The sequence below is a fragment of the Micromonospora sp. LOL_013 genome (genome assembly GCF_048060315.1).
Lineage (GTDB): Bacteria > Actinomycetota > Actinomycetes > Mycobacteriales > Micromonosporaceae > Micromonospora_E.
Genome location: NZ_JBHMIQ010000042.1, coordinates 1 through 57,605, shown reverse-complemented (window position 1 = coordinate 57,605; position 57,605 = coordinate 1). Strand labels below are relative to the sequence as shown.

Here is a 57,605-nt window from a genome sequence, read left to right as displayed (position 1 = left end):
CGACCATCCACATCTACCGGGTCCAGCCACCACCAAGATCAACTTAAGCTACGTGGCATTGGGGGCATCTGTGGCCGATCAACGCCTGGCCAGCAGCTCCCGACCTGTATCTCGTTGCACAGCAGCACGACGTACGGTCCGCTGATCCACTGCCCGAGGACGAGTCGTTTCCTCTTGCCGGAGCCAATCCGGTGAGCGACAATTCCCACATCGGCCTGTCGACGACTACCGGACGGGAGGTGAGACGGCCACGCCGAGCCATACGGTCTCCACCGAGGACAGACAAGACATCGATGCACGCAAGATCAGGTGCCGGAGTTGCGGCGAAATGTCGATTGCGGCAACCTCCGACACGCCCGGGATCCGGGGGAGGTTGGCGGAAAGATCCCAAAGTACGCCCGAGCTGCAAAAACTCACCTTGCAGAGATCATCTGAGCCGTCACCAAGATCATGATGATCATGAGGTTGCCCTCCGAGTCACCTGTTTGCCCAGCTCAGACCGCCCGACATTTCGGACACGGTCCCCGGACACACGAAAACCGCGCCGGATTGAAACTCGAAGGACGCCGATGATCCATGATTTCACCCGTCCCCGGACACACGAAAACCGCGCCGGATTGAAACACGTCAACCCACGCACCCGTGCCATTCAGCTGGAGGTAGTGTCCCCGGACACACGAAAACCGCGCCGGATTGAAACGCTCTCGGTGAGCTGGTCAACGGACCGCTGAAGACGGTGTCCCCGGACACACGAAAACCGCGCCGGATTGAAACCACCACCGCCCCGCAAGTGGGGCACGTGAGATCGGTCATCTGTCCCCGGACACACGAAAACCGCGCCGGATTGAAACCTCACATGCGTTCGCACGATCCTTGCGCCGCACTTGTTCTCGTCCCCGGACACACGAAAACCGCGCCGGATTGAAACTCGATCTCGGGCTGCGCGGTCGTGTTGAAGTCGTGTCCCCGGACACACGAAAACGGCGCCGGAATGAAACAGCCAAAGACGTCAGGAATGAGAGGACCGAGTCGAATTCAGGGCTGAGTGTCAGCGCAGTGGCGGTGGGGTGACCGCGTAGACGGCGGTAGGGCACTGGGTCGAGCGGCCTTCCGCGTGCTCGGAGGCGGACGTGAGGGCGTCACCCCGCCCGTCGGGTGCCCGGCGCCCTACCGCCCACCAGGGCTGCGGCGGTTACGCGTCCCGGGGGTCTACTGCTGTTCGGTGGCCGGGAAGTCGACGCCGTTCGGCGGCCGCCGGCGCTGCACTACACCGGGGCGGGTCAGCGCTGACTTGTAGACGCCGATCGCGGCCATCCGTCCGTCCCGCCCGGCCAAGGTGATCGTCGCGAGAATGCCCACCACCGGAGAGTCGGCATCGTCGAGGCCGTACCGGATCTCCGAGACCCGGACCGTCATCGACCGGTCACCAAACACCCAATCGGCCTTACCGAGATGCAGCGTGTCGCCTACCCGGATCAGATCGCGGTCGGTCATCAGCCGTCCCGGCCGTCGTGGACGTACCCGTCCGGCCAGAGTCCGGCGTACTGCAACACCGCCCGCACCCGACGCGCCTTGACCTGATCCCACCGGTCCAACACCGCCAACGCGTTGGTGAACGGCTGGCAGAACGCCGGCATGTCACACGCCCGGCATTCGGCCAGCCGACTCGGCATGTGCTCGGCGACCGTCTCCCGCGCCTGGGCCAGCACATCCGCGTCCGGCCGGTTCCGCATCGCCGCCGCCACCCCACGAGCGGCCAGCAACCGGAAATGCGGATCCCGCCCGATGTCCGTCTGCCCCGGCGTCCGTCGCGGCAACGGCGGCCGTTCCGGCGTCGGACCCGAGTTGACCCTGACGTACGGGGTCAGGTGGTGTCTGTTGGCGGGGCCTTGGTTCCTGGTCACGTTTCCCTCCTGAGAAAGGTCGGGTAGCAATCCTCTTCGTACTTCCTATGTGGATCGGTCCGGCTGATCCCACGTCCGCCCACAGGTCAGGCAGCGACGACCCCCGCAACGCTGGCCACAAGCAGGGAGTCGGTGCGAGGACGTCAGTGCGGCGGCGGAGTGGTAGTGAGTTCGCCGCATTTGGGGCACCAGCGGCTCTTGACCCGGAATGAGAACAGCCCGGCCAGGAACCCGAGCAACGCGGCGCTGGTCAACGCGCAGATGTCCATGATCGTCTGCCTTCTCTCGTAGCAGTGCGGGGGTAGGGGTCGGACCGGTGGTTGCCGCCAGCGGCCCGACCCCAGCTCAACAAGGGCATTGGCGCTCGGCCCGGCGGTCAGATCGACCGTCGTCGCCAGCGCTTCCGGGGCGGGTTCTCCTCACAGTGCTGCCGCTGGTGTTCGCGCACCCGCTCCTCCCACGCCTGCTGGTCGTGGTCGTCCGGGTCGAACGGGTACCAGCGGTGCGAGCCGTCCTCGAAGTGCATGTCCTCGTCACCAGGCCGGATGACCGACATCAGCGCCACCGCCCGATGAACCGCGAGTACAGGTAGCCGCACCGGTAGTCGGGTAGGTCCGCCATCGCATCCAGCAGACACGCCGCCATGTACACCGACAGCGACACCACCGCGCCCGCGTACTCGGCCAACAGCTCCAGCCGCCGCGTCTGACACGGCCACGGCAACCCGCAACCAGCGCACATCCAGGTCGGGCGTACGGGACGATGCAGCGTCATCCGAGCCTCCTCCAATCTGGACCTGGGACGCGAGGTGAGCCGGGGCGCACCCAGGCCGGGCAGCATTCGACGCTCACCACCGCCCCCGATTCGGTGGGTAGCGCGCTTGACCGGCGCTGCCCGCCGACGGATCCGGCCAGGGCGGCGGGTCGTTGAACCGGCAGCCGACGTGCCGCTGCCGCCACTGCCGGAGACCTTCACGGAGGCGTTCGACCTCGGCCCGCTCACCAGCCGCCAATCCGGCCAGCCGATCCAGCTCATCGGCGACCTGGTGCAGGTACGCGTACACCTCCTGCGGGTCCAACCCGCGCCACCGCCGGCTGAACCGGACCGCCCTGACCCGCCACGACTCGGCCCGCCCGGCTGTCGCACGGCTCTCCGCCGTCACCGCGACCGCCGCCTACCGACCACGTCTCGCGGACGAGACGACGGCAGACCGCGAAACTGTATCGCATCTGTGGAATGTTCCAGCATCGGCACTGTTACAGGATGCATCGAGGGGGCATCCGATGCAAGAGGCATCCACCACCGCCTCCCCCACCCGGACAGACGAAAGCGGTGCCCGGAATAACCCGGACACCGCTCGGTGTGGCCTCAGCCAGCTGCGTTAGCGCAGGTCACCCCCGCCCGGCACGCAGACTGTGGATCAATGAGGCAAACGACGTACGGCTAAAATCGAGGACCGGCCCCGCCGGACCCGCCTTGCTGTCCCGGACGCCCACCCGAGCATCCGTGACGTTCACCTCCACGCAGTTGTCGTCGCCGCCGGACCGCGTGGACTTGCGCCAACCTGTGGCTGGAAAGCTGCTCATAGCCTCGATTCTCCTCACCGACCCGCCCCAGCCAAAGCCCGGAGCAGTCCCATGCTGTCCGCAGCCGGCAACGCCGACTCCCACACCCGACCGAACAGGTCCGCATAGGGCGCCACCTCATCCGGCTCGGTATAGACCAGGTCGACCGTTTCGGTGTCCACCGCGACCGCATCCGGATCACCACCACCGAACCGGTACACCGTGAACGGCGACCTCGGCAACCAGTAGTCCCGCAGCTCAGCGCCCTGCGGCAGCACCCGCACCGACACCCGGCCGGACCCCTCGGCCAACGTCGCCAGGTGCAGCAACTGCCCCCGCATCACCTCCGGCGGCGCAGCCGGCCGCCGCACCGCGACCTCCTCGACCACCACCTCGTACCGAGGACCGTCCGGCCGCGCCAACATCCGCTGCCGCATCATCTTCGCCTCCACCGTCCGATCAAGGTCGGCCGACGGCAACCGGGCCTGCTTGAACGCCAACTCCGACCGCGCCCGCGTGTACGCCGGCACCTGCAACAACCCCGGCACCACAAAGGACTGATACTCACGGATGCTCACCGCGCCGTGCTCCAGGTTCGCGTAGACCGCCTGACGCCGACCCATCCCAGACCCGTACGACTCCCACCAACCACGCTCGGCGGCGTCGTTCGCCATCCGCACCAGCTCGTGCCACCGCTCGCCGTCAACCGACAACGCACCCAGGATCGCGCTCACGTCCGACACCGACGGCACACGATCCGCCGTCTCGAACCGGGACAGCTTCGGCCGCGACATCTTCGCCGCCCGCGCCAACTCCTCGGCGGTGAGCCCGGCTTCCTCCCGAAGCCGCCGCAGCTCCTTCGCCAACCGACGCCGACGCACCAACGGACTACTCAACCCCACACCCCATCCGTTCCACCTACCAGCAATGTTCCACCACCCGGCAACGAGCGAACTTACCGGCAATCACGGGCAGCCGACACCCCAGGAACCTCAACGTGGAGACCCTCGCCGACGCCGGTTACCTCGACGGCCCCGACGCGGTCCGGGCATACACTCGGCTCTGGGAAGGACTCACCGCCGCCGCACTCGGCCCGGTCGAGTCCCGCACCCTCATCCAACGGATCGCTGACGACACCGGAGGCTGATCATGAACACGCCGCACCCCACCTGGCGCAAGTCCAGCCGCAGTGACAACAACGGCGGTGCCTGCGTCGAGGTCGCCAGCCTGCCCTCCACCGCCGCAGTCCGCGACAGCAAAGACCACACCGGCCCGGTCCTCACCTTCACCACCACCGGATGGAGCGCCTTCATCCGTGCGGTCAAGGCCGACGGGTTCAACGCCTGAAGCAGCCCGCGCCCGTACGGCGATCGGCGTGCGAGTGAGCCGGAAGCTCCCCGGCCGCACCGATCAGGAGCAGGTCCCGCCCGAGCGGCCATCGGTCCCGACTCCGTCGCGGCCAATGGCGGCGTCCCCCGCTGTCAGGCTGATTCAGGAGTAGACATCCTTGCGGTGGCCGACCGCGTGGATGATCAGGTCGTCGCCGTCGATTCGGTAAAGGACCCGGTAGTCACCAACACGCAGCCGTCGGCCCGATCCGTCACGGAGCTCGGTCGAACTTTGCGGCAGAGGATCGGACACCAGGTCAAGGATCGCGCCGAGGACCGTCAGGAAGACGTTGCGCGGCTGCTTGTGCAGCCAGACCAGTACGTCCCGGTCGACTTGAACCTTCACGCCGCCGCACCGTCGGTGCGGTCGGCCAGCAACGCTTCGACTTCCCGAGGATCGACCCCGAGCGATTCCAACGCCGCCGACAGCGGCACGAACTGCCCCTCGGCACGGGAGCGGGCAATCACCGCAGCGTCCTTGCTGTCCCGGAATGCTTCGAGCTCTTCCCACTCGTCGATCCCCACCAGTACGGCCACCGGCCGCTCGTACTTGGTGATGACGACCGGCTCACGGGTGCGCTCGACCGACTCCAGCACCCGGCCCGCACCATCGCGGAACTCCCGCAGCGTGATCCTCTCCATGCACGGACTGTACCACGTGGTACCGCACCGCCTTACTTGGCGAGATACACCCGTCCCGTTTTGGGCAGGTGTTCACGTTCAGTGGGCGGTCCAGCCGGGTTGGCGGGTGAGGCGGTGCGGCTGGCGGGCCGGCAGCCACCTGGCCCGGCGGGCGCAGTCGGGGCACGGGGCGTGGCCGTGGATCCGGTCCGCCGGGCCGGCGACCGCGGCCAGGTCGGCGACGACCCGCGCCGCGGTCAGGTTGACCTCCGGTGGCACCAGCCACCCGCTGTACTGGAAGCGGTCGGCGATCGGGCCGAGCCGGGCGCGTACCTCGGCGCGGCGGCGGTCGTTCACGATGTCGTAGACGACGAGCACCGGCCGGTTCACCAGCCGGCCCAGCCCTGCTCTGGGAGGACTTCCAGCGGTACGCCGTACCCGGCGGTTTCGCAGTCCGGGCAGGACGGCAGGGCCAGCAGGTGCCCGCCGCCGGTGAACCGTTCGGCGCTGGCGGTGAGCAGCCGGTCCAGGTGCGCGTCACCGATGTGGATGGTGAAGACGCTGTACAGCACCCGTACGCCGTGGCGGCGCAGCAGCGTCGTCAGCTGCCGGCGGTCGCGGTCGTCGGGCAGGTCGAAGGTGACGGTCCACCAGCTGGGCTGCATGACGGTCACCTCCAGCGGAACGGCCGGTACTGCGCCTGCTCGTCGAGCAGCCAGCCGCGCAGCCGCAGCGCCTGGCGGCGTACCAGTTGGTGGTAGGTCGGCTGGTCGGCGGGGGCCGGCCATTCGCGGGCCGGCATGGCCAGCCGGGCCTGATACCGCGAGATCAGCGCGGACGTCGCGCCGGGTGTCAGGTGGGTGCCGTCGAAGTCGGCGTCGGTCACGGTACGCAGCCCGAGCATCGCCAGTACGGTGCTTTCCAGCAGCGCCGGCCGCCACTCCTCCATCAGGTCGAAGGCGAGCGTGGGCCGTCCCCGGCTCGGAGTGTGCAGAAACGACAGGTACGGGTCGAGCCCGGCGGCGAGGATCGCCCCGTGCACGGTTTCCCGCAGCAGCGCCGAGCAGTAGTTGATCAGCGCGTTGATCACGTCGCGGCGGCTGCGGTCGCGGGCGGCGAAGCCGTACTTGGTCGGCGTCATCACCCGGACGGCGCGGAAGTACGCCCCGGCCGCCGCTCCTTCGATGCCGATCAGTTGTGCCAGGTCGGTCGCGGCGCTGGCAGCCTGCTCGAACTCGGCGAGCCGGGTGACCGCCGCCCACACCGTCGCCGGGTCGTCGCTGCGTTTCGCGCGGCGGCGCAGCAGCGTCGCCTGGTTGGCGATCTTGGCGGGGATGACGGCGCGGGCCAGGTCGAGCCGGGCGGCCGGGTCGCGGTGCCGGTCGAGTTGGCGCACCCGGGCGGCGATGTGCCCGGCGGTGGGCGGTTCGAGCCGACCCAGCGGTCGGCCGTTGCGGCTGAGCAGGATCAACGGGATGTCGTGGGCGAGCATGCTGTGCATCGCGTGCGGGGTGACGGTCACCCGGCCGGTGGTGACGACCTCGCCGACCATGGTCAGCGGCGCGGAGGCACGCAGCACACCGTCACGGTGCACGACGAGCCGACCGTCGCGCCGGCCGAGGACGCAGTCCGGGCCGATCACGTGGAACGCCTTGCCGATCATCGCCGGCTCCCGTTGCTGGCCGGCAGCTTGCCCCGCTGCGGAGTGTTGAGCAGCGGGTGGGTCCAGTCCGCGTTGGGCTGCTCGGGCCGGCCGTGCTCGCCGTCGAACACCCAGCCGAGCATGCTGAACCCGGCGTCGAACGTGGTGATCTGCGTCTTGCCCGGGTGCAGCCGCAGGTTGAGCGCGGCCAGCTCGGCGCCGATCTGCCGGGCGCCGTTGACCGCCGCGTCGAGGTCGAGGCAGAACAGCGCCAGGTCGTCGGCGTAACGCACCAGCCGGCCGTGCCGGCCGTCGACCCGGGCGTCGAATTCACGCAGGTAGAGATTGGCCAGGGTCGGACTGATCGGCGCGCCTTCGGGAACACCCCGGCCCCGGGTACGCAGGCCGGCGGCGGTCAGCATCGGCGCGGTGAACCAGCCGCGTACGATCCGGCTGACCGCCGGGTCGGCGAGACTGCCGCTGACCATCTCGTGCAGGAGCTGGTGGTCGACGCTGGCGAAGAAATCGGCGATGTCCGCGCGGACCACATAACGCAAACCCTTGTCCCGGTACGCGAGAGCCATCGTCAACGCGTCCACCCAGGAACGACCCCGCTGGTACGCGAAACTGACCTCGGCGCGGCGGGTCTCCCACCGGTCGCCGGCGACGTGCAGGAAAGCGCGCTGGGCTACCCGGTCGGCGACGGTCGGAATGCCCCGGTCGCGGCGCTCGCCACCACGGGTGACGGTCATCAGTCGAAGGGGTTGCGGGGTGTATTCGCCGCTGCGCAGCAGCGCGGACAGCGACTCCAGCCGTGGCCCGAGGTGATGGGCGAACTCGGCGACGGTCACGCCGTCCGCTCCGGCGAGTGCGGTGCCGGCGGCGACCCGCGACCACGCGGCCCACAACGTCGGCTGGTCAGACATCCGACTCAACAGCCGGGAAGGAGAGGTATTCATGCCGAGATCGGACGGACGAACTCCGATAGAATCGGAGGCATCGACGTCACCGCCGAGATCAACAGGAGCTTATGTCCGGAAATGCCCCTTGCGACAACCTCCGACACGCCCGGGATCCCGGGTAGGTTGGCGGAAAGATCCCAAAGTGAACCTGAGCTGCGAAAACCTTCCCCATGGAGATCATTTGAGGCTCCCTCAAGATCATGATCAACAAGAGGTTGCCCCCGGAGCACCATGTTTACCCAGCTCAGACCGCCCGACATTTCGGACACGGTCCCCGGACACACGAAAACCGCGCCGGATTGAAACAACGGCCGCGGTGAGCCTGTTCAGCTCGGGTGTGGGTCCCCGGACACACGAAAACCGCGCCGGATTGAAACCGAACAGTCTTTGCATCATACCTCCTGGGTAAGGCCCGTCCCCGGACACACGAAAACCGCGCCGGATTGAAACAGAGCAGGAACTTGTCTCCCGCATCGCCGCCGGACCGTCCCCGGACACACGAAAACCGCGCCGGATTGAAACCGTCGCCCTCGTGCACCCGACCGCTGCTGTCCTGTCCCCGGACACACGAAAACCGCGCCGGATTGAAACCCCTCGTCCGGCTCAAGCTGGGCGATCCGGCGCTCGGTCCCCGGACACACGAAAACCGCGCCGGATTGAAACCTCGGCGCACCGGGCGGCGGCATCGGCAATGGCGTGTCCCCGGACACACGAAAACCGCGCCGGATTGAAACACTTCAGCCGAAGCGGGAGCTGGGCGGTAACGAGGGAGGTCCCCGGACACACGAAAACCGCGCCGGATTGAAACGCACCGCACACGGTGCTCTCTGCCTCTGTGGTGTAGTCCCCGGACACACGAAAACCGCGCCGGATTGAAACCGTCTTCGTACGCGACGGCCATTCCTTCCGGCTTGTCGTCCCCGGACACACGAAAACCGCGCCGGATTGAAACAGCATATCTGCCCCGGGTATCTGACCTGGAACATAGTCCCCGGACACACGAAAACCGCGCCGGATTGAAACCCGCCGGCCTTCCGGTTTCCGATGCCCGATTGAACGTCCCCGGACACACGAAAACCGCACCGGATTGAAACCCCGACGATGATTGCGGCGAGGGCGATCAAGGCCCCCGGTCCCCGGACACACGAAAACCGCACCGGATTGAAACTCCGCAGACGGCCTCGTTATATGCCACCAGTTACTGGTCCCCGGACACACGAGAACCGCACCGGATTGAAACGCCATGCTCCCATGGCTTTCCTTTCGCTTGGAACGGAGGTCCCCGGACACACGAAAACCGCGCCGGATTGAAACTTGCGCACCATGATCCCGACCAGAGGTTTGCCACAGGTGTCCCCGGACACACGAAAACCGCACCGGATTGAAACTTTGTCGCCCAGGGCGTGAGGGTAATACAGACCTGACAGTCCCCGGACACACGGAACCGCAACGAATTTAGGCAGGCAGAATCACGTCGAGCATTGATCCCCGATGCACCGCAGCGCGTGATCCCGTCAGGGGATCAAATCCCGTGACGGGATCACGCGAAGTCGCATTGGGTCTATCGAGAGCCGGCGTCAGTCGGGCTGGGATCAGGTGTCGTGGTGGCGGGACTCGTTGCGCGGGGCTGGTTCGCCGGGTGACGGATATCGGGATGGCTGGGCATTTGGGCTCTGCGGTGCTCCGGCAGCGTCGTACGCCGCTGGAGGCGCGGTCGTCCGGGCCACGGACGGTGGGCCAGCGGCGTCGCTGAGCCCGCGTGGCGAGTCCGGCCCGCAGGCCAGGCACTCCGGGTCGCGGTCGGCGTCCAGCACCGTCGTTTCGTTCGCCGCCGCGTCCACCAGCAGATACCGCACCGGTGACCGCCACGGCGAGACATAGTTCAGCAGCTCGCCGACGGCGTACCCGGCGATGATCTGGTTGAGGAAAACCACGCTGGGCGTCGGCTCGGCCGGATCGTCGACCCGGTATCCGGCCGCCCGGCGCGCAGCAGCCAACCCCGGGTCAAGCTCGGCATCCACCAGACGCGGGTCGTAGCCGGACAGGCAGAGCAGGCACGGGCCACCGGGGCGGACCACCGCCAGATGCCCGCCGGCTTCCAGCCGTACCCGGGAATTGGTTTCTTGGTTGTGGTCGTCGGGCGACTCTGGGCGGGGTGCCGGCCCCAGCTCGACCCCGACGTCGAGATAGCAGCGGGCGTACTGCACGGCCAGCCGGTTCAACGCCCAGCGTGGCGCGTGCCCGTCGACCGCGCCGACGATCACCTCGGCCGGGCGCACCTGCTGCCAGACCGCCGGGTCGAGGATGCTGCCGGCGATGCCGCGTACCCGTACCTGCGGGTTGATGGTCCGGACCGTGCGGGCCGCGACGGTGACCTTGGTCGCCGCCCGCGCCACGTCGGCCGGCTTGGCGCCGACCAGACGGTTCAGGTTGGTGGCGGTGACCGTGTCCGGGTCGACCAGCAGCAGGCCGCCCACCCCCAGGTGGGCCAGCGACTGGACGACCTGACTGCCGACACCGCCGAGACCGACCACGGCGACGGTCAGCTCGGCGAGCCGGCGCTGCGTGTGCGGGCCGAACGCCCGGACCTGTCGGTCGTAGCGGTCCGCCGGGGTCGGCCCAGTGGCACCGGCCTGCGGGTCCGGCGCACCGGCCGGCGCGGTCAGGGTCGGTGTGGTCAGAATCGGCACAGTTTCACCTCGGTCAGGTCGTCGTCGCCGAGCAGCACCAACCGGTCGAGCATCCGCAGCGTCCCGTCGTCCGGGTCGGTGTACGCGCCGGCCACCGACGCCTGCCCGAGCACCAGCGACGCCACCCCGACCGGCGGCGCGGCCGGCATCCGGTCGAGGAACTCGGTGTGCGTCTGGCGCATGTTCTCCACGTCCAGGCCGGAGAACCTAACCGTGTCGTCGGCGAAAGGATGGCTGTGCACGTCGACCAGGGACAGGCCGGTCTCGAAGCAGGCGATCAGCACCTCCCGGGTCAGCCAGGCGGCGACTTCGATCCGTACGCCGTTCTGCACCGACAGCGCGTCGTCCGGGATCGGGATGGCCCGGGTGACCAGCAGGTCGGTGACGGCCCCGGCGCCCCACGGGTCGGTCCACCGGCCGGCGCGGGCCAGCAGGTAGGCGCCGCGTTCGTCGTCACTGTCGCGCAGATGCCGCCGTACGGTGTCCCAGGTGTCGTGGCTGATCCGCAGCACGCAGGTCATCAGTCGACCGTGCCGAGGTAGGTGCGGATCGCCTCGACGTAGCTGACCAGCGAGTCGAAGCGCGGATCCCAGTTGCGCTCCGGGTCTTCCAGGCAGTACCAGCGGTACCCCAGCTCGGCGTAGCGGTTCTTGTAGGCCGAGAAGTAGTGGGCGGGCTGCACGAGCGTGCGGCCGTCGCGGCGGCGCAGGTGGTCGCCGAGGAAGAAGCCGTCCGGGGCGGTCTCCGGGTAGGTGGCCGGCGGCACGATCAGCACGGTGGTGCGGTCCGGCTCCCAGTGTGGCGGCAGCCGGAACTCGGGGATGTGCAGCCAGGATTCGTCGTCGGCGACGGTCAGCCCGGGGTACGCGTACGCGAGCTGGGCTGCTTCGTGGCGGATGCGCAGCCGCCTCGGGTCGAGCGTCGTCATCGCCTTGGAGTGCCGGGCGTGGTGGGTGAACTGCTGCTGATCGGCGACGCGGATCCGCTGGTCGTCGGGGACGATGACGTTGCGGTCGTCGTCCTGGCGGACCAGGACCCGTTCCTGCGGCAGGCCGGCCGCCCGCTTGATGTCGCGGCCGGACAGCATGTCGTCGATCACCGGTACGTCGACCCCGTTGATCCTGATCGTCTTGCCCATGTCGTCCTCCGGTTGCCGGGGTTGCTCCTACCTGGAACAGATGGACGAAGTGGCAGCGCAGTCCACCAGCTGGACGTGTGTGGACGGTCACCGGCCTTGGATCGGCCTCCAGTTGCTACCATCGAGTAACTACACGTATGGTGTTCGCATAAGCACCAGGAGTTAATCTCACTGGCTGCCGCGACCATCGTCCACGGCTCTCGGGCCGGCGCCGTGGACGGTCGCTCCCCACCACATCACGACACCGGTGTCGTCCGGCGGGCACCCAGCCCGCCTGCTCATCCACCCCGCTGTTCTCCTGCGTCGCAACGGGAGGCACCTCGATGGACACCGCACTGCGCTCACCGGAAGACCCGCAAGACACGTACGCCTTCTTCTTCCTCGCCGTCGTCCGCGCCATGACCCACCACCTGGGGATGGTCATCGCCCGCACCGTGCACGGCACCAGCCACTGCGTCGACAGCCCGCGCGCCGCCAACCGGTGGCTGCACCTGTGCGCCAACTGCGCCGACGTACGCGACGAGCACATCCGCCGCCAGTTCGACCGGCTGCGGCGCAACGCCACCCACCACGGCACCGCCGGCGGCAGCGCCCGCACCGGCGTCAGCGGCCCCAGCCGGATCGAGGAGATCAACCAGGTGGTGTCCTTCCTCTACGGGCCACAGGCGTCGACGGTCGACCCGGACGCCGCCGGCGCGGACCTGCTCCGTTACGCGCACCACCCGGACCGGGCCAACGCCGACATCGCTCCGTGGCTTCGCGCCATCTACTGGCAGTTCGTGCACCAGGACCAGCGCCAGGCCATCGCCGAACTACGCCGCCGGTCGGCGACGGCGCGCGGCATGCACGCCCGCCCCGAACGGGACCTGACCACCGCCCGCTGGGCAGCGCCGCTCGCTGCCGACCCGGTCGGCCTGGACCTGCTGATCAGCTTCGTGATCGGGCTGCGCGACCAGGTCGCCGACCCGTGGCGGATCCCGCACGCGGCGGCCAAGCACGGACTCACCGACCAGCAGGTACGCCTGCGTCTGACGGCGGCCGTCGACCAGCTCCGACGGATCAACCCGAGCTTCTACGAGGCGAACGTCGCCGCCGCACTGCACCGTCGCGCCGACCGGCTCGACCCGTGCGACGACCTGCCGGGTGCCCGGCCGATCTGCGGCACCGCCCCGGGTGACCCGGCCGAACGGTACGCCGACCCCGGCGACACTCCCCAACGGCGTCGCCGCCGCCAGGTGCTGCTGCGGCTACTGGCCAACCCGGCCGTACGCCGCAGCGGGCTGCCGAAGCTGCTCGCCGAGATGTGCGATGTCGCGCTCGAACGATCCGCCGTCGACCTGGAGAAGTCCTGCGCGCGACGACTGCGACTGCCGGCCGGCACAGCCCGTCGGCGACTGGAAATCCTCGCGGTCCTCGTCGCCGGTGCCGGTGTCGAGTGGCTGGACGATCTCCTATCGGAACCGCCCGGATAGTCCGGGTATCCGGGGAGTGGGTGGGGCGGCGGAACCCCACCGCTGCCCCACCCACTCCCCTATTCCGTCACTGTGGACGAGCGAATAGACTGGAGCCCGGCAGACCCACCAGGGCCACCCAGGGAGGTGATTGGTCCGGAATGCCCGTTGCGACAACCCCCGACACGCCCGGGATCCGGGGTAGGTTGGCGGAAAGATCCCAAAGTGAACATGAGCTGCGAAAACATGGTCTTCGGAGATCATCTAGCCACTTCTCAAGATCATGATCAACAGGAGGTTGCCCTCAGGGGCCCCTGTTTCCGCAGGTCAGACCGCCCGACATTTCGGACACGGTCCCCAAGCACACAAAAACCGCGCCGGATTGAAACTAACCTGATTGCATTTCGCCACTTCCTCTCGGTGTCCCCAAGCACACAAAAACCGCGCCGGATTGAAACCGTCGCGACGACGAAGATGACGACGGTGACGGTGACGGGTCCCCAAGCACACAAAAACCGCGCCGGATTGAAACATGCCATAATTGCGATTAGCATTATGGCATACTGAAACGGGTCCCCAAGCACACAAAAACCGCGCCGGATTGAAACCTTGTTGCAACCTCAACCTGCATTGGCAGCGCCAATGTCCCCAAGCACACAAAAACCGCGCCGGATTGAAACTCGCTGTGTTAACTATTACTATAAGCAACCACACTGTCCCCAAGCACACAAAAACCGCGCCGGATTGAAACCAGGCTAGTCCACGGACGGCGGGACGGGGTTCGCCACGTCCCCAAGCACACAAAAACCGCGCCGGATTGAAACCCCAATAAGGGTGGCACGAACATCCAAAAGCCCAGTCCCCAAGCACACAAAAACCGCGCCGGATTGAAACGATCTCGCCAGGGCCATCCTGTGTGTACAGCAGATACGGTCCCCAAGCACACAAAAACCGCGCCGGATTGAAACGCTGAACTCAACCTCGTACACGTGACCCTCGGTGCACGTCCCCAAGCACACAAAAACCGCGCCGGATTGAAACTGAAGAGCAGCCAGCTCCGCGATGGCTTCCTCCTCAGGTCCCCAAGCACACAAAAACCGCGCCGGATTGAAACCTCTCGTCGCTCTGAGAGAGGCCTTAGCGCTAAGGGTCCCCAAGCACACAAAAACCGCGCCGGATTGAAACTACAACCGTCACGAAGATTGCGACTGTCGTGTCGAGTCCCCGAGCACACAAAAACCGCGCCGGATTGAAACCAGCGCGATGGCCCCGCGTCGTTTGGTAGGCACGTGGGTACCCGGACAGACGGAAACCGCACCGGATTGACGGCACGTTGTCTTATCAGGAGTTCAATCGGCCTGCAGCTCTACTCGCTGGACACAAGGTGAAGATCGCTTATCTGATTCTTGCGACGCTGGCCGGTCTTGTCGGTGCCGTGTTCGGTTCGTGGCTGGGCTGGCAGACGGCAGGGCCGACCACCGACACGGCGGCAGCCCGGCAGGTGGCCGCTGTCGCGTTTCCCGGCGTCGGGGCGGGTGAGCCGACCCGGAACGGTGACCGGCACGGATTTCCGCCGGTCAGCGAGGCGGTCGACCGGCTCACGGCTGCCGGTTGGGATGCCGAGCGATTCCGCGCCAACGGCGACTACGACGCTTTCACGGCGACCCGGGACGGTGTCGCCGTGCGTCTGTCTGCGCGGGACGCCACGCGCTTCGTGATCGACGTTGGCCGCGCGCGGCCGTGGTGGGTCTGGCCGCTGGCGGTCGCCGGATTCCTCGTCGCCCTGATCACCACGTTGCTTGCCCTCCGGCAGCTCGATGCGCACACCAGCGGACGCGCCTGGGTCCGAGTCGTCGCCGTCTCCTTGCCCGGAGCTGCCGCCGTATTGGGCCTGCCCGCTCTGGCGGTGGGTGGGCTGGCCGCCAGTCATGCAGCGATCACCGGCGGCGACCCGTGGGCGCCGCCGTGGCTCGGCTTCACGATGGTCGGCCTGCGCCCGATGGCGTGGCTGGCCGGGCTGCTCACCGTCACGGCGGTCCTCGTCGCCGCTGTGTCACCGACGCGAACGCCGGCGACCGGCTGTGAGCGAGGTGCCGCGTACTCGAGCCAGTAAACCCCATGATGCTTTCGTGGCTTGATGCCTCGGGTGCATCAAGATGCACCTGAGGCATCAAGCTCGACCAGTGATCCCCACCCGATGAGGTGACACTGCGCTATCTGGCAGAGCGCAAAGTCACCGACGGTTTACGGAGACCGGCGACCCAGGCCAGCACCCGCTGGCCCACCAACGCACCGCAGCCGCTGCCCTGCGCGAGCTGGGTCGGCGGCAAGCCTAGAGGCCGCCCAGGTTCGGCGACTGCTCGCACCACTTGACATCTCGCCCTGCTGAAGCAAGGAGATTCAACCCTCACGGGTCGAGTCTTCTGCTTCGCCGACCACAGCCGACCCGAATCAACGGCAAGGGACGGGGTACCGCCCATCGGTCTCACCCAGTCTCCGCAGGAACTGGCGGCGGCCAGCCACTCGACCGGTCAGCACCGAGCCGCGGGCGATGTGCATCGTACGGAATCGGCTGATGATGCCTTCGGTCATGTCCATGGCGATCGGGATCGCGGCCCCTGGACGATGGCCGTCACGGTCATCAGGAGGATCACCGGTGCAACATAGTTGACGTACACGGCACGCCCCGCCGGCCCCGCCACCGGGAAGCGTCCCGCCGGACCTCGTCGCGCCGAGTTCGCCGAGCCCGGCGCCGTTCGCGCCGAGCAGCGAGAAGACCGTTCCCGCCGGTACGTGCAGGTCGATGCCGTCGAGCACGACGTGATCGCCGTACGCCTTGCGGAGCCCGGTGGCGGCGATCGCCGGCCGGGGCTGCGTGGAGGTCATGGTGTCCCTCTCTTGGAGCCAGGAGTGGGTCAGGAGCGGCGGATGGTGATGTCGCCGTAGGAGACGCGGCCGCGCACCTCGACGGTCTCGTCGGCGTCGTCGGGTTGGGTGGCGGTCTCCAGCAGGTTGTGGACCTTCCCGAAGTCGGTTTTCACTTCCAGCCAGGCGGCGGTGCCCTCGGCGATGCCGACGTCCAGGTTGCCCATGGCGGTGCCGAGCACGACCGAGCCGCGCGCCACCTCGCCGAGGCGGATGCTGCCGTTGGACGTCTTCGCGTCGACGCCGGCACCGGCCCGTTCGACGCGGATGTCGCCGTTGGCCCCGCGCACCCGTACGTCGCCGGTGACCGCGTCGATGGTGGTCTCGCCGTTGGAGTTCTTGACCACGGCGGTGCCGTCGATCTCGCCGATCTGGATCGTGCCGGAGCCGGTGGTGATCCGGGCGTCGCCGGTGACGCCGTCGACGGTGACGTGGCCGGCCGAGGTGTCCACCCGCAGCGGGCCGGTCAGTTCCAGCCAGGCATGTCCGGCGGCGGTCCTGACCCGGCACTGCCCGAGCCGTCCGGTGCACCGGACGTCGCCCAACTGCGTCTCGGCGGAGACCTGGGAACCGCTGGGCAGTTGGATGGACACCTCGACGGACCGGGTCCGGCGGGAGAAGTCGAAGGCGGGTGACTTCGGGGCGGTGACCCGCAGGGTGCCGTTGGCGTAGTCGACGCGTACCCGGGCGGCGGCAGCCACGTCGGAGTCGTCGGCTGTGTCGCTCGGGCGGACCTCGACGACGGTGTCGGTGCGCTCGGTCGCGGCGATCTGTACGTTGCCGCTGCCGAGTTCGAGGGTGACGGAGATCGGTTCGGGCGTGTCGAAAGTAGGCATGGTTCTCCCCGCATCATGGGTTGGTGGGCCGTCCCCGCAGGTCGGGGACGTGAGGTGTGGAAGGTGGACGGTGGACCGGGAGGGGCGGTGTGGCTAGCGCACCCAGCCGGTGAAGGCTTGCGTGCTGCGTTTCCCGGTGCCGCGTTCGTCGCGGCGCCGGTCCCGGTCGGACCGCTGCAGACCGGCGGCTGCCGCCCGGACCAGCCAGGCGTTGACCGAGCGCCCCTCCTTGGCGGCGGCCTCCTCGACTGCGGCCTTGAGCTGCTCGGGCAGGCGTACGTTGATCCGCGTCACCGGGCCGTCCTCGGTGATCAGCAGGTCGTTGTCGGGTGGACCATCGACCGTCGCCGCGGCGTCACCGGTGGTGGTGGGTCCGGTCGGTTCGACCGGTGGCGTGGTGACGACGAAGTGCGGGTCGCGGCCGCGTAGCCGCAACTCCACCGAGCCGGGCGCCAGGTCGCGGGTGATCTCGTCGGCGGCGGCCGACAGCGCGTCCAGCAGTGTCATCCGGATCGCCGACTCGAGCGACCCGGTCAGGCGCTCGACCAGTGCCCGCGCCTCGTCTCCGCCGCTTTCGGCGAGGGTGGCGAACTCCCGCCCGAGGTTGCTCACGTACGACGTCAGGTCCATGACGCCATCATGGCACAGGATGGCACCATCAACAAGCCACCTTGGCATCAAAGTGATGCCAATCCGGCACCTCGCGGCACCCTGATCCGAAGAAGTGACGCTGCCGGCCGACAGGCGAAAGCCGCGCGGCGCCCACTAGCTGGTGGGCGCCGCGCAGCCTCGTTGATCAGCTGGCGGTGCAGCTCAGCGACGACACATTGGTTCCGTTGTTGCCCGAGCCGATGAAGCCGAACGTCGTGCTGGCTCCGGCGCCGAGCGACCCGTTGTAGGAGACATTGCGTGCGGTCACGTTGGCACCACTGGACGTGACGGTTGCGCTCCAGGACTGGCTGACGGTCTGTCCGCCGGTGAACGTCCAGGTGACCGTCCAGCCGCTGATCGAGGCCGATCCGGCGGTGACCCGTACCTCACCCTGGAAGCCACCTTGCCACTGCCCGATCACCGAGTACGCCGCCGAACACGACGACCCGGTGGGCGGTGGCGTGGTCGGTGGTGCCGTCGTCGGCGGTGCAGTGGTAGGCGGCGCCGTCGTCGGTGGTGCGGTCGTCGGTGGTGCAGTGGTCGGCGGTGCAGTGGTAGGCGGCGCCGTGGTGGGCGGAGCGGTTGTCGGCGGCGGTGTCGTGCCACTACTGCGGAAGGTGAACTCGTCGACGTCGAACAGGTAGCTGGAGCCGCCGGTGAAGACGAGGAACAGGTTCTGCGTACCGCTGGGTGGGGTGAGCGTGCCGGTGACGGTGGTCCAGGTATCCCAGTCTCCGGTCGGGCTCACGGTGGCCGTACCGATGACGGGTCCCGACGCCGAGCCGGTCCGCAGCGAGATGGTGCCGCCGGAGCCGGCGGAGGCGACCCGGGCGGTGAACGACGTGGCCCCGGCCAGGTTGTACGGGGTGAACGAGATCCAGTCGCCGTTCTCGATGTAGCCGACCGCGCTGCCGCCGTGGGCGGAAACCTTCTCCACCAGGGTGGTGCCCTGCTGGTCGCCATAGTGCTCGGCCTGGCGGGTCCGGGGCTGCAGCACCGTCTGCGCCGAGGTCACCGGGATGGTCTCGCCCACCGGGGTGTACTCGGCGATCATGACTCCGAAGATGTTCGCGTTCGGGTCGTGTTCGCCGTCCTCGGTGGTCTGCAGGGTGCCCGAGCAGCCGGTGGCGCTGGAGATGCCATGGGCGTGGCTGTCGTGCCCGAGCAGATAGTTGACCTTCACCCGGCTGCAGTCGATGGTCGACGCGTCCGGGTCGGTGACCGTCACCTCGAACGGGATGGCGTCACCGAACTCGAACAACCGGCCGTTGCGCGGTAGGTCGAGGGTGACCGTCGGCCGGCCCACCCCGATCACCACGCTCGCGGTGGCGCTGCGGCCGGTGCTGTCGCGCACCGTGAGCGTCGCCGTGAACTCGCCGTTGCTGGTGTACGTGTACGACGGGTTCGGCTGCGTCGAATCGGTGCTGCCGTCCGTGGTGAAGTCCCACGCGTACGTGATGGCGTCACCGTCCGGGTCGCTGGTCCCGGCCGAGCTGAACTGCACGGTCAGGGGCGCGTTGCCGGCGGTCGGGTCGGCGGACGCGGCGGCGATCGGCGATCGGCCGCCGCCGGAGCTGTACTCGATGCGGTACACCGCCGAGCTGGCGTCACCGCTGCCCCAGCCGGTGCCGTAGTCGAGCACGTAGAGGGCGCCGTCCGGGCCGAACTCCAGGTCCATCACCTGGGTGCCGGTGTAGTCCGGGAACGGGTCGATCGAGCCCACCCCGCCGGAGCCGGTGACCGTGACCGTCTTGATCCACCGCCGGCCGAACTCGCCGATGAACACCTTGCCGTCCATCGACGCCGGGAACTTCACGTCGGAGGCGAGCGAGGCGTCGTAGTTGTAGACCACGGCGTCCATCGGTGACAGGCTGCCGCAGCACAGCTCCGGCGGGTTCTGCTCGCCACCGTACGGCAGCCAGGCCCGCTGCGACGGCGGCAGCTGGGTGATGCCGGAGTTGTTCGGGGAGTTGTTCACCGGCCCGCCGGAGCAGTTGAACGGTGCGCCGGAGGGGCCGGACGGGAACGTGAAGTCGATGTACGGCGTGTTGTAGTTCGAGCAGTACGGCCAGCCGTAGAAGCCGGGCTGGGCGATGCGTTCGAACGCGACGTGGTTTGCCGGCCCGCGGTTGGGGTCGGCGGTGCTGGCGTCCGGCCCGTACTCGCCGAGGTAGACGACTCCGGTCGCCTTGTCCACCGACATCCGGAACGGGTTGCGGAAGCCCATCGCGTAGATCTCCGGCTTGGTGTTCGCCGTGCCGGCCGGGAACATGTTGCCGGCCGGGATGGTGTACCCGCCGTTGGCGCTCGGCCGAATCCGCAGCACCTTGCCCCGCAGGTCGTTGCTGTCGCCGGCGGTACGCTGCGCGTCGTACGCCGGGTTGCGGTTGGACCGTTCGTCGATCGGCGTGTAGCCGCTGGAGTCGAACGGGTTCGTGTCGTCTCCGGTCGACAGGTAGAGGTTGCCGTCCGCGTCGAAGTCGATGTCACCGCCGACGTGGCAGCACATGCCCCGGCTGGTCGGGACCTGCAGGACCGTCACCTCCGACGACCGGTCCAGGGTGTGGTCGGCGTTGACCGTGAAGCGGGACAGCCGGTTATAGCCGTTGAACGGTGCGAACTGCGCCGCCGAGCCGGTCGACGGCGCGTCGCCGCCCGGAGTGTTCAGCGGCGGCGAGTAGTACACGTACACCCATCGGTTGGTGGCGAAGTTGGGGTCCGCCTCGATGCTCTGCAGCCCTTCCTCGTCGTGGGTGTACACCGGGATGGTCAGCGCCACCTTGGTGTTGCCGGCCGCGTCGGTGTAGCGGATGGTGCCTTCGCGGGAGGTGTGCAGCACGCCCCGGTTCGGCAGCACCGTCATGCCCATCGGCTCGCCGACCTCGGCGACGCCCTTGGCCAGGGTGACCTCGCTGTAACCGGGGGGTGTCTGGCCGGTCGAGCAGTTGCCGGTGCCCTGCGCGGCGTACTGGATGCCGCCCAGCACGTGGCTGCGGAAGTTCGCGTCGCTGAAGCTCTCGTTGGTGTGGCCCATGCCGGTGTACCAGGAGCGGCCACCGTCGTAGCCTCGGCACCACGCGATCGGGTGGTCGCTGCCCATCGTACCGCCGGTGTACGTACTCTCGTCCACGGTGGCCAGGATGTGGTTGTCCGAGCGTGGGTTGGTCCGGTAGTTGTACCACTCGTCGTAGCGGTTCCACGCGGTCGGCAGCCCGGCGGTCGAGGGGTGCGAGTTGTCCTCGATCCGTACGGTGGCGTTCTGGTTCGCCGGATGGCTGGCGAAGTACGCGCCGACCAGGTCGCCGTACCACGGCCAGTCGTATTCGGTGTCGGCCGCGGCGTGGATCCCGGCGTAGCCACCGCCGCCTCGGATGAAGCTCTCGAACGCCGACTGCTGGCTGGCGTTGAGGACGTCCCCGGTGGTCGACAGCCAGATGACCGCCTGGAACCGGGACAGGTTGGCGGTGGTGAACTGGCCGGCGTCCTCGGTGGTCTCGACGGTGAAGTTGTGCTGCGCGCCGAGCTGCTCGATGGCGGCGATGCCGGCCGGGATCGAGTCGTGCCGGAACCCGGCGGTCTTGCTGAAGACCAGGACGGTGAAGTCCGCCTGGGCCTGGGCCGGCGCGGCGCTGAAGCTGATCGTGGCCAGCACCATGACCAGGCAGAGGGCCAATCTTCGGAACATGATTCGGGAGCTCGCTTTCTGTCGTGACAGGTGCGGACAGGCGTGCGCCGAATCACGCCGCAGGGGATCGACTGGAGCGGGGACGCTGGCTGGCGATGCTCGAGCCACACGCGCACCACGGGCGGGCCCGCCAGGGCGGCCCTGCTCACCTTCGCCCGGAGCGAAACACGATGCCGGCTCCAGGTCACCGCGTCGCCATCGAAGGCCGTCGTTGCGACCCTATGGGAGCCACAAAATGGAAGTCAATGAATCTGTCGCAGCCAGACATGCCCCGGCGGCACGCCCGCCGGGATCACGTCCTTCCATTTCGACCTTGGTACGTCGTAACCTCTGTCGATGGAAGCGCTCCCACGACTGCCCAACCCACGACAGGAGAACCTCTACATGCCGTCGATACGGATACGGTGGGCCGCCACAGCGGCGGCCGGCCTGCTACTCGGGGCGGCCGCCGCCGTCCCGACCATCCCCGCCACGGCAGCCGCCGCCCCACCGGCTGCCCTCACCGGCACATCAGCCACCGAATCAGCCGCAGCCGCTCAGGCCGTACCGGCGAACGACTGGCTGCACACCGATGGGAACACGATCGTCGACGAGGCCGGCAACCAGGTGTGGCTCACCGGGGCCAACTGGTTCGGCTACAACGCCACCGAGCGGGTCTTCCACGGCCTGTGGTCGGCCAACATCGAGGCGGTCACCCGCGCGATGTCCGAGCGTGGCATCAACATCGTCCGGGTGCCGATCTCGACCCAGCTGCTGCTGGAGTGGAAGGCCGGCCAGCCGCTGGCCCGGCCCAACATCAACGCGTACGTCAACCCCGAGCTGGACGGGCTGAACAACCTGCAGATCTTCGACTACTGGCTGGACCTGTGCGAAGAGTACGGCCTGAAGGTCATGCTGGACGTGCACAGCGCCGAAGCGGACAACTCCGGGCACACGTACCCGATGTGGTTCAAGGGTTCGATCACGCCGGAGCTGTTCTACCAGGGCTGGGAGTGGGTGGCCGAGCGCTACCGCGACAACGACACGATCGTCGCGATGGACATCGAGAACGAGCCGCACGGCACCCCGAACGATCCGCAGCGGGCCAAGTGGGACTCCTCGATTGACCAGGACAACTTCAAGCACGCCTGCGAAACCGCCGGTCGGCGGATCCTGGCGATCAACCCCGACCTGCTGATCCTCTGCGAAGGCATCGAGGTCTACCCGCGCCCGCACGCCGACTGGGACTCCCCCAACACCAACCCGGACCGCAGCCCGAACTACTTCTACAACTGGTGGGGCGGCAACCTGCGGGGCGTCGCCGAGCACCCGGTCGACCTGGGCGCCAACCAGGACCAGCTGGTCTACTCCCCGCACGACTACGGCCCGCTGGTCTACGAGCAGCCGTGGTTCCAGGGCGAATTCGACAAGGCGTCGCTGACCGAGGACGTGTGGCGGCCCAACTGGCTCTACATCCACGAGGACGACACCGCGCCGCTGCTGATCGGCGAATGGGGCGGCCGGTACGGCCAGGACGCCCGGCAGGACAAGTGGCTGCACGCCCTGCGCGACCTGATGATCGACTACGGCATCCACCACACGTTCTGGTCGCTGAACCCCAACTCCGGTGACACCGGTGGCCTGCTGCTCGACGACTGGACCAGCTGGGACGAGGTCAAGTACAACGAGGTGCTCAAGCCGGCGCTGTGGCAGCACGACGGCAAGTTCGTCAGCCTCGACCACCAGGTGCCGCTCGGCGGTGCCGGTTCCACCACCGGGATCAGCCTCGCGCAGCGGTACAGCGACGGCGGCGGGGACGACGACGTGACCGCGCCGACCGCCCCCGGCCAGCCGACCGCCAGCGACGTCACCGCCGAGACGGTGACGTTGACCTGGGCGGCGTCGACCGACAACGTCGGCGTCACCTCGTACCAGGTGCTGCGGTCGACCGGCGGTGCGCCGGCCACCCTGGTCGCCACGGTCTCCGGCACCACGTACACCGTCTCCGGACTGACCGCCGAGACCAGCTACACGTTCACGGTGCGGGCCCGCGACGCCGCCGGCAACGTCTCGCCGGCCTCACCGGCGCGGACGGTCACCACCGCGGCCGACGACGGCGGCCCCGGCGACGACGGCTGCACCGCCACCTACACGGTGACCAGCAGCTGGCAGGGCGGCTTCCAGGGCGGCATCGAGGTGCGCAACACCGGCACCTCGGCGATCTCCGGCTGGACGCTCACCTGGACCAACCCGAGCGGTACGTCGATCGGGTCGCTGTGGAACGGCCGGTTGACCACGTCCGGCGAGGTGAACACGGTACGCAACGAGCCGTACAACGGGGCCCTCGCGCCGGACGCCGCCACCACGGTCGGCTTCGTCGGCTCCGGTCCCGGCACCACACCGACCGACCTGAGCTGCACCGCGTCCTGAGCAACCCGAATTCGGACCGAATCCGGACCCGATCCGCTGCCCGACCCCGACCGGGTCGGGCAGCGGATCCCCCCGGCCCGCTGGCGCCGGTCTGATTGAGTGGGGTGCACTCACCGACCACACCAGACCGAGAGGGTACGCCGGCCCGATGCCCACCCAGATCGTCGTCTCCCTGGTGCCGACCGCCGCCACGGCGGTCCCGCCGCCGCACACCGGCCCGGCCGTCTACGCCGCGTTCCTCAAAGCGGTCCGCGCCGTCGACCCGGAGCTGTCCGCGATCATGCACGACAGCCCCCGGTACAAGCCGTTCACCCTCAGCCCGGTCCTCGACGAGCAGGGCCGGCCACCGTCGGCACCGGGGCAGCCGGCCCGGATCGTGGCCGGCCTGCTGATCGACACGTACGCCGCCCCGGTGCTCGCCGCGCTGCACCACGCCGCCGGGCATCAGATCGCACAGACCCGGTACCGCACCGTCGACGTCGCCGTGCACGCGGTGTCGTACGCCGAGCTGGCCACCGGCGCCGACCCGGCCGCCACCACCTGGGCGTACGACCTGCTGACCCCGGTCGGGTTCGCCACCGGACGCGGGGACGGTGCCCGCCGCCAGCGCCCCTGGCCGGACGCGGAGCGGGTGTTCACCAACCTGACCCGGCGCTGGGACGCGTTCGCCGGGGAGGTGGCGTTGCCGACGTCGGCGGAGCCGGCGGTCGTCGACCATCTGGAGGTGGTCGACGCCCAACTGCGGATGGCCACGCACCTGGTGGAGCCGGGGCAGCGTAACCCGGAGCACCGGTTCCGCCGGGGCACGGTCGGCTCGGTGACCTTCCAGTTGGCGGAGGCGTCGGGGGTGCCCGGCGACGCGCGGCGGGCGGTCGACGCCCTGGCGGCGTTCGCCAGCCACGCCGGTTTCGGGGACCGGACCGCGATGGGCATGGGTCACGTCCGGCGCAGGCTCAGCCCGCCCCCGCAGCAGTGATCCGCTTCGGCTCATCGGCCTGCCCCGCAGCGGGTCGGGTCGACCAACCGCAGCGGATCAAGGTTAGCCGGTGACGACCGTGGGCCGGGTCTGCCGCGTACGCAGCAGACCCGGCCCACATGGTCAGGACGAGGTAGGACGTCAGTGCGAGTAGCCGCGCGTGGCGATCCAGTGCGCCAGGGTCTCGGTGCTCACCCAGTAGTGTTCGGCGCCCAGAAAGGCCGGGTCGGCGATCTTGACGGCGTCGCCGCCCTCGCCGTAGCCGACCACGGTCACGTAGTGCCCGCCCGGGTACGAGTGGGTACGGCCGTCGACGTCGCTCGCCGTACCGATGATGTTGGCCACCACGGCCCGGCCGTCGTCCACGGTCGCCCGCACGTCGTCGCGCAGCTGATCGATTTGCGCCTGGCTCGCCTTGGCAGCCTCGATTGCGGTGGTCTGGTACTTGTTGTCTCCGGTGAGCTCGTTGAGCACCCGGGTGGTGTCCTCGGCCGAATCAGTGCCGGCGACCGTGGTGCCCAGCCTGCTGGCCACCTCGTCCTGCGACAGTTCGTGGCCCTGCGCGGTCAGCGCGATCCGGGTCGCGGCCGGCCCGCAGTAGTAGAAGTTCAGCTGCCGCTCGTAGCGAGTGTCCAGCAGCCGGCCCTCGCTGGACCACCCGCCCTGGTCGGAGCTGGCGGAAGTGGTGGTGAACCTCGCGGTGTCCGAGGCCGGGGCGGCCTGGTCTGCGGCAGCCGGACCGGCCACCACACCGCCGGCTACCAGCAGACCGGCGACGGACAGTGCGGATCTGTGAAGAACGGTGGTCATCTGCGGATCTCCGTTCCGGGAGGGCGCGGAAGATCCGGGCATTGATCGTTTGGCAGAGGCCCGGACCCCGCGAACGGGACATACGGTCAGTCGGTGCCCAGCACGGCGGTCAGGGCTGATGCGACGCCCATTCCCGACCGCGCGGAACGCCCCGCGTGCGGATATCACAACGACGCGTACGCCAGCGGGACGCACCGGGTAACAACCGCAGCGGGGCGGCCGACATTCCGCCGTCCCGCCGATCAACCGGAGATCAACCGCCGATCGCCGTTCGCTCGGCAACGTCGTTGAAATCTGGTCCTCGAGCGCGAGCAGCGTCGAGCGATCTTCATGGACTCGGGGAAGCTGACCACGTACCGCCCGGTACGGTGGTAGATCACCGCGAGGGTGCCCGGAACTGCTGGGCGATGGTGTTGGCAAGATCGGCGGGGATGCCCAGCGCCAGCGTCACGCCGCCGTCGAGCCCGGCGCCGGCGGCCAGACCAGCACAGTAGTTGATGTAACCGTTGATCCCCATCGAGTCGACTCTTCCTTAATCTTGAACCCGTCGAGATTCTTGTGGACGAACTCGAAGGACTTCGCCGTCGCACCGGCAAGATTTGTGTTCACCACGACCACCTGACCCGGAAGGCTTGTCGTCAGACCATCGGATGCCAACGAATCGTTTGGCAACTCGACGGTATTCGACCACGAAGCCCGACGGCGGGAGTGGTACGTACAAGCACGACAGTCAGCCGTACCGTCGGCACCGCCGAACCGGGCGGGTCGCCCCGGCGAAGGACCAATGTCGGCGAACCGGAAGTACGTCGTGAGCGTCGCGTCGCCCAGCTCTTCGAGGATCAGCCCCCGGGTGGCGGAGTGCTGCAGGTACGCCGACGCGCTGCTGATCGCGTACGACGGTTCCCCACCGGCCCGTTCCACGACGCCGATCGAGAAGCGCTGCCGCAGCTCAGATGGCACGCAGTCCGCCGCGACAACGGTCAGCGGGTCCGCTCCGGATGCTCTGACCTGCCAGCATGCGTCGGAGTCGTCCGGATTCGGTTCGGCGGCGCGGATCCGAAGAGTCTCTGCCCCGGCCGGTTCGATGACGAACAGCCGTCGGCCCTCGGTCCCGTCGACCTCGCCCAGCGGGCCGTCGTCGAGCAGCGACACCGCCGGCTCGGACGCGTCGGTACGCACGATCGCGACCTGGCGGTCCCCGGCAGCAGCGGATCGTCCCCGACGGAGGCCGGCGCCCCAGTCGGCGCCCCAGTCGGTGATCCGGTCGGGGTGCCGGACGGCGATCCTGACGGCACGCTCACCATCGGGCCGGCCGGTCTGCCCGGCCCGCCGGGCCACGTCGCGTAGCGTCTCGTCGAATCGGTCGTCAGACGGCACGGCTCCGCCCTTCGTCGCCGCTGGTGGTCAGGTGCACGGCCAGCGCCTTGCGGCCCCGGGCCAGCCAGGTCTTGATCGTGTTCGGGCTGGTGCCGGTCTCCGCGGCGATCTCGGCGACGCTCAGGCCAACCAGGTGGTGCAGCACGACGGCCCGCCGCTGGTCGACACCGAGCCGGCGCAACGCGGCGACGATCGCGATGTGGTGGGCGGACACCTCGTCGACCTGGTGGTCGTTGACGTCGCGTCGGTGGGCACGCAGCCGATTCACCGCCTTACGCCAGGAACTCACCGCGATCCGGTACGCCGACCGTGCGTACCCAGGCTTCCGGGCTGTCGCAGTCCGAAACGTAGCGCCGTGAACAAACTCGGCCATCGCGCCCTGTCCCACGACGTGTCCACTCGTGCCGGTGTCCACCGCTGGCGCATGGACTCAGATCAGCCCGGCCCGCAGCGCGTAGGCGACGGCGTGCGAACGGTTCCGCAGTTTGAGCCGGTGCGTGACGCCGTAGATCACGTTCTTGACCGTCCGCTCGGAGTAACAGAGCTTTCCGGCGATCTCGTTGGTGTCGAGCCCGTCAGCCATCAACCGCAACACGTCAACCTCGCGTGGCGTCAGGCCAGCTGCGTTGAGCCCGTTCGGGGCGAGGACCTCGCGTTGCAGTCGCTCGATGTGCTTGAGCAGTTCGCCGACCAGGTTCGACGGCATGACCCCGCCACCGTTGGCCGCCGTCAGCACACTGTTCACCAGACGCTCCCGGGTGACCGCCGCTCTGGGCAGGATAGAGACCACCCGGCACTCCACTGCTATCAGCAACTCACTTTCGGTGATCTCGCGGAGCACGAGAACCACCGGCAGACGCGTCGCCGCAGCCGTGCGGCGCAGCATCGCCACCACGTCCACCGTGAGCTGCTCGCAGCCGAACACGAGAACCTGTGCCCCGGCCCACTCGTCGGCCGGTAGCAGCTCGACCTCCGGGCAGCAGCGCAGGAAGCTGGCGAGTCCCGCATGACTGAGCGGTTCGGAAGCCTGCAGGATCAGCTTGACACATTCCACCGTTGCCTCCCGTCGTCGTCGGTCAGCACGGAGTCTGCGCGGCGCGTCTTCAGAGAATCTCCAGTCGGATCTACAGCGAGACGCGTCGATGTGAAGATTCACTCGCCGTAGTCGGCTCAGCTAGGCGGACGCGGTGTCGCCCGCCGCCGTCGGCGGCGGTTCCCCCCGAGCCCGGCGAAGTGCCTCGATGTACTTGGGGATCTCGATTACGGCGAGCTCCAACCGACCGGGCGCGAGTTGATCGGCGAATACGGCCTCGACGACATCTCGGGCCACGTCATCGGGGAGATCGTCGACCTGTCCGAGAGGGGCACGCTGCCAGATACGGATGAGACGAAGCCGCGCCCGAACCTCGGAGAGGGTGCGTTCCAGTCCGGCTATCGCCTCGTCGGCCCGCGCCGGGTCCAGCACGAGCCGCCCTTCACCGGCGAGTATGAGCAGCAGTTCACCCACGAACGGGTTCGGCGTGGCAGGGGGACGGGCCGGCACCGGTCGAGTCCATCAACGCGACGGCGGCAGGGGAAGGCCCCGAACGGGCGGCTGCCCCGGACTCCGGTGCGATCTGCCCGGACTGCCGTCCGTGGCGCCGGTCCACCGACGGACAGCGCCCGCCGAGTCCGCCACCCGGCAGCCCCGCCCGAACGCCGGCGGCGCCGCGAGGCAGACTTGACCCGGGTGGTTCCCTCAGGCGGGCCGGATGCCGCGGGGCAGAGCTGCTCCGATCCGGGTCACCCGGTGCCGGGAGCGGACACGTCGGAGGCGGGGACCGTCCCTCGCAACGGTGGATGAGGGCAGCGGTGTCGATCGGAAACACGAACGTGCGTCTTCACCTGCTAGGCCCCGTACGGGTCGAGCGCGACGGGACCGACCTGCCCCTGGGGTCGGCGCGGCGGGCGGCGGTGCTGTGCGTACTCGCCCTGCGGACCGGGCACCGCGTTTCCCGGGATCAGCTCGTCGCCGCACTGTGGGGTGAAGACGCACCGGCCAGCGCGATCGGCAACATCTACACCTACGTCTCGGCGTTGCGGCACATGCTGGAGCCGGACCGGGGCCGGTGGGCCGGTGGGCAGATTCTCAGCTCGGGCAGCGGTACCTACCAGTTGCATCTGCCGCCGGAGGCGGTCGACGTGATCCGCTTCGAGTCGCTGCGCGATGCGGCCCGGCGGTATCGGGCCGACGGGAACACCGTCGCCGAGTTGGCTGCTGTGGAGTCCGCGCTCGACCTGTGGCACGGCGACGCCCTGACCGGGGTACCCGGGCCGTTCGCCGAGGCCCAGCGGGTGCGGCTGGCCGAACTGCGGTTCGCCACCACCGAACGGTACGCCGCCCTGTTGGTCGGGCAAGGCCGGCGCGAGGAGGCGGCGGCAGTCCTGCGACGCCTCGTCGAGGCGTACCCCGACCGGGCGCACCTTCGGGTCATGCTGGCCGACGTACGGCAAACGAGCAGCCACGGCCCGGGGCAGGGCCTGGACGCCGGAGCGCCCGCCGGCTCGCGGCCCGTCGCCGGGACAGCTGACGGAACAGCGACGACAGCCAGGTCCGGCGGGGCAGCCCTCGTCGGCCGGGATGCCGAGCTGTATAACCTGCGCCGGGCCACGGCGGAGGCGGCCCTGGGACGCGGACGCAGCGTCCTGGTCAGCGGCGCACCTGGTCTGGGCAAATCGGCACTGCTCGCGACGGCCATGTCCGCTGCCGCACCGGGGCACTACCGTGTCGGATGGGCGGTCGGCGACGAGGTCACCCAGTCCAGTCCACTAGGTACCTTAGCCGAATGCCTTGAATCCGCGCTGGGCGAGGACTCCGCCCGCCGCCTGATCGACCGTTTCCCCGCCAGCGCGGACCAGGTTCCCGCCCAGGCCGTCGCCGACGTGGTGGACCTGGTATGCCGGGCCGCGCGGGCGACGCCACTCGGGCTCGTCCTCGACGACCTGCACTGGGCCGATCCTGTGACGCTGCGGGTGTGGGCCGAGCTCAGCGGACGCGTCGCCGAGCTGCCGCTGCTGTTGGTGGCGACGGTCCGGCCCGGTGCGTCGGACCGGACCGTGCCGTCCGTCGACGAGGTCGTACGGCTGACACCGTTGGACGTCACGGCGGCAACCGCCGTCGTCCGTGCCTCGGCACCGCAACCGCCCGAGGCCGAGCAGCTGGCATGGATCCTCGCCGAGGCCGGTGGCCACCCCGGCTACCTGCGGCAACTCGCTGCGGGTACCGCCGCCACGTCGTCGTCCGTCGCGCTGTCAGCCATGATCGAGGCACATCTCGCCCCGTTCACCGAGGAGACCCTGCGGTCGTTGCGGGCGATCGCCTTCCTGAGCGCGTACGAGTTGCGGGCACCCGGCACCCAACCAGCGGGCGCCACCCCGGCCGAGCTCGGCGCGGTCACCGGCCGTACCCCCGACGATCTCGACCGGGCGCTCGCGCCGGCGCTGGCCGACGAGGTCCTCGCAGTCGAGGGCGACCGGCTCGTCTTCCGGCACCGAATCATGGCCCGGACCCTGCACGAGGCCACCCCGGTGGCCTTGCGGATCACCCTGCACCGCTCCTACGCGGAGCGGCTCGTCGCGGCCCGCGCGCCGGTCGAGCAGGTCGTGGCGCAATTGCTCGTCGGTGAGGTGCCGCTGGTCGGCCGGGCGGGCGCCTGGCTGGTCGAGAACGTCGAGGCGCTCGTGGACCGTGCCCCGGCGACTGCGATCGCCGTGTTGCGCCAGGCCCACGCCCAGCATGCTCTCGACCCGGCTCAGCGGCTGCGTCTCACCGCCTGGCTGGCCCGGATGCTGCTGCGTCAGCAGCAGGTCGCCACGGCGGAGGCCGGCTGGGTCGCCGCCCGGACATCCGACCCGGACCTGCGTGGCGAGATGCACTGGGTTGCGGCGCACACCCACGAACGGCGGGGCGAGTTCGAGTCCGCTGCGGAGATCGCCCACACCGCGTTGCGGGAACGCCGGATCACGCCGGAGTGGATGCACCGGCTACGGGTGTTGCTCGCCCGGGTACGTCCGCACCTGCCGGGACAGGCGACCGAGCCGCACCTCCCCCGCTCGACGGCGCTCGACGGTGGGGACTCCCCTAGCTGACAGACGCCGGCGGGTCGACCGGAGGTAACCTCTGACCTCTCACGATGGAGGGTTCGTGCAGACAACACCGGACGACCGGCTGCGGGTGTCGGTCCTCGGCCCGGTCCGGGCCTGGCGCGGCGGACACGAACTGCACCTCGGACCGACCCGGCAGCGGCAGGTCTTCGCGGCACTCGTCGTCGCTGGACGCGCGGTCGGGCGGGACGAGCTGGTCGCCACGGTCTGGGACGAGACGCCGCCGACGACCGCGACCGGCAACGTCTACACGTATGTGTCCGGTCTTCGTCGCAGTCTGGGGCGCGACGCCCTGACGCTCGGATCGGCGGGGTACGCGCTCGCTCTGCGCCGGACGGATCTGGACAGTGAACGGTTCGCGGCGGCGTGTGCCGAGTCGGCGCGGCGGCATTCGGCAGGGGATTTCGCCGCCGCCGTGGCCGCCCTCGACGAGGCGTTGGCGCTGTGGCACGGCGAGCCGTACGAGGGGCTCACCGGTCACCGGCTGGACCTCGAGCGGGTCCGACTCGTGCGGCAGCGGCTCGACGCCATCGGTCGGCGTGCCCGGATGCTGATCGAGCTGCGCGACGACCGGGTGTTGGCCGAGTTGACCGGGCTGGTTCGCGACCACCCGCTGCATGAACCCCTGCACGAACTGCTGGTGCTCGCTCTGCATCGCGGCGGCCGGCGGGCCGAGGCGATCGAGGCCTATCAGGTAGCCCGGCACATCCTCCGTACCGAGCTGGGAGTCGAGCCGGGCAGTGCCCTGAACGGACTGTATGGTCAGGTGCGGCGCGCTCCGGCGGCTCCGATGCGTCGGAACGACCCGGTGTGGACGCGGCGATCCCACGCGACCGCAGCCTCTCGATCGGCGTCGCCCGTCGCGCCGCGCTCACCGACCTGGTCGACGCCTCGCCTCGCCCAGTGGGGATTCGTGGAAGCGTCCGGGGCCGGACCGCAGGCGGGGTTTACCATCGGCCACACCCAGGCGGGGTCGCTCGTCGGCCGAGCCGACGAGCTCGACCAGCTGCGGGCCCTGTTCGACGCGCTCGCCGACGGTCAGGGCGACGTGCTCTGGGTCGAAGGTGAACCGGGCGTGGGCAAGACCGCGCTGGTCAGAGCCGCGACGGCCAATCTTGACGATCGGGGCTGTCAGGTCGCCTGGGGCGGCATCCGGGAGCTGGACCGGGATGCGCCGGTGCAGGCGGTGGCCCGGGCGTTACGGCCGCTGACCACCGGGCACCTCCGGGCCGCCCGGCCCGACGGACCACACCTCGATGTGGCCGACGACGACAATGCCGTCGACGATGCCCCCGTCTCGTCCGATTGGGTGTTGGCGCAGGTACGCACCGCCTGCGCCGTCGCGCCCGTCGTGCTGGTCGTTGACGACCTCCAGTCGGCCGACTCGGTCGGCGAGCCGTTCTGGAACCGATTGGTCGCCGCCACCCGACGGTTACCGTTGCTGTTGGTGGCCGTGGCACGGCTGGAGCCCGGCGGTGCGGCCCTGGCCCGGCTGCGCCGCACGGTGGGCTCCCGGCGGGGGCAGGTGCTCCGGCTGGATGCCCTACCACCCGGGGTGGTCGAGCAGCTCGCGGTACGTCTGGTGGGTGCTCCGCTCGGGCCGAACCTGGCCGAGGCGATCTCGACCTCAGCCGGTAATCCCTTCTACGCCCGCGAGATGACCAGCGCGTTGCTCCGGCGGGGTGTGGTCCAGGTGGCCGACGGGGTGGCCGACATCCCCGATTCCGCTCCCATCGACCTGCCGCGGCCCCTGCTCGCCGTGGTACGGAGTTCGGTGGATCTCCTGTCACCGCGTGCTCAGGACGTCCTGCGGACGGCCGCCATGCTCGGTACCCGTTTCTCGGTGGACGACCTGGCCGAGGTGAGCGGGGAGTCTGCGGTCGACCTTGTCCCCAGTCTGGAAGAGGCCATCGCCGCGAACGTCGTCGTCAGCGACGACACGACTCTGGCCTTCCGATACTCCGCTCTGCGTCGGGTGTTGTACGGCAGCATCCCGGCACCGGCGCGGGCGATGCTGCACCGACACATCGCCGAGGTTCTGGGCCGGGGCGCGGGTCCGGCGACGCGGGTGGCCGCACAGCTCGCGGCGGTGCCGTCGGCGGCCGACGAGTGGACGGTGTCCTGGCTGGTCGACCACTGCGCCGAACTGGCCCACCGCGCTCCCCGACTCGCCGGCGAGCTGATCCGGCGGGCACTGGACACCGGTGCCACCGACCCGATACACCGGACGCCGCTGCTGATCGCTCTGGTGCGGCTGGAGTTCGCCGAGGACCGCTGGCCGGTCGACGAGGCCCGGGAAGCGGCCGGTCTGGCAACCGATCCGGCGGAGCGCGCCGAGATGCGTCACCTCCTCGCCACGATGGTCCACCGGCTGGGTGGTATGTCGTCGGCGATCGGCATCGTCCGGAAGACGCTGTCCGACCGTACGGTGCCCGAGTTCTGGCGTACCCGGCACTGGGCGCTGCTGGTCGAGCTTCGCAGGGGCGGTCTGGACGACCTGCACCAGGCCGATCGGCGAGCCGGGGCGGCGCACGCCGCAGCGCTCGCCGCCGGGCGGCCGTACGACGCGGCTGCGGCGCTGCAGACCGGGTGGCTGACGAACTCCGTGCGCCGTGACCACGAACGGGCGCTGGAGTTCGCCGACCGGGCGTTGGACATCATGCGCGACAATCCGTCCTTCGGCGGGCTGTATCTCGACCTGCTCGACAATCGTGCCTTCACCCTGCACAACCTGGACCGACTACCGGAGGCCGAGCGGACGCTGCGGGAGGGTCGTCTCTTCGCCTACCGGCACCGGTTGCCCACCGGCCTGCACACGGCCTCGGCGGTGCTGCGTTTCTGGACAGGTCGCTGGGACGACGCGCTGGCCGAGATCAGCGCGGTCACCGACGACGTTCCTCGCTACACCTTGCTGGGCATGCGAGACCCGCAATCGGCGGCCACGTTGTTGCACGGCCTAGCCGCGCTCATCGCTGCCCATCGTGGCGACGCGGTGCTCGCCGCCGGCCACCTCGACGCGGCCGATGCCCTGACCACCGGCGCCGCTGACCGAGCAACCGGTGGTTTCCTACTCGTCGCCCGGGGATGTGTCGCCGAGACGCAGGGCCGGCCGGACGAGGCGCTACGAATGCTGAGTCCGCTATTGTCGCCGGACCACGCGTCGCTGGCGATGCGGCACCAGTGGCTGCCCGAGCTGACCCGGCTCGCGCTGGAGTTGGACCGTCGGGACATCGCGGAGGGGGCGGCGGCGATCTGCGCCGACGAGGCGCTCCGCGAGGTGCGACCGGCCCGGGCTCACCGGGCCGCCGAGCGCTGCCGGGCGATGATCACGAACAATCCGGAGCCCGCCCTGGCCGCCGCGAGCCGCTACGGCGAGTTGGGCTTGGTGACGGAGCAGGCCGCGAGCCTGGAGGACGCCGCCGTGCTGCTGGCGGCGAACCGGCGCCCCTACGAAGCGGCGACGACCGGCGGTGCGGCTGTACGGCTGTACACAGCGCTGGGTGCCCGCTGGGATCTTGGTCGTGTCGAGCGCCGGCTCGCCGGGTACGGCGTCGAGCCGAGCCCGGGACGGGCCCCGGACGGCCAGCTCGACATGATGTGACGCGGCCGTTCAGCGTACCTCCACTTCGTACAACGAGTAGCCGTAGTCACCGGAGCGTCGGGTCGCGTACATCCGGACGAAACGACCGGGCGTCCCTCCGGCAGCGATGACGGCGTCACCGCCCTGGCCGCTGGCTGTGCTGTACACCGTCGTCCAGCTGTCTCCGTCGAGGGACACCTCGACGCGGTAGCTGACGGCGTACGACCTCTCCCAACGGAGGACGATCTCGTGAATCTGCCACTGGCCACCCAGGTCCACCGTCAACCACTGGACGTCGCTGAAGGCGCTGCCCCACCGGGTGGCGAGGTCACCGTCGACGGCGTTGGCCGCCGCCTGCACCGCGCCCTCGGCGCTGGAGGCGCTGACCGGTCGACCGAGAGCCAGGTTACGGCCGGTCGGGTTCGCGGCGGCCGGTACGGCGGCGCCGGTCGACGGTGGCTTCTCCGAGGCCGCGGCCTGGCCGCCCTGGGGCCGGGCGTCGGGCGTCCGGTCGGGCGGCGCGGGCTGTTGGCTGGAAACGGCTGAGGGGTACGGGGCACCTGTCGTCGCCGCCGCGCTGGCCCCGCTGGCTGCGGAGGCCGGGGCGGGGGGCGCCGCGTGGCTGGTCTGTGGTGTGGTAGCTGTCTGCCGGCGGGCGTCGGTACCTTCCGCCGCGTAGTTCGCCACCGCCACCGCCATCGCGACCGCCGCCGCGGCTACCAACGCACCGACCCTCACTCGTCGGCGGCCGGTCGGCCGGCGCGCCGGCACCGGGGAGGTTTCCGGCGCGGTGTCGCGCTCGCCGGCGGCCGGTGGCTCCGGTTCAAGCGACCGGTCCAGCAGCATGGCGATGAGTTCCTGGGCTGTCGGCCGGTCGACCGGTTCCTTCGACAGCGCGCGTGACAACGGCTCCCGCAACGAGGCGGGTATCCCGTCGAGGTTCGGCGGCTGGGTCAGGATGCGCCCCGCTGTCGCGGATGGGGAGTCGCCGTGGAACGGTGTACGTCCCGTGCCGGCGTAGGCGATCACGCAGCCCCACGCGAAGATGTCCGCCGCAGCGGTCACCGGGGTGCCCGGTTCCCCGGAGAATCGTTCGGGTGCCATGTACGCCACCGTGCCGACCATGACGTCCGGTCGAGTGTGCGCGCTGGTCGCGTCGGCCGGCCGGGCGATGCCGAAGTCGATCACCTTGGGGCTGCCTGGCGGCAGCAGGACGTTGTCCGGTTTGAGGTCGCGGTGGACGACGCCAGCGCCGTGGATGCCAGCCAGCGCCGTCGCGACCCCCACCGCCAGCGAGTGCAGGGCTCCGCCCTGCATCGGCCCGCGCTCGAGGACCACTTCCTCCAGGCTCGGCCCGTCGACGTATTCGACGACCAGGTACGGCGGGTCGTGGTCGAGGTTGGCGTCGACGAACTCCGCGGTGCAGAACGGAGGCACCTGCCGTGCCCGTTCGACTTCGCTGCGGAACCGGCCGATGAATTCCAGATCGGACGCGAGGGCGGCGTGGATCAACTTCACCGCCACGTAGGTGCCGTCGTCACGCTCAGCAAGGTACACGACGCCCATTCCGCCCACGCCGAGTCGACCGACGAGCAGGTAGTTGTCCAACCGCTCGGGATCGGTCGAGCTCAGCGGGCTCACGCGGTACGCAGTGTCCACAACACCTCTTTCAACCTGGTCGCGACCGTGCGCGACCGGACAATGTCGTCTACCTCCGGTATATCAGGTATTCAGCCAATCCTGCCGAACCGCGGCCTGCACCGCGTCGGGCGGCGGCCGTAGGTGGACTCACGGCGCGCCTTCGCCGCGCGCCGTGCGCCCACAGCTGCCCGGCCGACCTGACCGGGCACCGTCCTGATCGGATCATCCGGCCGGGATCAGATCGTTCCCGGCAGGATGGCGAACCGGGTGCCCGCAGCGCCGAGAGGTGTCCGGCGACCGGCGGTCGCCCACTGCTCGACGCTGCGGTACAGGGAGTTCAGCGCGAGATCGTCGAACGGTCCGCGCCCGCGGGTCGGCTCGTCGGCAGACAGTTCCCGCAGCAGTACGCGGCCGGGTTCGGCATCGATCGGCTCCGTCGCCTCCAGCACCTTGAAGCGGGTGCCGGGCAGGAAGAGCACCCGGGCCTCGACCCGCTGGTCGTCCGCCGGCTCCAACAGTTGGGTACGGCGGGCCGTCATCGACCAGACCAGCACGTCCACCGCGCCGGGCAGGGACACCGGCGGCTCGACCAACGCGTGCGTGAACGCCCAGTTCGTCAGCACACCCCTGGCCCGTATCTCGGCGAAGGCGTCCCCGGTGAGTGTGGCCGTGGCGCAGGTCGCTCCCCGGTGCGACGGCAACCGGCTGACTCCAGCGGCGACGCAGCGTGCGAACGAGACCGCCCCGCCACTGTCTCCCTTCCGCAGGGCGTCATCCACGTCAATCCCGTACCCGGACAGATACAGACGAACGGCGACCGCGTCGGTCAGCGCGTCGTCGTACGGGTGCAGCCGGGGGTGTTCGGACAAGATCCGGGCGACCGTGCTGGCGGCGGCGTCGAACTGCGGGCCGAAGCGTTCGCGGAGCCAGGTCCGCTCGACGTCGAGGCCACGCGAGGTGGGCAGGCCCGATGCCTGCGGCGCCGGGGGTGTCTGGAAGAGCACGGCGGGCCGGGCGAGGGTGGCCGTCCCGATTGGCGCGACAGCGTCGGTACCGGCTATCCCGGACGGCGCCGCACCGCTATCACCCGGCCCAGGCGGCGCACCAGCGGTGCCACCGCCTGGTCGCGCCTCCGTGGGTGCCGCTTCCGTGGCCGCCAGGGAACTGCCGTCGGCGGCGGATTCGACGGGAACCGGGGGTGGCAGGCGGAGCACGGGTGCCGCGACGATGGTCCGGGTGGGAGCATCGCCGGAGCTGGTCTGGGTCCAGAGCGGCGTGTCGACGGTGACGCCCGGCTCGCCGCCCGCAGGACCGCTGGCGGCGGGTCGCGGGCTGTTGCGGGCGACCATCGGCCCCGCCGCACCCGCCGCACCCGCCGCACCCGCCGGCTCCGGCGCGGTCCGGCCGCTGGCCGGGGCGGTCGGACTCAGCCGTCCACCGGCCGGACGAGCCGACCCGGAACCGAGCAGGGTGGCACCGAGGGTCGTCGGAGCGTTCGTCTCGACCGGTAGTGCAGCGGTTTCGGTCTCGTTCAAGGCGAGATCCGCCGTGGTGAAGCGGTAGGTGAGCCCGTCCTCATCGACCACGGCGGCGGAGGGGCCGCGCCCGCTCACCGCTACGGCCGAGGCGAGTTGAAGCGCACTGCGGGCGCGGGTGGCCGGATCCAGCCGGGCGGCCAGGTCCTCGGCGAGTTCGCGTAGGCGGGCGACCCGGGACGGATCGGCGTCGTCGACGATCAGGGCGTGGCTCGCCGGGTCGGCTGGGCGGGCACGGATCCGGCCGGCGTGCCGTGGCTCGTCGGTGGCGCGGACCCAGAGCCCGGACTGGACGACCTCCACGACCGCGTCGTCCGCGTACCGGAACGTGCGGGGACCGACGGGGGTGCCGAGCAGTGCTGGCGCCTCGTGGTACATGATGCGCGCCGGCGCGGCCGGCCCGGCCGGTCGGCTCCGTGGACGGTAGCCGAGTTCGTGGACGAGCAGTCGCCAACCGAGCCGGCCGTCCCGGGTCACGGTGTGCATCTGACGCCGTTCCGGTCGGCCCACAGGTATGCCGGTGAAGCACGCGACCGGTGCCTCCAGCAGGTCGGCCAGCCGTTGGCCGATCGACTCGCCGACGGGGACCTGGACCGGGCCGTACTGGACGAACCGCGCGTACGGTCGGTGCGTGGGCGCGAGCCCGCGCCAGAAGCGGGCAATGTCGTCGAGGGCCAGGGGCGGCGTGCCGGGACAGCCCAGGACCACTGTCATCGCCTGCCGCTGACAGGGCACCGAGGCGACCAGCCATCGCCAGCGCTCGCTGACCACGAGCGCGTCCCGGGTGTCCCGAAGCCACACCCCGGCGGGGATGGGCTCGGCCGCGCCGACCGCGCTGGTCGTCGAGAACTCGGCGGCACCGTCGTCCCAGGGCGGGGCGGGATACCGCTTTGACTGCCTTATCGGTGGACGTCCGGGTCGGTAGCGCACCCAACCGCTGGCCTGCCCCGAATGGGCGAAAAGGGTACCGTCCGACCCCCGGAACACACGCCCGTGCGGGGTGACGACCGTACGGCGCAGCCGGTCGCAAAGCCACTGGGCGGCGAGAGCGGCGGTGTCCTGGTTCGTGCCGACGACCACGAGCCGGATACCGCGTCGACGCCACCGCAGCGTCGCGGCCACCGACTTCCAGATTCCCACCGGAAGATCGTCGTGCAGGTCGAGGACGACGATCTCGTTGTCGGGATCGTCGGCGATTGCCATCGCCACCGCCCGAGCCGACGAACTGATCCGTTCCCGGGCATGCAGAACCAGAGCGTTTCCGACGGTGTGCCGGAAGACCGTGACCGACGGCTGCCCGCGCAGAGAGCCAACGACGTCCACTCGGCTGCCTCTTCCTCGCAGCGCGCGGCGACCAGCCGGCTGCGATGATCGGGACCGGCGGGCCGGCAAGGCCCCACCCGGTCAGTGCACGTTGATCTCGATCGCGCCCATCTTTTCCCCCGCGAGCGCGGCGGCGTTCGCTCCGGCGGCCCTGATCGACTGGACGATCGCATCCTGCAGACCGGTCAGGTCACGCCTGTCGAAGACCGCTGGGCTGACCCGGACCGCTTTGACCTGGCCGAGGCCGCTGGCCAGCACCACGACCGTGCCGTCGACGGAACGACCGGTCACGAGTGCCTGCCCGAGCTCGGCCTGCGCGGCGCGCATCCGCTGCTCGAACGCCCGGCCCGCCGCGACCATGTCCTCGAGGGTGGGCCGCTGCTGCTGCGGTTCCGACATGATGACTCCTCTCAGCCGACCGCCGCGAGGCCGCCGGAACGGCGGGCGCTCAGGGCGTCCGGGTGGTGGCGGGCGGCCAGTCCGTGCAGGTCGGCCAGCGCGAGGGTACGGGACCCGGTGGCCCGGGTCAGTGCTCGCGAGAGCTGGTGGGCGGCGTGGACCGTACGGTCCGGAAGTCGTTCGACGAGCCCGGTCAGCGCGGCCCGTACGTCCTCGGGGACGTGGTGTCCGTGTCGCACGAGGTGCCGTACGACGATCTCGGCGAGTTCGGCGACGTCGTACTCGGGGATCGTCCACCGTTCACCGAACACGTCGGCGAGGCCGGGCAGCGCCGCGCCGAGGCGGGCTAGCGCCGACGGTTCACCGAGCAGGACCACCACGGGGTCGCCGAGGCTGGACCGCAGCTGCGCGACCAGCGACTCGACGGTCTCCTGGCCGTCGTCGAAATAGTCGACCACCAGCGTGCCCCCGGCGGCGTCGTGCAGCGCGGCCTGAGCCAGACTCATCGCCTGTCCGGGCCATTGCGGTGCCAGCTGGTCGGCGGTGGACACCCGTACCAGGTGTCCGACCGGTACCAGACCCAACTCGGACAGCCCGGCGGCGTAGTGGCGGGCGATCTCGCCGCGACCGCTGCCGGACGGGCCGGCGAGCAGGACGTTGCCGTGCCGCCCCGGTGCCCGGCGACGGTTGCGCAGTTCGCAGAGACGCAGCAGGGTCGCACCGACCGCGTCGCGGACCTCGGAGGCGCCGACCAGCCCGCAGATCCGCCGCCAGGTCTGTGATCTGTCGACGGCACCGGCCGGGTCGCTGCTCGCGTCGGCCGGCTCGCGCTGCTCGACCGGCAGCTCCTCCAACAGTTGCAGCTCGGCGGCGAGGTCGTCGGCGACCAGCCGGTTGAGTTCGGTGTCCTTCGTCGGCGGCGTCATGGCGAGCCGGGACGCCTGATTGTTGATCATCGCCTCGAAGAGTTTGCGGGCGACTCGGCCGTTGCCGAACGTGGCGTTCCTCGGCACCCGCTCGAAGTACGTTGTCAGGGCGTCGATCGCGTCGTCGGTCAGTTCGTAGTAGTGCTTGCGGCACAGGTTCGAGGTGATGGTGACCAGTTCCTCGACCGAGTAGTTCGGGAACTCGATCGTCCGGGTGAACCGGGAGGCGAGCCCAGGGTTCGAGGCGAGGAAGCTCTCCATGAGTTCCGAGTACCCCGCGACGATCACCACCAAGTCGTCACGGTGGTCCTCCATGATCTTCATCAGAGCGTCGATGGCCTCCTGGCCGAAGTCCGGGCCGGAGCCGCCGGAGCCGGCCGACAAGGTGTACGCCTCGTCGATGAAGAGCACTCCGCCGATCGCCTTCGTCACCAGCTCGGTGGTCTTGATCGCCGTCGAGCCGATGTACTGGCCGACCAGATCCGCCCTGGCCGCCTCGATCATGTGCCCCTTGGCGAGGATGCCCAGCTCCGCCAGGACCGAGCCGTAGAGTCGGGCGACCGTGGTCTTGCCGGTGCCGGGTGGGCCGGCGAAGACCAGATGCCGACTCATCGGCGGCATCGGCAGGCCCATCTGTTGCCGGACCTGCGCCATCCGGATCAGATTGATCAGCGCGTTGACCTCCTGCTTCACCCCGCGCAGGCCGATCAACCCGTTGAGCTCGCGGAGCGGTCCGCTCAGCTCTCCCGCCATCGCCGGCTCCTGCCCGGCCGGGTCGGCCGACCGCTCGGCGGCGTTCCCGGCCGGGGGCGCCGACGGCGAGACGCCAGCCATGTCCCTGGTCGCCCCGTCCGTGGTCAGCGACATCACGGCCACCTGCGCATCGGCGACCCGGCGGAGATCCTCGTCGCCGCTGCCCCGAACCACACACCGGGTGATCGACACCGGGTCGGCGGTCTCCACCTCGATCCCGGCCGCACCGCTGCCCAGCACCTCGCAATCAGTGAAGCTGCCTTCAGAGCCGCGTTCGAGCCGGATACCCGCCCGACGGGCACCGCGCACCCGGACCTGGCTCGCGGTCACCGTGCCGGCCGCACCCACCCACAGACCATCGCCGCTGGCGCCTACCAGCTCGGTGTCGCGCAGCCGCAGATCCCCGCTGCCGGTCACTTGGAGTCCCGCGCCACGCAGCTCGGCCGACTGCAGGGAGAGAACGCACGAGGAACCGACCGCCACAGCGCTGGACGCCGTACCGGTGAACCGTGCCTCGCGGATCGTCGCCCGAGCCGACTCGCGAAGCTCGAGGGCGTTGGCACCGCTGGCGTCGATCGTAAGGTCCACGCCGTTGACCTCGGCTCCGTCGCGCACCAGCAGTCCGACGCCAGCGGCAACGGTGGCGCGTAGCCGGCGCACGGTCATCGACGCTCCGTCCGCGACGACCACGGCGTGCTCGCTGCTGCCCCGCACCGTCATCGTCTCGAAGCTCGGTGCGCTGTTCGACTCGACGGTCACGCCGACCGGGGACTCGGCGAAGATGCAGTCCTTGAACACCGGTCTGGCCTCGCCGGTGACATGCGCGGCGCTTCGTCCCGCCGGGCCGAACGAACAGTGCTCGAACCTCGGTGCGGCGCCACCGGCTATGTGCGCGGCCTGCAGGGCCGCGCCGGTGAAATGGGAGTGGGTGACGAGCACGTCGACCTCGCCGCGGATGAAAACGTCGACGTTGCTGCTCCGCTCGACGCGGAGTCCGCTGATCCGAGCCTGGCCCCGCTGCTCCACAACCAGCGCGGGTTTTCCGGCTCCGACGATGTCGAACCGCTCGACGATGATCCGTCCGTCGCCGTTGACACAGACGCTGTTCGCCCCCGTGCGCTCCGCACGGCAACGGCGCAGGGTCACCGAACCCTGGTCGCTGACCACGATGCCGGAGGTGGCAACGTCCCGGACCACGGTGTCCTCGACCGTGCTGGGGCGCGGCGAGGTGACCACGATCCCGGCCCCTGCGGCGGAGGTGATCTCGCAGTGGCGAAGCGCCAGCGAACCTTCCAGCCGGGCCAGCAGGGTCACCCAGGCAGCTCCGTCGATACGGCAGTCGTCCAACGCCGCCTCTCCGGAGTAGACGTCGACCGCAGCCAGCTTGGGGTCGCCGCTCGACAGTGAGATGCCGCGTAGATGGGCCCCTTCACCATGGATCGCGAGAACGCTACCCTCCTCCACCGCGACCTCGACCCGGCCGCCCTGTTCGGCGACGATCGTGATCCGGTTGCCGACGACCAGCTTCTCGACGTACCGCCCGGCGTGCACCATGATGGTGGCACCCGGCTCGGCGCGGGCAATAGCCGCGCCGATCGTCGGGAGCGCGCCGGGCCGGCTGCCCCCGACCGTCAGGACCTGTCGACTCATCGCCAGGTCACCTCCCCTCTTCGGACGGTGGCCGCAGGAGACCGGGCAGGGTGCCGAAGCGACCGGTCGACGCCTGGCCGACTCGTCTGCGGCCGTCGGTGCTGTTCCATCGCTCGAGGCTGCGGCGCATCGACGTGACGGCAAGTTCGTCGAGCGACATCCGGTTCGGGTCGACGCGGCCGTTCTCGTCGACCTCGTTGGTACCGAGCTCACGCAGCAGGATGCTGCCGCGATGCCCCCCACCCGGCTCCCTCAGCTCAAGAATCCTGAAGTGGCTGCCGGGCAGGAAGACGACCCGGTCGTCGACGTGGTCGTCGCCCTCCGGCTCCAACAACGCGGTACGGCGGGCGGTCATCGACCAGATCAGCAAATCGGTGTCGCCGTTCTGCCCGGCGCAGGGCGCGGTCAGCATCGTGACGAAGCTCCAGTCACTGACGATGTTCCGCTCGCGGTACATCGCCCATTCCTCGGCGAGCGGGCTCAACCGGGCGATGGTGCTGCCGCGGAAGGACGGCAACCGGGACAGCCCGGAGACGGCGCAGCGGGCGAACGGCACGTGCGGACCGTTCGCGCCGGTACGCAGGCCGGCGTCGACGCCCGCCCCCCGGGCAGCGAGAAACAGCCGGGCCGCGACGGAGTCGACGAGAACGTCGTCCGGGGTGCCGGCGCCACCGGACTTCATACCGGGATGCTCCGACATGATGCGCGAGACCGAGCTGGCCATGACGTCGAAGTCCCGGCTCAACGAACGACGCAGCCAGGCCCGTTCCTCGGCGATGCCGCGCCGGGGCAGCAAAGCCGCAGAGTCCGCCCCCGCCACGGGTTGCAGCCGGATAACGGGGGGCGCCGACACCGGGGCGGATTCCTCCGCGTCGGCCAGCCGCACCGCGGTGGTGACGGGTGAGTCCACCCGGGCGGCATCCGGTGCCCGTACGGACCCGTCAACACCGGCAGGCCCGTCAACACCATCGGACCCGTCAACGCCAGCAGGCCCGACACCCGGATCGGGTACGTCGATCGACGACTCGGTCGGTATCTGGATCGGAGCTGGTGGGGGCGGTGGGGAAAGGTCGATCGCCGGGGTCCCCGACGGCTGGTCCGGCGCAGCTGGTCGCGGCGCGCCGGACACCTCGGCGACCGGCTCGAGCGCTGACGGGGTACCCGACCCGACACGCTCCTCGGCCGGCAGGGCGGGCGAGGCGACGAGCGGCTCCGGCATCGGCCGGGCAATCCGCCGAGTCGGCGACGTCGGCAGTGCGCATCCCAGGGCGGCCTCCACCACCGATGGCGCCGATTCCGGGGCGGCCTCCACCACCGACGGCGCGGCACCCGAAGCAGCTTCCGCCGGCGGCGACGCGACCACAGCTTCCGGCGGCGGCGCGATCGCGACCACGGTGGTCACCGCGATCGGGTGCGGCCGGGGAGCGATCACCGTCGGTTCCGCACCGCTCGGCTGCCGATCGCCCGGCCGGTCCGGTGCCGACGTCAGAACCGCCTGGGCACGGCCGGCCGGCCGGAGCTCCGGCACCAGCACGGACGCCGCCACCAGGTCGGTGACCTGGCCCAGGTTCCCGTCGACCCGAGCGGTCAGATCCTCGGCCAGCTCACGCATCCGGGCCGCCTGACCCGCCTCGGTGTCGTCGAACACCATCATCGCGCTCGCGGGGTCGAGCGCCGATCCTCGAATCCGTTCCGCGTTGCCCGGCTCGTCCACCGGGCGGATCCACAGCCCGGCCTCGACCACCTCGACGACGGCATCCGGCGCGTACCAGTAGACCCGGGGACCGATCTCCTCGGCGTCGGGTAGCGGTCCGCGGTGGCTCAGCACGACAGGACGGCGGGCGCGTGAGTTCGGATGCGCCCGAGGCACATAGCCGAGCTCCAGAGCGTACGGTGGCCAGCCGAGCACGCCATCGGCGCGTACAGTCCGGATCTCGACCTTGCCGGGAGCACCGATCGGGACTCCCGAGTAGCAGACGACGTTGGTGCCCAGCAGATCGGCGAGAGTCTGGCCGAACGATTCACCGGCTGGCATCCGCACGTCGCCGTACCGGACGAAACGGGTGCGGAGTTGACTCTCCACGTCCAGCTCGCGCCAGAACCTGACGACGTCGTCGAGTGCCAGCGGCGCGGTACCCGGGCAGCCCAGAAGCACGGTCATCGTTTCCGGCTGGCACGGCACGTCGACGACGAGGCGACGGCGGTGCTCGTCGGTGACCTGCGGGACGCGGACATCGTGGATCCACACCCCGCCGGGCAGCGGCTCGATCTCCCCCGTCGAACTGGACGGCCGGCGCTCGGTCGCGGCAGCGTCCCACGACGGGGTCGGATAGCGTTTGGAATCCCAGGCCGGTGGCTTACCGGGGCGGAAGCGTACCCAGCCGCTACCAGGTTTGGAATGGATGAACAGCGCCCCCGCCGCGCCACGGACGAGGTCGCCGTCCGGTGCGATGACCGTACGGTTGAGCCGCTCGGACAGCCACTGCCCGGCCATCGCCGCCGTATCGTGCCGTTGCCCGCAGGTGACCAGTCGGATCCCGCGACGGCGGCGCGGCAGCACCCCCGCCATCGACTCCCACGAGTTGATCGACATTCCGCTGCCGAGGTCGAGAATCACCACGTCGTTGTCGGCGTCCGCCACGACCGAAAGTGCGAGATCCTGTGCCTCGCCGCTGATCTCGTCGCAGTGGTGCAGGACGAGCGCGTTGCCGACGGTGTGCCGCGCCACGTCACCGGGGTCGGATCGTCCGCCGCGCAACAGGTCTCTGATGGATGCCATGGACAGCTACCCCCTTGCCAGACTGAGGACGCCGGTACGGCTGAGCGCGGGCCCCTGGGGCAGGGCAGCCAGCAGCTCTCTCGGAAACGGGACGGCGGTCGCCGTACCGAGTCTGAGCGCGGCGAGCGTGTCCGAGCCGACGAGCCGGTGGGTCACGCCGTTGTCCGAAATCAGGGTGACCTCCGTACCCCCGTCGGCAGGAGGGTTCGGGGTCACCGTCATGCCGGACCCCGGCTCGACCAGCACGGTGGTCTCGCCGTCGGCACCGACCGCGGCCCAGCGCCGTTCGGTGAGGACGACTTCGCTGGTCACAGCCTCCGCACCGATCGGTCGTTGCCGTACGCAGAGCACCTGGTCGCCCGGGTCGTGCCAGTGATGACCGGTCAGGTCGGGCAGCCGCCCGGTCAGCGTCCGGTCAGCGGAGCGGGGGGCCGAGGCGACGGTGGCCGCGTCGAGCTCCACCGCGGTGTCGCCGCCGCTGACCGTGGCGAGGACGAACTCCATCCGGTCGATCGGGGCCAGCCCGTCGGTACGGAGCACGAAGAGCTGTTCCTCGCCAGCGGCCGGACGCTGCCGGAAGAGGGTGCCTATCTGGTAGGCCCGGCCGCCGACCCGCAGGCCGGATCGCCCGGCACCGGGGATTTTCGCCGGCCCGAGGGTGACTCCGGTCGGCAGCCAGTCGAGCCACTCCGTCGGTGCCATCGGCACCCGGGCGTTCGTGGCACCGAGCGCGACCAGCACCGAGTCGTCCTGCACCGGAAACTTGTAGAAGTCGGCGAGCAGGTACAGCCCGCCCCTCGCGTCACGTACCAGCGCGAAGGTCCGCTCGGCCAGCGGTGTGGCCGGGGCGTGCGGGTCGAGGTTGACGCCGAGTCGCGAGCCAGGCTGGTCCACCACCGAGCCGGGCAGGCAGGCGAGCCAGGGACCAGCCGCCAGGGCGGCCGCGTCGGGTACGGTCTGCGGCGCGTCGGGGATACCGATCTCCGGCCCACGCGGCAGGTCCTTCAGCGAGTTCCCGGAGATCAGCTTCACCGTAGCCGATGGACCCTGCAGTAGCAGGGCGGAGGTCAGGTTCGCCGTCGGGTACAGCACGCCGGCCCGGTAGACGTACCGCGTCCCGCTCTCCTTCTCCACCAGGATCACGCCTGCCTGCAGGTACGCCTTGCTGCCGCCGGGCACGATCCAGCCGTACACGGCGAGTCCACCGCCGATCAACAGGACCAGAATGACCCCGATCACCAGTCCGGTCAGGGCCCGTTGACCTGGGACGCGCGCGCTGGTCGGATCCCCTTCGACGAGGGCCGAGCTGAGTCGCCCCATCATGAAGGTGTGGGCGTGGACGTGGTCGCGTTGGGTCTGCACGGCGGTTACCCGAACAGTCCGCGGGCCCTGGCGTAGATCCCGAGGATCTGCGCCAGGACCGGAAGTACGGCGACACCGGTGGTGACGTCGAAGAAGGTCGCCGAGTACTCCCAGAACGGCAGCATCCGCCGGGGCCAGGGACGCAACGCCGCCATCACCAGCGGCACCACCAGCACGACAAGCGAGCCGAGCAGGACCCAGAGCCCTGCCGGCGACAGCATCTCGGAGAGCTTCACGACGACCATGAGGTAGCCGACGGTACCGGCGACGACGAGGGCGATCCGTTGCCAGACGCCGAAAAAGGTACGCGAGCGCAACAGGATTGCACTCGCGACCACCAGCACGAAGGTCCAGCCAGCCCACCCGTTCTGGCGCATCGTGAGGTGGAACAGCACAGGCAGGACGACCGCCGAAGCGATCAACGCCACGGCGAGGTACGTGTCCGCGTCACCGGTACGCCCCCGGACCAGGCCGGGCGGGGCGGGCTCGATGTCGTAGGACATGTCTTCGCTGCTCTTCGGCAGCTGCGGGCCACGCAGCCGGGCGAGCTTCACGGCGATCCTAGGGGCCAGCACGATCAGGGCGAAGATCATCGTGACCGCCGTGGCCGCAGTACGTGGCACGCTCATGCCGCTGACCGCGCCCAGCAGCATGACCAGTACGGTGGCCAGACCCACCAGCCCGGCGGCGAGGACGGGACGGACCGGCAGGGACGGGGCGAAGGTCCGCTGGGCGACGAGCAGGAGCGCGGCGACTGTCGACAGGGCCACTGCGGCGGCAAGACCGGCTCCGGCGGACACCGCGAGATGACCCGGCGTGTCGTCGACCGCCCTCGAGGCGGCCAGGGCGGTGAAGCCGGCGGCGACGGCGCCAAAGAGCAGGGAGAACGCGCCGTCGGCCAGGCGCCGGCCACAGATCAGCGCAGCGGTGGTGAGCATCGCGCCGAGCACGCCCGCCGCGACCACCTGCGGCAGTTGCTGGTCGTGTCTGGTCAGCACCACGGCGGTGGCGGCCATCCCGACGGCCGCCAACGCCAGGAACAGGTTCCGGCGGTATTCGGGCTGCCATCGGTCGTCACGGCGGTTGACGGCGATGGCCACCCCGTCGGCGAGGTCGTCGAAATCGAGCTCGGGCAGGGGACTCTCGGCCGGCCGTAGGTGCAGCTCCTCTCCTTCCAACCAGTCGAGACTCTCCGGCGTACCGGTCAGTTCGAAGGGTGCCTGTCCGAGGCGCTGCAGGACCCATGCCCCTCCTGCGGTGCCCGCCTTGACGAGGTAGCCGGTGTCGGTGGTCCGCTCGACCAGCAGGGGCAACAGGGCGGCCACCGTGGTGGTGACCGGAATCGCCAGGTCGACTCGGCGAGCCGGGCCGATCACGGTGATCCGGCAGAGGTCGACGTTGAGTGTCGCGGTCACCCGTGCATCCCTTTCATATGACGTGGCCTGTCTGGATCAGCTTCACGCCGCGACGGGTGACCAACTGGGCACGCCCGGGCGGCAGGCGACGGGGAGCCGCCTCACCAAGGAACTTGCCCTCTTCCTTCGGATAGGACAGCAGGGTCGCCGGTGTACCCAGCTCCCACATGCGGCGAAGGACCGGGTCCATCATGGCTCGGATCGCGCCGGAGGTACTGCGGGCGATCACCAAATGAAGTCCGATATAGACCCCCTGGGCCAGCAGCGGCAGTACCGGGTCGAGGACCGATCCCGGCCCCGATGACCGGGTCATCAGGTCGTAGTCGTCGACAATCAGGAACAGCTCCGGACCTTCCCACCAGTCCCGGCGGCGCATCCGTTCGGAGGAGACGTCCGGGCCGGGTACCCGCCGGTCCATCGACACCGTGGTCTGTCCGGCCAGCTCGTAGAGCTTGTCTCCGGTGAAACCGAACCCGACCTGGTACTCGGGGGTGATCGCGGTGTCGAGATCCCGGCGCGAGTCGCCGAGGACGACCTTCGCCCCGGACGGCGGGTAGTGCTGCTGGATGGCCCGTAGCACCAGCCGGAGCATGTTCGACTTGCCGGTCTCGTTGTCTCCGAACACCAACAGGTGCGGGGTGACCAGGAAGTCGTGCCAGACCGGGGCGAGCCGCTGCTCGTCCAGTCCGAGGCAGATCCTGAAGCTCGGCTCGGGTGCCGGCAGATTCTCCGCCGGAAGCTGGGTGGGGAGCATCCGTACGCCCGGCACGGGCGGGCCGGACCAGAAGGTGGCGATTTCCTCCACCGCCGACTTGGTCGCCTCGGCGAGGTCGTCCGCTCTCGATACGCCGTCCATGCGGGGAAGCGCGGCGAGGAAGTGCAGTCCGTTGTTGGTCAGGCCGCGCCCCGGCAGGTTCGGCACGGTCGCCGCCTTACGCGAACCCACCTCCGACTCCATGGAGTCAGCGAGCCGAAGCTCCAACCGGGTGCCGAGCAGGTCCCGCAGCCAGGTACGCATCTCGGACCACCGGGTGGCGGAGACGATGACATGGATGCCGTAGGAGAGCCCACGCGAGGCCAGTTCCTGGAACTTCGGTTCCAGGTCGGCGAAGTCCTGCTTCATCGTGTACCAGCCGTCGACGACCAGGAACACATGCCCGTACGGGTCGTCGATCTCACCACGGGCGCGAGCCGCCAGGTAGGTGGTCACCGAGTCGAGCCCGCGCTTGGCGAACTCGTACTCCCGGCGCTCCATGACCTGCGAGACCTCCTCGATGGTACGGACCACCCGGTCTCGCTCCATCCGGGACGCGATGGAGCCGATGTGCGGCAGCCCGGCGATGGAGGCGAGGCCACCGCCGCCGAAGTCGAGCCCGTAGAACTGCACCTCGTGTGGGGTGTTGGTGAAAGCCAGGGCGAGGATGACGCTGCGCAGCAGGGCGGACTTGCCGCTCTGTGGCGCACCGGCGATGCCGATGTGCCCGTCCGCGCCGCCGAGATCGATCGTGAGCAGGTCGCGTACCTGGTCGGCGGGCCGGTCGACGATGCCGGCCGGAACCCGCAGCCGCCCCTGGGCACCCGGGTCGTCGACCGTCATCCCGCGCCGCGGATCCGGCACGACGCTGGGTAGGAGCGTGTCCAGGCTGGGCGCGACGGACAGCGGCGGCAACCAGACCTGCCGGGCCGGCGGACCGGCGCCGGCGAGCCGGTCGAGCAGGACGTCGGCGAGACTCGGACCAGTCGCGGCCCCGGAGCCGGCCTCGACGGTCTCGGTTTCTTGGGCGGCTCCCGTTGCGGTGTCGTGCCCCGGCTCGGTCATCCGGGCCCGACCCGGATCGTGCCGGACATCGACCTGACCGGTGACGAACGGGACGACTTCGGCGGTCATCGGCCGTTCGTCTTCCGCCTCGTCGGCTCTGTCCCGTCCAACTCCGTGGTACGGCCCGGACACGTAGGCGGATTTGAACCGCACCAGGTTGGTGGTATCGATCTTGAGGTAGCCGTTGCCAGGCTCGGGCGGCAGCTCGTACGCCTTGCCGACGCCGATCACCGACCGCGACTCCATCGACGAGAAGGTACGCAGCGCCAGCCGGTACGACAGATGCCCCTCGACCCGGTTGATCCGGCCCTCGTCGAGGCGCTGCGAGGCCAGCAGCAGGTGCACGCCGAGTGACCGACCGAGCCGACCGATCGAGACGAAGAGATCCATGAACTCGCCCTTGCTGGACAGCAGCTCACTGAACTCGTCGACGACGATCAGCAGGACGGGGAACGGCACGAGGTGCGCACCAGCGGCGCGAGCCTTCTCGTAGTCGAACAGGGAGGCGTAGCCGCTGGAGCGCAGCAGTTCCTGACGCCGGGTCATCTCACCGTTGAGCGCGTCCTGCATCCGGTCGACGAGCGGCAGTTCGTCGGCGAGGTTGGTGATGACCGCCGACGTATGCGGCAGTTTCTCCATGCCGAGGAAGGTCGCGCCACCCTTGAAGTCGACCAGGACCAAGTTGAGGATCTCGGACGAGTGGGTGGCGGCCAAGGCGCAGACGAGGGTACGCAGCAGCTCGCTCTTGCCGGAGCCGGTCGCGCCGATCAGCAGGCCGTGCGGTCCCATCCCGCCCTGCGCGGACTCCTTGAGGTCCAGCTCGATCACCTCACCACTCTCGGTGACCCCGATCGGCACGGTCAGGCGGTTTCGCTGCGGAGCGTGGGTGCGCCACAGTGCCGCTACGTCGAAGGTCCTGGCGTCCCGGATGCCGAGCAGGGTGGTCAGTTCGAAGTCGCTTTCCAACGGCTCCTCAACCACGTCGAGGGTGCCGCTGGTCCGTTTCGGCGCGATGATTCTCGCCAACGCCTCGCATTCTGCGGCGGCCATCCCGTCCACCAGCGCGGTTCCGACGCTCTCCCCAGCGGGGAAGGTGACCCGGTCCGACTCCAGGGTGAGCCGTAGCACCTTGGGCCCGCCGGGCATCTGACCGGTCAGGTCGAGCAGCACCAGGTTGCGGATGCCCGCGCCGAGCAGCCGCGAGCTGTCGGGTAGGTCGGTCAGGTGAGCGACGACCACCACGAACGGCTCGGTGGACGATGGACGGGACTCCCGGTCGTGGTCGCCCCGGTCGGTGATCTCCGGCCCGAGCAGGTCGAGCAGCTCGTCGTGGTCGGCGGCGAACAGACGCACCGGCCCGGCGGCGTCGAAGGCGGTCGAATGGGCATTGTGCGGCAGCCACTTGATCCAGTCCCACTCCCCGCGGTGCACCTCCGGCGCGAGGACCGCCACCCGCAGTTCGTCCGGGGCGTGCAGGGTGGCCAGGGCCGCCACCATCGACCGGACCAGATCGATCGCCTTGTCCGCTTCGCCCTCGAACTCGACGCTGGTGAAGCTTCGCAGGCCGACCGAGGTCGGGATCCCGGACACCGTGCGGTACGCCTCGGAAAACCGTCGCAAGGAGATCGACGATAGTGGTTCCAGGTCCTCGATCGGTTTGGTCTGCGGAGGTAGGAACCGCAGCATCGCGTTCTGCCGGCCGAGCCCGATCCGGACCCGGCCGAAGTCGTCGTGGCCGGGGCGTCGTTCCCACAGTCGGCTGCTCATCGCTACCGACCACAGCCACTGCGGCTGCGGATGGTTCCACAAAACCGCCTGGCGCTGGTCCTCAGCCGCCTTCCGGGCCTGCCGACGGAGCTGGGCGATGTAGCGCAGGAAGTCCCGGCGTTCGCCACGCATCTGGCGCTTGCGCTCCGCAGCGGCCCGACCGATCTGCATGACGCCCATCAACAGCATGCCGACGGCCATCGCTCCGCCCATCACGTACATGACCGGCGCACGGCTGTAAAGGCCGAACATGGCCATCATCGCGCCCATGCCCAGGCCCATCGGCACGATCATGGCGAACGAGCGGAAGTCGAGCGGTGCCTCCTCCGCCATCAGCGGAGGCTCCTGCAGTTCCACCTCCCCGTCCGGATCCGCCGGCCCGGCCGCGCGCGGTGGCCTCTTGACAGTGATGGTGCTCATGCCAGCACTCCATAATGCCGGCGGCGACGGTCGCCGGACGATGTCAGGCCGGAGTGCCGTTGCCTCAGGACGCTCATCCGAGCCCCCCAGTTCCGCAACCGGTACCACCCCATGCCGCGTCGTCCTGGCGAAGCAGCCCGACCGCGTACCGGTCGGCGCGGCGCTCGGACGGGTACTCGTCGTCCCCGTCGCTCTCGCTGACTCCTCGGCGCCGGGTGGACTGGCGGGACTCGGACTGCTCCCGCTCTCGCCGCGCCGCCTCGTCCATTTCCCGCTGCCGCTGGCGCATCAGCTCCAGCCGTTCGGCGTTGGTGTAGTCCGGTCCCCCGCAACGCAACGGTCTGGCCTCAGGCTCCGGCGCCGCCGCTCGCCTCCGTCGCCAGGATTCCAGCGGCCTCGGCTCGACGTCGTCACGCATCTCTTGCCTCCATCTCACGCTCGGGTTCCGGACCGCGTAGCCACCAAATGCCGTCCGGGTCGGCCCAGTGCGACGGATCGGCTGCATCCTCCGCCGGCCGCACGACCGGTACCCGGTCGTCCGTTCTCTTCCGCTGGTCCAGGTCGGCGCGGGCCCAGACGACCTCGTCCTCCCGCAGCAGATCCGCGGCGTCCGGGCGGTCGACCGGCTCACGTTCCTCAGCCGTATTGACCACCGGAGGTACGCCGAAGGCGACTGGCGCGGCCGGTCGGTCCGCACCCGTCTGCCGGGCCGGCACCGCTGCGGGGCGCTGCCCGGCGACGGGTCCCGGCACGTCGGATACGGACGTCCCGGCCGACCCCGCCGGGTCGATCGGGCCGCTTGACTCGTCGCGGGGCGGTTCGACCGGTACGGTGCCCAACCCGGCACCGCCGGCCGTCGCTCCGCCGGGGGCCTGCGGGCCGGCGGGCAGGTCCGGCCCGACAGCGGCCCAGTCGTCGATGTCTCCCTCGACCAGTCCGGTGGCGTCCGGACGGTCCGGCTGGCCGTTGCCGCCCGACTGTGCTCCGGGTGACCCGGGTGCTCCCGGCATGGGCGGCACCCCACCGACCGGTCCGGAGTGGGCGCCGGGAGCGAAACCCGCGTCGGGCTGTCTGGACGACTGTGACGGCGTCGCGATCGGGGGCGGGGTCGAAAAGCCCGTCGAATTCGCGGGTGTTCCTTCGTCGCCCAGTCCGGCACCCCCGGCACTGGCCCCGGCAGGTGCGTCGGGTACGTCGACCGTACCGGTGGGCGGTTGCCAGTCCTGCAGGTCGCCGTCGACCAGCCCGGCCGAGTCCGGACGGTCCGGCACGCCGGAGCCACCCCCGGCACCCGCCCCCGGGGCACCCGGCGCTCCGGGCATCATCGGTGGCACAGCTCCTGGTGGAGCCGATCCTGGTGGAGCCGATCCTGGTGGAGCCGATCCTGGTGGAGCCGACCCTGGTGGAGCCGACCCTGGTGGAGCCGACCCCGCTGGCGGCTGTTCGTTCCCGGGCACCGGGCTGATTTCCGGGACCTGGTCGAGGCCGCCACCGCCCGGGCTGACTCCGCCGGGCGCGTCCGGAGCCGCCGACCCAGGTTCGCCGGGGGTCCAGTCCGACCGGTCACCGTCGACCAGCCCTGAGGAGTCCGGGCGGTCCGGTGCCGCTTCCCCGCCGCCGAGGCCGGGACCGGGCGCGCCAGGTGCGCCCGGCATCGGCCCGGGTGCCGGTGCACCGGGATTGGACGGGCTACCCGCAGGAGGCTCGACGACCGGTGGCTCGGACCCCGGAGCGGGAACCTCCGGCAAATCCACACCACCACCACCGGGGGCGGGAGCCGGCGGTGCGCCGCCGTTCGGCGGTTGGCTGCCGCCACCCGGCGCGGGGGTGTTCGGCACCGGAGTGACGACCGGTGGGACGACGGGCGGCACCACGCCGGAACCGCCGCCGCCGACCTGGCCAGGATCGGCATCCGGCGAGGTACCGGGTGGGGGAACCGCCGGGGCGTCGAACCCGGGTAGCCCGTCGCTCGGCGGCTCTATGACGACAGGGGCCGCTACGCCCGGGCCGCCACTGCCCACAGATCCGCCAACCGGACTGTCGGGAAGTGCCTCGGGTCCGGTGACCGGTGGACTCTCGACTGCAGGAGGTTCCGCCACCTCCGGTGGCGGCTCGACCGAGGGTGAAACGGGCGGCGGCTCTGTCGAGGGTGGAGCAGGTGGCTCCGTCTGGGGCAGAGTCGGAGGCACGGAGGGTGGCTCAGAGGGAGGCTGGGTCGGAGGTTCGGTGGGAGGTTGGGTCGGCGGTTCAGCCGGTGGTTCGGTCGGCGGCTCGGTCGGCGGCTCGGTCGGCGGCTCGACGGGTGGTTCCGTTGGTGGCAGGGTCGGCGGGCCGGTGGGCTCGGGAATGCTGTCCGGGCTGAGGCTGCCGTCTCCGCTGGGCGACACGACCTTCGGCACGGTCAGTACGTACTGGTCTGCCAGCGTCAGCGCGACCTCCAGCATCTGGTTGGTCATCGGGCGGGCGAACCGGGTCGAACTGATCGCAACGTTCCCGCCGTCCGTGTGGGCGACGTCGTCTTCGGAGGCCGCGGCGATCTTCGCCCACGCTTTGTCCAGATAGTCGAGCTGCTCCTGCGCCCAATGCAGGTAGTGTGAGTCCTTCATTAGCTGGTTCGGCAGGGTCGCCGAGCCGCTCATGCCAGCACCGCCACGCAGGCGCTCCGCCTGGTTGCCGAGGAACCTGGCGTAGTAGTCCATCTTCGCAAGGAAGGCATCGGCTGCGGTTCCCTGCCACGCCTTCTCTTCACCTGCGATCGCGTGCGACTGCACGCTGATGAAGGTTTCCAGCCACTCCAGGGTGTTGACCGCCTGCTGGAAAGCGCCGGCCGCGTCGGCGAGACTCTGTGCCCTCACCAGGGTGCTGGCGTAATCGGCTCCCGCGTCGGTTTCGAGTGCGGAACCCCCGTTCACCGCTGCCTTGATCCGCCGCCAGCCGGGAGGGTCGGACTGAGCCCACAGCTCCAGGTCGTTGATCGGCTCCGTCGCCGTCGTCAGTGGAGGAAACGTCGCCTTGGGGTCGGAGTGGTGCGCCCACTCCTTGTCGTCTTCATCGTCTGCCATCGACTATCCACACCTGTCCGCCATCGTGCCGTCCGCCACCGCGCGCCCCTGAAATCGGGGAGCGCGCCTACTCGTCGCCGCCCGTGTCCCCGGTCTTGGCACCATCAGTGGAGACCTGACCGAAGTCGCCGGTGTCCCCGAGGTACCCCCACGTGTCACCCATGTGTTGACCGAACTGCGCCTCGGTCATCTTGTTGAACTCTTCGGTTCGCTCCTCGAGGTCCTTGCCCGTGCGTTCGTTACCCTCTTCGGTACGCTCGTATGAGTTGGCCATCTGCAACAGGCTCTCGCGGAGCGAAAAAAGCGTCCGGTGCACCTGCACCAGCAGACCTTTGGTGTCACCTATCAGGCCGAGGTTATCGCCGCCGTTACCGGCGAGCTTCTGCCGCATCAGCTCCGCTTTGGCGAACTTGCCGGGCCGGATGTCGAGCTCGTCGAATCTGTTACTGGCGTCAAGCAGCATCCCGCCGCCTTCCCAGGCGATCTTGTCGATCTGATGCACGAAGTGCCGGATGGCCTCGGTGCTAACCTTGAGCTGACCATTCTTGTTGTCACCCCCGGTATAGGCCTTGACCTCTGGGGCATCGATGTCTCCGTCTATGTCGTACGAATCAGGCTCCTCGAAGTCATCCCAGGAGACATTGTCCTCGTTTGCGGCGGTAGCGTGGTATTCGTCGACGTGGTCGTCCCACTTGTCAAAATCGAGGATTTCACTCTCGTACCATTCGTAGGCAGCCTTCTCGTCCGCACTGTAGGTAGACCAGTCGATGGTGTCACTCAGGTAGGGGTAGCACTTTCCGTCATTCTCCGCCGCAATGTCGTCGTTGACCTTGTCAATGACCGCCTCGATCCATCCAGGTGGATGCTTGTTCGGGAATCCGTCAACCTCCCCGCTGTTGAACTTATCGAATATTCCCATTTGATCTGCAGCTGGCCGATTGGGCTTATCCCAATCCAGGGACGAACTGTAGGGTTTATCCCACTCCACGAGTAGCTCACCGTTTCCATCCCACATCATGACCATTTTCGTCGATCTCCTTTATTGTTTGGGTACGGGTCGGTCATTCCGGCGGCGAGCCGGCTGCCGGGAGACGTACCGCCCCGGCAGCCGGCAGGAAACTCAGCCGCCGCGGACGTCGTTCCAGATCTTGGTGTGCCGTTGCTCGGTCGTGCCGTAGTTCTCGGAGATGGTCAGCAGCGTCCGGCGCGCCTGCTCCAGGTAGGTGCTCATGTCCTGCGCGGCCTGGTTCCACTGGAGCTTGGCCGCGTAGTAACTCGTCCGCGCGTCGCCGGTCCATTCCTCGAGACTGCGTTCGACGTTGCGCTCCATTTCAGCGAGCGCACTGGCGATACGGCCGTTGATTTGATTCATGTCATACAGTGTTGCGTCGGCCTGGTTGAAGTCGAAACGGTAGTTGGACACCGTCGGGTCCTTCCTGAGAAGCGTGGTGGTTGACCGGTCAGCGGGTCAGATGCCGGGCAGTGCGGCCCCGAAGTCCCGGGCGGCCTGCGAGGCGTCGTCCTCCGCGGCTCGGTATCCGGCGGTCGTGACGCCCATGACGTCCATCATGTGCATCAGCTCGTTGATCACGGTCTGGAACGACCTCTCCCAGTTGTCCATCGCCTGGTTGAAGCTGTTCGAGGCGTCGCCTCGCCAGCTCGCCTGCAGCGTGGTCATCTGAGTGTTGACACTGCGCAGGTGGCCGGTGAACTCCTGGGTCTTGGCGGCGAACTCGGTGGCCGCCGCCTGCATCCCGGGATCGGTGGTCTGGACCACGGGCATGGTCACAACGACACTCCTCTCGTCGTACGTCGAAGGTCTGACGACGTCGAACTCCCTGCTCGGCGATCGCCGACCCGAGTGTTCCCGGCCGCCCCGTACGACGAGCAAGCCCAGCGGTCAGCGGATGTCCGAAATGACGGGGAACTCTGCCTACTTCCCCCTAGGGCGTGTATCAAAGTCGGTCACAGCCACTCGTTGATCGCCGCGACCTGCACGGT

General features: G+C 69.5%; 46 protein-coding genes, 3 pseudogenes and 3 CRISPR repeat arrays. Of the genes and pseudogenes, 9 read left to right on the top strand and 40 right to left on the bottom strand.

What is annotated here, in order from left to right:
- Positions 1–520: 520 nt before the first annotated feature.
- Positions 521–998: a CRISPR direct-repeat array (repeat unit 36 nt; unit sequence GTCCCCGGACACACGAAAACCGCGCCGGATTGAAAC).
- Between the two features lie 211 nt (positions 999–1,209).
- The 8 genes from ACFHWS_RS23830 to ACFHWS_RS23795 all read right to left on the bottom strand — a co-directional run bounded on the left by ACFHWS_RS23830 (position 1,210) and on the right by ACFHWS_RS23795 (position 4,365).
- The gene (locus ACFHWS_RS23830; protein WP_416569123.1) at positions 1,210–1,494 is read right to left on the bottom strand and encodes a hypothetical protein; all 285 of its coding nucleotides are present in this window, start codon (positions 1,492–1,494) and stop codon (positions 1,210–1,212) included.
- Positions 1,494–1,904 (bottom strand): hypothetical protein, encoded by a 411-nt coding sequence (locus tag ACFHWS_RS23825; protein ID WP_416569122.1) that lies wholly within the window; start codon positions 1,902–1,904, stop codon positions 1,494–1,496. The genes ACFHWS_RS23830 and ACFHWS_RS23825 overlap by 1 nt, the downstream gene beginning before the upstream one ends.
- Positions 1,905–2,047: 143 nt before the next feature.
- On the bottom strand, positions 2,048–2,173 hold the full coding sequence (locus tag ACFHWS_RS23820; RefSeq protein WP_416569121.1) for a hypothetical protein: 126 nt from the start codon (positions 2,171–2,173) through the stop codon (positions 2,048–2,050).
- Positions 2,174–2,280: 107 nt separating this feature from the next.
- Complete coding sequence (locus ACFHWS_RS23815) at positions 2,281–2,460, bottom strand: hypothetical protein (RefSeq protein ID WP_416569120.1); 180 nt, start codon at positions 2,458–2,460, stop codon at positions 2,281–2,283.
- Positions 2,460–2,678: a hypothetical protein gene (locus ACFHWS_RS23810; protein ID WP_416569119.1), complete on the bottom strand. Its 219-nt coding sequence runs from the start codon at positions 2,676–2,678 to the stop codon at positions 2,460–2,462. Before ACFHWS_RS23810 ends, ACFHWS_RS23815 begins: the two co-directional genes overlap by 1 nt.
- 73 nt (positions 2,679–2,751) lie before the next feature.
- Entirely contained in the window at positions 2,752–3,066 is a 315-nt protein-coding gene (locus tag ACFHWS_RS23805; RefSeq protein WP_416569118.1) for a DivIVA domain-containing protein, read from the bottom strand.
- A 229-nt stretch (positions 3,067–3,295) separates the two neighbouring features.
- Complete coding sequence (locus tag ACFHWS_RS23800; RefSeq protein WP_281550643.1) at positions 3,296–3,490, bottom strand: DUF397 domain-containing protein; 195 nt, start codon at positions 3,488–3,490, stop codon at positions 3,296–3,298.
- A 14-nt stretch (positions 3,491–3,504) separates the two neighbouring features.
- Positions 3,505–4,365 (bottom strand): helix-turn-helix domain-containing protein, encoded by an 861-nt coding sequence (locus ACFHWS_RS23795; protein WP_416569117.1) that lies wholly within the window; start codon positions 4,363–4,365, stop codon positions 3,505–3,507.
- A gap of 11 nt (positions 4,366–4,376) precedes the next feature.
- Here ACFHWS_RS23795 and ACFHWS_RS23790 point away from each other — a divergent pair, with 11 nt between their 5' ends.
- Together ACFHWS_RS23790 and ACFHWS_RS23785 are read left to right on the top strand one after the other, a co-directional pair.
- Positions 4,377–4,616, top strand: a complete 240-nt coding sequence (locus tag ACFHWS_RS23790; RefSeq protein WP_416569125.1) for a Scr1 family TA system antitoxin-like transcriptional regulator — start codon at positions 4,377–4,379, stop codon at positions 4,614–4,616.
- Positions 4,617–4,618: 2 nt separating this feature from the next.
- On the top strand, positions 4,619–4,816 hold the full coding sequence (locus ACFHWS_RS23785; RefSeq protein ID WP_416569116.1) for a DUF397 domain-containing protein: 198 nt from the start codon (positions 4,619–4,621) through the stop codon (positions 4,814–4,816).
- Between the two features lie 144 nt (positions 4,817–4,960).
- Here ACFHWS_RS23785 and ACFHWS_RS23780 read toward each other — a convergent pair whose 3' ends face one another.
- From ACFHWS_RS23780 to ACFHWS_RS23740, 9 genes are all read right to left on the bottom strand, one after another.
- Entirely contained in the window at positions 4,961–5,203 is a 243-nt protein-coding gene (locus ACFHWS_RS23780; RefSeq protein WP_278114764.1) for a type II toxin-antitoxin system RelE family toxin, read from the bottom strand.
- A complete protein-coding gene (locus ACFHWS_RS23775; protein WP_278114762.1) occupies positions 5,200–5,499 on the bottom strand; it encodes a type II toxin-antitoxin system Phd/YefM family antitoxin in 300 nt (99 codons plus the stop codon). The genes ACFHWS_RS23780 and ACFHWS_RS23775 overlap by 4 nt, the downstream gene beginning before the upstream one ends.
- Before the next feature lie 78 nt (positions 5,500–5,577).
- Positions 5,578–5,868, bottom strand: a complete 291-nt coding sequence (locus tag ACFHWS_RS23770; protein ID WP_278114760.1) for a CRISPR-associated endonuclease Cas2 — start codon at positions 5,866–5,868, stop codon at positions 5,578–5,580.
- Positions 5,865–6,143, bottom strand: coding sequence for a hypothetical protein (locus tag ACFHWS_RS23765; RefSeq protein WP_416569115.1), 279 nt, complete (start codon positions 6,141–6,143; stop codon positions 5,865–5,867). The genes ACFHWS_RS23770 and ACFHWS_RS23765 overlap by 4 nt, the downstream gene beginning before the upstream one ends.
- A gap of 5 nt (positions 6,144–6,148) precedes the next feature.
- Positions 6,149–7,141 (bottom strand): CRISPR-associated endonuclease Cas1, encoded by a 993-nt coding sequence (cas1, locus tag ACFHWS_RS23760; protein WP_416569114.1) that lies wholly within the window; start codon positions 7,139–7,141, stop codon positions 6,149–6,151.
- Positions 7,138–8,079: a reverse transcriptase domain-containing protein gene (locus ACFHWS_RS23755; RefSeq protein WP_416569113.1), complete on the bottom strand. Its 942-nt coding sequence runs from the start codon at positions 8,077–8,079 to the stop codon at positions 7,138–7,140. Before ACFHWS_RS23755 ends, cas1 begins: the two co-directional genes overlap by 4 nt.
- Before the next feature lie 273 nt (positions 8,080–8,352).
- Positions 8,353–9,470: direct repeats of the CRISPR family, unit length 36 nt; unit sequence GTCCCCGGACACACGAAAACCGCGCCGGATTGAAAC.
- Between the two features lie 204 nt (positions 9,471–9,674).
- Positions 9,675–10,772 carry a HesA/MoeB/ThiF family protein gene (locus ACFHWS_RS23750; protein ID WP_416569112.1) on the bottom strand — a complete coding sequence of 366 codons (1,098 nt, stop codon included), beginning with the start codon at positions 10,770–10,772 and terminating at the stop codon, positions 9,675–9,677.
- The gene (locus ACFHWS_RS23745; RefSeq protein WP_416569111.1) at positions 10,760–11,293 is read right to left on the bottom strand and encodes a hypothetical protein; all 534 of its coding nucleotides are present in this window, start codon (positions 11,291–11,293) and stop codon (positions 10,760–10,762) included. Before ACFHWS_RS23745 ends, ACFHWS_RS23750 begins: the two co-directional genes overlap by 13 nt.
- The gene (locus ACFHWS_RS23740) at positions 11,293–11,910 is read right to left on the bottom strand and encodes an E2/UBC family protein (protein ID WP_416569110.1); all 618 of its coding nucleotides are present in this window, start codon (positions 11,908–11,910) and stop codon (positions 11,293–11,295) included. The genes ACFHWS_RS23745 and ACFHWS_RS23740 overlap by 1 nt, the downstream gene beginning before the upstream one ends.
- Positions 11,911–12,233: 323 nt before the next feature.
- Here ACFHWS_RS23740 and ACFHWS_RS23735 point away from each other — a divergent pair, with 323 nt between their 5' ends.
- Together ACFHWS_RS23735 and ACFHWS_RS23730 are read left to right on the top strand one after the other, a co-directional pair.
- The gene (locus ACFHWS_RS23735; RefSeq protein WP_416569109.1) at positions 12,234–13,382 is read left to right on the top strand and encodes a hypothetical protein; all 1,149 of its coding nucleotides are present in this window, start codon (positions 12,234–12,236) and stop codon (positions 13,380–13,382) included.
- A 332-nt stretch (positions 13,383–13,714) separates the two neighbouring features.
- A CRISPR array of direct repeats spans positions 13,715–14,617; the repeat unit is 36 nt; unit sequence GTCCCCAAGCACACAAAAACCGCGCCGGATTGAAAC.
- Positions 14,618–14,745: 128 nt separating this feature from the next.
- Positions 14,746–15,474 (top strand): hypothetical protein, encoded by a 729-nt coding sequence (locus ACFHWS_RS23730; protein WP_416569108.1) that lies wholly within the window; start codon positions 14,746–14,748, stop codon positions 15,472–15,474.
- A 632-nt stretch (positions 15,475–16,106) separates the two neighbouring features.
- On the opposite strand, the pseudogene ACFHWS_RS23725 reads toward ACFHWS_RS23730, so the two are convergent.
- The 4 genes and pseudogenes from ACFHWS_RS23725 to ACFHWS_RS23710 form a co-directional block, all read right to left on the bottom strand.
- Positions 16,107–16,247, bottom strand: a pseudogene (locus ACFHWS_RS23725) (ABC transporter); the annotation flags it as partial.
- Positions 16,248–16,276: 29 nt separating this feature from the next.
- Positions 16,277–17,122 (bottom strand): DUF4097 family beta strand repeat-containing protein, encoded by an 846-nt coding sequence (locus ACFHWS_RS23720; RefSeq protein ID WP_416569107.1) that lies wholly within the window; start codon positions 17,120–17,122, stop codon positions 16,277–16,279.
- A gap of 93 nt (positions 17,123–17,215) precedes the next feature.
- The gene (locus ACFHWS_RS23715) at positions 17,216–17,752 is read right to left on the bottom strand and encodes a YlcI/YnfO family protein (protein WP_416551688.1); all 537 of its coding nucleotides are present in this window, start codon (positions 17,750–17,752) and stop codon (positions 17,216–17,218) included.
- A 166-nt stretch (positions 17,753–17,918) separates the two neighbouring features.
- On the bottom strand, positions 17,919–21,458 hold the full coding sequence (locus tag ACFHWS_RS23710) for a ThuA domain-containing protein (RefSeq protein ID WP_416569106.1): 3,540 nt from the start codon (positions 21,456–21,458) through the stop codon (positions 17,919–17,921).
- Positions 21,459–21,842: 384 nt separating this feature from the next.
- Between ACFHWS_RS23710 and ACFHWS_RS23705 the strand changes: the two genes are divergently transcribed.
- Both ACFHWS_RS23705 and cas6 read left to right on the top strand, forming a co-directional pair.
- On the top strand, positions 21,843–23,867 hold the full coding sequence (locus tag ACFHWS_RS23705; protein ID WP_416569124.1) for a cellulase family glycosylhydrolase: 2,025 nt from the start codon (positions 21,843–21,845) through the stop codon (positions 23,865–23,867).
- A 148-nt stretch (positions 23,868–24,015) separates the two neighbouring features.
- Positions 24,016–24,843 carry a CRISPR system precrRNA processing endoribonuclease RAMP protein Cas6 gene (gene cas6, locus ACFHWS_RS23700; protein WP_416569105.1) on the top strand — a complete coding sequence of 276 codons (828 nt, stop codon included), beginning with the start codon at positions 24,016–24,018 and terminating at the stop codon, positions 24,841–24,843.
- Positions 24,844–24,984: 141 nt separating this feature from the next.
- Here cas6 and ACFHWS_RS23695 read toward each other — a convergent pair whose 3' ends face one another.
- From ACFHWS_RS23695 to ACFHWS_RS23675, 5 genes are all read right to left on the bottom strand, one after another.
- Positions 24,985–25,653 carry a C39 family peptidase gene (locus tag ACFHWS_RS23695; RefSeq protein ID WP_416551685.1) on the bottom strand — a complete coding sequence of 223 codons (669 nt, stop codon included), beginning with the start codon at positions 25,651–25,653 and terminating at the stop codon, positions 24,985–24,987.
- A 447-nt stretch (positions 25,654–26,100) separates the two neighbouring features.
- Positions 26,101–27,030, bottom strand: a complete 930-nt coding sequence (locus ACFHWS_RS23690; RefSeq protein ID WP_416569104.1) for a hypothetical protein — start codon at positions 27,028–27,030, stop codon at positions 26,101–26,103.
- Positions 27,020–27,319, bottom strand: coding sequence for an RNA polymerase sigma factor (locus tag ACFHWS_RS23685; protein ID WP_416551680.1), 300 nt, complete (start codon positions 27,317–27,319; stop codon positions 27,020–27,022). Before ACFHWS_RS23685 ends, ACFHWS_RS23690 begins: the two co-directional genes overlap by 11 nt.
- A 141-nt stretch (positions 27,320–27,460) precedes the next feature.
- Entirely contained in the window at positions 27,461–28,084 is a 624-nt protein-coding gene (locus ACFHWS_RS23680) for a response regulator transcription factor (protein ID WP_416551678.1), read from the bottom strand.
- 120 nt (positions 28,085–28,204) lie between these two features.
- The gene (locus ACFHWS_RS23675) at positions 28,205–28,573 is read right to left on the bottom strand and encodes a hypothetical protein (RefSeq protein WP_416569103.1); all 369 of its coding nucleotides are present in this window, start codon (positions 28,571–28,573) and stop codon (positions 28,205–28,207) included.
- Between the two features lie 329 nt (positions 28,574–28,902).
- On the opposite strand from ACFHWS_RS23675, the gene ACFHWS_RS23670 reads away from it, so the two are divergent.
- Positions 28,903–31,158 carry an AAA family ATPase gene (locus ACFHWS_RS23670; protein WP_416569102.1) on the top strand — a complete coding sequence of 752 codons (2,256 nt, stop codon included), beginning with the start codon at positions 28,903–28,905 and terminating at the stop codon, positions 31,156–31,158.
- A gap of 55 nt (positions 31,159–31,213) precedes the next feature.
- The gene (locus ACFHWS_RS23665) at positions 31,214–34,774 is read left to right on the top strand and encodes a BTAD domain-containing putative transcriptional regulator (protein WP_416569101.1); all 3,561 of its coding nucleotides are present in this window, start codon (positions 31,214–31,216) and stop codon (positions 34,772–34,774) included.
- A 9-nt stretch (positions 34,775–34,783) separates the two neighbouring features.
- On the opposite strand, the gene ACFHWS_RS23660 is transcribed toward ACFHWS_RS23665, so the two are convergent.
- From ACFHWS_RS23660 to ACFHWS_RS23610, 11 genes and pseudogenes are all read right to left on the bottom strand, one after another.
- Positions 34,784–36,394: a protein kinase domain-containing protein gene (locus ACFHWS_RS23660; protein ID WP_416551670.1), complete on the bottom strand. Its 1,611-nt coding sequence runs from the start codon at positions 36,392–36,394 to the stop codon at positions 34,784–34,786.
- 236 nt (positions 36,395–36,630) lie between these two features.
- Complete coding sequence (locus ACFHWS_RS23655; protein WP_416569100.1) at positions 36,631–39,252, bottom strand: hypothetical protein; 2,622 nt, start codon at positions 39,250–39,252, stop codon at positions 36,631–36,633.
- A gap of 81 nt (positions 39,253–39,333) precedes the next feature.
- Positions 39,334–39,651, bottom strand: coding sequence for a YbaB/EbfC family nucleoid-associated protein (locus ACFHWS_RS23650; protein WP_416551666.1), 318 nt, complete (start codon positions 39,649–39,651; stop codon positions 39,334–39,336).
- An 11-nt stretch (positions 39,652–39,662) separates the two neighbouring features.
- Positions 39,663–42,980 carry a right-handed parallel beta-helix repeat-containing protein gene (locus tag ACFHWS_RS23645; RefSeq protein WP_416569099.1) on the bottom strand — a complete coding sequence of 1,106 codons (3,318 nt, stop codon included), beginning with the start codon at positions 42,978–42,980 and terminating at the stop codon, positions 39,663–39,665.
- A 7-nt stretch (positions 42,981–42,987) separates the two neighbouring features.
- Positions 42,988–45,759 (bottom strand): hypothetical protein, encoded by a 2,772-nt coding sequence (locus tag ACFHWS_RS23640; RefSeq protein ID WP_416569098.1) that lies wholly within the window; start codon positions 45,757–45,759, stop codon positions 42,988–42,990.
- Between the two features lie 6 nt (positions 45,760–45,765).
- Positions 45,766–47,121 (bottom strand): type VII secretion protein EccB, encoded by a 1,356-nt coding sequence (gene eccB, locus ACFHWS_RS23635; RefSeq protein ID WP_416569097.1) that lies wholly within the window; start codon positions 47,119–47,121, stop codon positions 45,766–45,768.
- Positions 47,122–47,126: 5 nt separating this feature from the next.
- Entirely contained in the window at positions 47,127–48,536 is a 1,410-nt protein-coding gene (gene eccD, locus ACFHWS_RS23630; protein ID WP_416569096.1) for a type VII secretion integral membrane protein EccD, read from the bottom strand.
- Positions 48,537–48,549: 13 nt separating this feature from the next.
- Positions 48,550–50,280 (bottom strand): annotated as a pseudogene (gene eccCb / locus ACFHWS_RS23625) (type VII secretion protein EccCb); the annotation flags it as partial.
- 74 nt (positions 50,281–50,354) lie between these two features.
- A pseudogene (gene eccCa / locus ACFHWS_RS23620) lies at positions 50,355–52,542 on the bottom strand (type VII secretion protein EccCa); the annotation flags it as partial.
- Between the two features lie 73 nt (positions 52,543–52,615).
- Positions 52,616–52,960, bottom strand: a complete 345-nt coding sequence (locus ACFHWS_RS23615; RefSeq protein ID WP_416551656.1) for a hypothetical protein — start codon at positions 52,958–52,960, stop codon at positions 52,616–52,618.
- Positions 52,953–53,867, bottom strand: a complete 915-nt coding sequence (locus ACFHWS_RS23610) for a hypothetical protein (protein WP_416569095.1) — start codon at positions 53,865–53,867, stop codon at positions 52,953–52,955. Before ACFHWS_RS23610 ends, ACFHWS_RS23615 begins: the two co-directional genes overlap by 8 nt.
- Before the next feature lie 2 nt (positions 53,868–53,869).
- Here ACFHWS_RS23610 and ACFHWS_RS23605 point away from each other — a divergent pair, with 2 nt between their 5' ends.
- Entirely contained in the window at positions 53,870–54,007 is a 138-nt protein-coding gene (locus ACFHWS_RS23605) for a hypothetical protein (RefSeq protein WP_416569094.1), read from the top strand.
- A 1,664-nt stretch (positions 54,008–55,671) separates the two neighbouring features.
- Here ACFHWS_RS23605 and ACFHWS_RS23600 read toward each other — a convergent pair.
- The 3 genes from ACFHWS_RS23600 to ACFHWS_RS23590 all read right to left on the bottom strand — a co-directional run bounded on the left by ACFHWS_RS23600 (position 55,672) and on the right by ACFHWS_RS23590 (position 57,393).
- Positions 55,672–56,628, bottom strand: a complete 957-nt coding sequence (locus tag ACFHWS_RS23600; protein ID WP_416551652.1) for a hypothetical protein — start codon at positions 56,626–56,628, stop codon at positions 55,672–55,674.
- A 96-nt stretch (positions 56,629–56,724) separates the two neighbouring features.
- Positions 56,725–57,027: a WXG100 family type VII secretion target gene (locus ACFHWS_RS23595; RefSeq protein WP_416551650.1), complete on the bottom strand. Its 303-nt coding sequence runs from the start codon at positions 57,025–57,027 to the stop codon at positions 56,725–56,727.
- 45 nt (positions 57,028–57,072) lie between these two features.
- Positions 57,073–57,393, bottom strand: coding sequence for a WXG100 family type VII secretion target (locus ACFHWS_RS23590; RefSeq protein ID WP_416551648.1), 321 nt, complete (start codon positions 57,391–57,393; stop codon positions 57,073–57,075).
- Positions 57,394–57,605: the final 212 nt, after the last annotated feature.

Coding starts and splice junctions, on each gene's coding strand:
- ACFHWS_RS23775 (WP_278114762.1), bottom strand. CDS start 5,499: ATGGAGAGGATCACGCTGCGGGAGTTCCGCGATGGTGCGGGCCGGGTG.
- ACFHWS_RS23740 (WP_416569110.1), bottom strand. CDS start 11,910: ATGGGCAAGACGATCAGGATCAACGGGGTCGACGTACCGGTGATCGAC.
- ACFHWS_RS23820 (WP_416569121.1), bottom strand. CDS start 2,173: ATGGACATCTGCGCGTTGACCAGCGCCGCGTTGCTCGGGTTCCTGGCC.
- ACFHWS_RS23645 (WP_416569099.1), bottom strand. CDS start 42,980: ATGAGTCGACAGGTCCTGACGGTCGGGGGCAGCCGGCCCGGCGCGCTC.
- cas1 (WP_416569114.1), bottom strand. CDS start 7,141: ATGATCGGCAAGGCGTTCCACGTGATCGGCCCGGACTGCGTCCTCGGC.
- ACFHWS_RS23615 (WP_416551656.1), bottom strand. CDS start 52,960: ATGCGTGACGACGTCGAGCCGAGGCCGCTGGAATCCTGGCGACGGAGG.
- ACFHWS_RS23600 (WP_416551652.1), bottom strand. CDS start 56,628: ATGGTCATGATGTGGGATGGAAACGGTGAGCTACTCGTGGAGTGGGAT.
- ACFHWS_RS23650 (WP_416551666.1), bottom strand. CDS start 39,651: ATGTCGGAACCGCAGCAGCAGCGGCCCACCCTCGAGGACATGGTCGCG.
- ACFHWS_RS23810 (WP_416569119.1), bottom strand. CDS start 2,678: ATGACGCTGCATCGTCCCGTACGCCCGACCTGGATGTGCGCTGGTTGC.
- ACFHWS_RS23815 (WP_416569120.1), bottom strand. CDS start 2,460: ATGTCGGTCATCCGGCCTGGTGACGAGGACATGCACTTCGAGGACGGC.
- ACFHWS_RS23720 (WP_416569107.1), bottom strand. CDS start 17,122: ATGCCTACTTTCGACACGCCCGAACCGATCTCCGTCACCCTCGAACTC.
- ACFHWS_RS23765 (WP_416569115.1), bottom strand. CDS start 6,143: ATGCAGCCCAGCTGGTGGACCGTCACCTTCGACCTGCCCGACGACCGC.
- cas6 (WP_416569105.1), top strand. CDS start 24,016: ATGCCCACCCAGATCGTCGTCTCCCTGGTGCCGACCGCCGCCACGGCG.
- ACFHWS_RS23710 (WP_416569106.1), bottom strand. CDS start 21,458: ATGTTCCGAAGATTGGCCCTCTGCCTGGTCATGGTGCTGGCCACGATC.
- ACFHWS_RS23610 (WP_416569095.1), bottom strand. CDS start 53,867: ATGATGCCCGGAGCGCCGGGTGCCCCGGGGGCGGGTGCCGGGGGTGGC.
- ACFHWS_RS23830 (WP_416569123.1), bottom strand. CDS start 1,494: ATGACCGACCGCGATCTGATCCGGGTAGGCGACACGCTGCATCTCGGT.
- ACFHWS_RS23640 (WP_416569098.1), bottom strand. CDS start 45,759: ATGGCATCCATCAGAGACCTGTTGCGCGGCGGACGATCCGACCCCGGT.
- ACFHWS_RS23785 (WP_416569116.1), top strand. CDS start 4,619: ATGAACACGCCGCACCCCACCTGGCGCAAGTCCAGCCGCAGTGACAAC.
- ACFHWS_RS23745 (WP_416569111.1), bottom strand. CDS start 11,293: ATGACCTGCGTGCTGCGGATCAGCCACGACACCTGGGACACCGTACGG.
- ACFHWS_RS23705 (WP_416569124.1), top strand. CDS start 21,843: ATGCCGTCGATACGGATACGGTGGGCCGCCACAGCGGCGGCCGGCCTG.
- ACFHWS_RS23800 (WP_281550643.1), bottom strand. CDS start 3,490: ATGAGCAGCTTTCCAGCCACAGGTTGGCGCAAGTCCACGCGGTCCGGC.
- ACFHWS_RS23755 (WP_416569113.1), bottom strand. CDS start 8,079: ATGAATACCTCTCCTTCCCGGCTGTTGAGTCGGATGTCTGACCAGCCG.
- ACFHWS_RS23695 (WP_416551685.1), bottom strand. CDS start 25,653: ATGACCACCGTTCTTCACAGATCCGCACTGTCCGTCGCCGGTCTGCTG.
- ACFHWS_RS23715 (WP_416551688.1), bottom strand. CDS start 17,752: ATGGACCTGACGTCGTACGTGAGCAACCTCGGGCGGGAGTTCGCCACC.
- ACFHWS_RS23735 (WP_416569109.1), top strand. CDS start 12,234: ATGGACACCGCACTGCGCTCACCGGAAGACCCGCAAGACACGTACGCC.